The organism is Bartonella taylorii 8TBB (assembly GCF_902825155.1).
GTDB lineage: Bacteria > Pseudomonadota > Alphaproteobacteria > Rhizobiales > Rhizobiaceae > Bartonella > Bartonella taylorii_A.
Map to the genome: position 1 here is coordinate 57672 of NZ_CADEAG010000006.1, position 57671 is coordinate 115342.

Here is a 57671-nt window from a genome sequence, read left to right on the forward strand (position 1 = left end):
TGCTGCTGTTATAATACCTAAAGTGCCTTCCGCACCAATAAAAAGGTTTTTCAAATCATAGCCGCTATTATCCTTCTTTACAAAACGCAAATCATCCAAAATACGTCCATCAGGCAAAACAACTTCTAAACCAAGACAAAGCTCACGCATATTGCCATACGCTAAAACAGCTGTCCCTCCAGCGTTAGATGAAAGGTTTCCCCCTATCTGGCAGGAACCTTCTGAAGCTAGAGAAAGAGGAAAAAAACGACCTGTTTCATCCACTTTTTTCTGTAAATTTTGCAAAATAACACCAGCTTCTACCACAGCAAAATTACCCTCAAGATTAAGACATCTAATCTTATTTAATCGTTCCATGGATAAAAGAACACCACATCCATTTTTATCTGGCTGTTGACCACCTACGAGACCTGTATTTCCTCCCTGAGGTACAATCGGCGTGCATGTTTGACTAGCTAACCGCATAATTGATGAAACCTCCGCTGTGGAAGATGGACGTAAAAGCAACGGTGTTTTTCCATGAAAAAGCCCGCGTTCTTCAATCAAATACGGTGCAATCAATGCTTGATCCGTTATAGCATGTGCCGCACCGACAATTTTTCTAAAGCTCTCAATTAACTCCTGCTCCATCTTCATTCCTCCTTTGGAGCTGCAGCACGTATCAAACGATCATTAATAGCCTCACCTAATCCGTATGACGGAATAGGTTCCACTGCAATAGATCTTACCTTGAGTGCATCCAATTCCTTCATGTATTGAAATAAATGAGAAGCAGCTTCTTCCAACTGCCCTGTTTCGCTAAGATTTAAAACAGAAACGGCGTTTTCAATATGCGCAATACGTTTAGGTCCAAATGCTAAAAGCGCTTCACCACTTTCTACCTTTTGCACATTTAAACGCACCGCAGCACTGGGTGCATAATGCGATCTTAACATACCTGGTGCCTCAATCGCAGCCCGCTGATCTATCCGTTTCAGCGATTTTCCTACAACTTCTTCAATCTCTTCAGACGAAAGTCCTCCAGGACGCAAAAGATAAATATCGTCATTACAAACCTTAATAATCGTTGATTCAAGCCCTATTTTAGAAGGTCCTCCATCAAGTATCAGAGGAACAGCCCCTCCTAAAGATGCAAAAACGGCTTCAGCCGAAGTAGGACTGAGACATCCCGATTGATTCGCACTAGGAGCAGCGAGAGGTCGACCAAAACATTGTACAACTTCTGCAAAATGGCTATCTGGAAAACGAACAGCCAATGTATTCAAACCAGAAGTGGTTAAAGGATGGATATTATGTTGTGCCTTTAAAGACAGAACGAACGTCAAGGGCCCTGGCCAAAACACTTCCATCAATCGACGTGAAAGAAAATCAATTTCAACGTAGCGTTCCGCCATGCTGATACTGCTTACATGCACAATAAGAGGATTAAATTGTGGACGCCTCTTTGTGAAAAAAATAGAAGATACTGCCCTCCCATTGGTTGCATCACCTGCCAATCCATAGACAGTTTCTGTCGGTAAAGCCACTAACTTCCCCTGTTTAAGAAGTGCAACTGCCTCTTTTATCGAAGCACTATTGAAAGGCAGAATCGTCATTAAATATCATCCCTGTAGCGCTCTTTAAGTGGTGCAAAACTATAACGATGTAATCCTACAACTGGCCCATATTTATCAAGAGCTGCACGATGCATTAGCGTTGCATAACCTACATGTTTTTCTAAACCATAACCTTTATAAACTTGTCCTGCACATTCCATCATCCGATCACGCGTCACTTTGGCAATAATAGATGCTGCTGCAATTGAAACCGAACGCTGATCGCCTTTAATCAAAGCCGTTGCCGAACATGCTAGCTCAGAAGGAACATCACGTCCATCAATGAGAGCATAGTGAGCTGGAATTGCTAATCCTGTAATACAGCGACGCATTGCTTCTAAAGTTGCTTTTCTAATATTAGACTGATCAATCGTACGGGCGCAAAGACTAGCAACCGAAATCGCTAATGCACTTTGCAAAATTTTATTATACAGTTTCTCACGTTGTAGAATAGAAAGCCTTTTTGAATCATTGAGCCCATCAGGAATATGGTCTTTATCCAAAATGACTGCTGCTGTCACGACAGGCCCAGCAAGAGGTCCACGTCCTACTTCGTCAACACCCGCTATATGAAAAAAACCCTGTTTCTGCAAATCCAATTCACATGCAAAATTTGGCTGAAGCGGTAAATTAAACATCTTTCATAAATCACAAATACCATAAAACCTACATCAATTTTCATAGCTTGCCTCTTTTCTGCAAGCCCTACAGAGTAAAAATAGCTCACCAAACGTCTTAGTTAATTCTTGCATAAGTATAAAAATAAAAGAACTAAATACAGAATATCCTGCACTACATTCGATTCCTCTTTTAGCGTATTATCCTAGCATGTGCTAACTTGATCTGGAAAACAAAAAACGCCCATTCTCTCGCTTAATCCTTCTATTATACATAACAGAATCGTTATCAAGCAAATCTTTGACCTTTATACTTTATCTCTCAAGTCTTTCCTAAAGTCATGATAGGTTTCACAAACCAATTTGGATGCATCGATTTGATAAAAAGAGCTGCCTTTTGGGCTGCTTGTTGATCTTTAAAAATACCAAAGCAAGTCGCCCCCGTCCCAGACATACGAGAAAACAGAGAGCCACATTCATCTAATGTAGATAACACTTGTGTTAATTGAGGTGCAATCTTTAAAGCAGGAGCGAAAAGATCATTACGCGTTTCTTGTAAAGTTTCAACCAATGAATCAACAGTCTTTAAGGCTACGGGATCAATTTTCAGAGGAGAATGATTGCGATTTTCCAAAGCCTTGAAAACAGCTTTCGTTGCAATTTGTTGACCATGATTAACCAATACCATTGCAAGAGAACAAGCTTCTTTTAGTCGTGTAATATCCTGCCCAATTCCTTTCACAAAAAGCGGCTGCTGATATTCCAATGCAAAGAGACACATTGGCACATCAGCGCCAAGCTCTAAACTCATTTCTGCTAATTTTTCACAAGAACAATCAAGATTCCACTGTTGACGCAATATACTCAAAACAGCGGCCGCATCTCCCGAACCACCACCAACACCTGAAGCAACAGGTAATGTTTTAATAAGCTGAAAGAAGGCAGGCTTAGCACTTTTAGGAAATTTTTTGCGCATAAAATCACGTGCGCAAATAACCAAATTATCTGAATCAGAAACAAGCCCATCCGCAAAGGGACCCGTTAATATGAAGCGATCACTTACACAAGATGCATAACCTAAACAATCACCGCTAAGACTAAAATAAACCAAACTTTCTATTAAATGATAACCATTAGAACACTGACCCACAATATGCAAAGCTAAATTCAATTTAATAGGTGTAAATATATAAGAATGCTCTTTGAAAGGAGCCTGTACATCCGATATCATCTGACGTCATATTCACCTGTGTAAGGATCTTTCACCAATGTGCCCCTTTTATCCATATTTGGTTTAATTTCTGTACAATCAATACCCTGTAATATCTTCTGCAATCGTTTCCTCAAGAAACAAGAAGAGCTATAATACACAACAAACCGAATGCAACCATTCGCACCATTGCAAGTTTTTCTCTTTCTCACAACTATTTTTAGGCAAAATTATTAACACTATTGAGTATCTATCAAATTATTATTTCCTATCACAAACCATAACGCTGCCAAAGCGCTCGCTCTTGTGCTGCCATCAACGCACTGTCAACTGCTGTATAAACTGCATGAGCAGCAACTCCTGAAGGAATTTTAGGCCCTAAAAGGCTTTTTGGAGGAGTAATTAATCGAAGTTTGGTATCATCCCCAAATCGCTCCTTAATAACAGATCGCACATCATTCAATCCATCGATAAGGCCAAGTTCAAGGCTTTTCTTTCCACTCCAAAACATCCCTGTAAAAATATCTGGATCATTTGATAGCTTCGCTGCACGCCGTTTCTTAACCAAATCAATAAAAGTTTGGTGAACCTCAAGTTGCAGAGACTTCAAATGCTCAACATCTGCCTTCTTTTCAGGCTGAAATGGATCTAGTGTGACTTTATTTTTTCCTGCCGTATAAACACGCCGCTCGACACCAATTTTCTTCAAAAACTCAGGAAAACCAAAGGATGCTGAAACAACCCCGATAGAACCAACAATCGAAGAAGGATCAGCAAAAATCTCATCCCCCGCACAAGCAATCATATAACCACCCGATGCAGCTACATCCTCGATAAACATAAGAACTTGCTTATTTTTTTCCTCTGCCAAATCACGGATACGCTTAAAAATAAGACGTGATTGCACAGCCGAACCGCCAGGGGAATTGATAATGAATGCAACAACCGGTGCTTTTTTGTACGCAAAAGCCTTGTCTAAAAGATTTGCACATCTACCTAATGAGAGTGTACGCGCTATTGATGTAGTTGAATCCATAATTGCCCCATGAAGGCGCACAACAGGAATTTCGAGTTTATTAGAACAAAAACGATGTGGAATAAGATTTTTGATAAAGTCCATCAAAATAACATCTCCTTATGAATTAAATAAGCAAGGACAGCAAAAAGGGAAAACACGATAACATCCAAAAGCGCCAATCAATCCCCACATTGCAATTAGAAATAAAATTTCACACAAATCTAAAATCCCCCTATAAATAAAGACTCATTTTAAATTTAAGCAATAAACTAGAAAACACAAGATATTATTTAAAAAGTTCCCACAAGCTTATATGCCCATTATTGATTGCATCAATCGGTGATGAAAAAGCGTGACCTTCGCCTTCATGTATAACTAATGCCGGTAATACAGATAAAGCCGCTCTGCTTCCTCGTTTTGCATAAAATAAAAGGCGAATTGCTGCTGTTGTCGCACGCGCGTGAACAGGAATTATACATATACTGCCAAAACGACCTTCTAAAGCATGCAAGATATCAATCAGCGATTGTGGACGTGCAATTAGCCCTAAATATCCACCTGGCTTAACAATTGCTGCTGCACTCCGCAACCAATTATCAAACATCGCTTCAGGCATAACATGTGCCTCAGACTTTTGCTTATCAGGTGTTTTGCGATCTGCAGGACTATTAAACGGTGGATTCATAATCGCAAAATCAAAAGAATTATCCACCAATCCTGCTTTTAAGCGATTTTTGCCTTTTAAAGTAACATCTGCTTCTAACAAAAAAACGCGCTCAGCAAGTTTTTCATTTTGTTTTAGCATAAGCGTTTTTTGTGCGTAAGATGCCATAAAGGCTGAACGTTCAACCAACGTAACATGAACTTTCAAACAACGCGAAGCAACCGCCAAACCCGCTGCTCCAGCACCAGCGCCTAAATCAACAACCTTTCCTTTTAAATTTTTGGGAACTAAACTGGCTAATAACATAGCATCCATGCCAGAGCGATGACCATATTTACGTGGCTGAACCAAATAAAACTTTCCACGATGAAAACTGTCAATTGTTTCATCACTTTGATTCGTTATTTCGTCCATTTGAAAACCTAATGTTCATCTTTATAAACTGCACTTTTTCCTATCAATTGTTGTTTAAAAAACTGTTTTAAATTTTTCTCACAACTCCATAACAACAATATTACACAAGCTTTTACAATATTCCTTACCAACATCATCCAAGACTTCTGCTTCAAAACAACCATCAAAAGCTTGAGTCAAAACGAAAGCCCCTTTATGCTAGTGGGCAAAATAGAATTCATATATGTCCATTGCAATACTCTAGGAGCAAACACATTGAGTGTAGCCACAAAACCAAATCAAACAAGAAATAATCAAATGTCTCTCCAATCCCTTATCAATCTTACCCAGTATGATATGGAGCGCGTAAATCAATTTATCCTCTCTATGGCAAAATCAGAGGTTGAAATGATCCCTGAAATTTCCAACCATCTTATTTCATCAGGCGGAAAGCGATTACGCCCAATGATCACATTAGCTTCCGCTCATATGTTTGGTTATCAAAACGACGGACATATAAAACTTGCAACCGCTGTTGAATTTATGCATACAGCAACCTTGTTACACGATGACGTGATTGATGAAAGTAATTTACGACGCGGAAAATCTACTGCACGAATGATTTGGGGAAATCAAGCAAGCGTACTTGTTGGTGATTTCCTGTTGGGACAAGCTTTTAAAATGATGGTCGATGTTGGTTCTATAGAAGCGCTCTCTGTCCTAGCAAACGCTGCTGCAATTATTGCTGAGGGGGAAGTTATGCAACTTTCTGCAGCCAAAAATATACAAACCAGTGCTTCGGACTATCTCAAGATCATCAACGCAAAAACAGCAGCACTTTTTTCAGCTGCTGCTGAAGTTGGACCAATTATTGCGGGTTATAAAGATAAAGAGCGTTCTGCATTGCGTGAATATGGAACATTGTTAGGACTAGCTTTCCAATTGATTGATGATGCACTCGACTATGGTGGAGCTGCTAAACAGTTAGGAAAAAATATAGGGGACGATTTTAGAGAAGGCAAAATCACAATGCCTGTTATCCTCGCATATGCACGCAGTAATACGGTAGAAAAAGCATTTTGGGAACAAGCTCTTGAAAACGGCAATAACAATGATGAAGCTTTCGCACATGCGCAATATTTAATAGGAAAATATGATAGCCTCTCAGATACAATAGAGCAAGCACGCATCTATGGAACACGTGCAACCAATGCTCTTGCTTCAATGAACAAAAACCCCGCTCACCATGCTCTCGTTGAGACTGTTGATTTTTGTATTGCGCGCGTAAACTGATTATTTGCAAGAATCAGATATTTTTCAACAAAGTAATTAGATATGATCTATAAACCACAAAATCTATTGATTATCTTGAAAAGGACTAGCTCTATGCACAGTGCAACAGTATCCCGCTTTTTTACTCTCTTTATTGCGGGTATCATGTTAATGCCTTCAGCTACCTACAGCAAAATAAACGCCACTATAAATACAACTTCATTTACAGGCGCCTATTTAGCTGGGAGAGTCGCAAATCATGAAAATAAAACAGATCTTGCTATAAATTATTTTAAACAAGCACTCGCTCATAAACCTGATAACATTGAAACACAAAAAGAGCTCCTTGAAGCCATGCTTTCTGTAGGCACATTCAAAGAAGCTGTTCAGCAAGCAAAAAAACTAAAAGAACAAGATATTATAACTCCCTTTGTTTCCTTGACATTATCGGTAGAAAGTCTCATAAGGAGAGATTACGAAAATGCCAAACTTCTTTTACAATTAAAAGTACCTCCAGAATCCAATAATCCAATAATTGAACTCATTGGTGCATGGGTTACATTCGGATCTGGACAAAAATCTCAAGCAATCGCTGATCTTGAAAAAATCAAAGGGCCTGCTTGGTACGACCTTTTTATACGTTATCATCTCGCACTCATGAGCGATCTAGCAGGACGTACACAAGACGCAAAAAAATATTTCATTCAAGCACTCAATAACAAACAGGGGACTCTTATCGCCCCTAATACCTATGAACGTATTATCATAGCTTACGCTTCATTCCAATTGCGCCATAAGATGCGCAATCAAGCTCTTCAGACTCTCAAGCATGGAGAACAAATGTTGTCAGGCCGAGAAGCACTCAAAAACATACGAGAAAAAGTTGAAAAAAACGCTTCCTTAGAAAAGTTAGTAAAAACACCTCAACAGGGAGCGGGCGAGGTATTGTACAACTTTGGAACAGCCCTCAACTACAAAAACTCAGGACAAATTGCACGTATTTTCAAACAGTTGTCTTTCGCCCTGTACCCTCAAAATGATGCAACATTGTTTCAATTGGCAAATATTTCTACTAAATTGGGGAATCCTAATCAAGCCATTAAACTTTACCGTGCTTTACCATACCAATCCCCTTATTATAGAGATGGACAACTTCAACTTGCATTTCTTCTTGCAAATAATAATAATTATAGTGAAGCCATCAAATTACTCTCGTCATTAAAGAAAAAATTCCCCAACGATCGCGCCGTTCTGATAACGTTAGCCGCTTTTTATATACAAGATAATAAATTTGTCGAAGCTACCCAAATGCTGGATCAGACGATTGCACAGATAAAAAATTTTCAACGAGAGGATTGGAAACTTTTTTACCAACGCGGTATCGCTTTCGAACATTTGCAACAATGGACAAAAGCCGAAATTGACCTGCGAAAAGCACTTGAATTTTTTCCTGATCAACCGCAAATCCTTAACTATTTAGGCTATTCACTTGTTGAACGTGGTGAAAAACTTGAAGAATCACTCCATATGTTGAAAAAGGCCTCTACATTACAACCGCAAAATAGTTACATCCTCGATTCTCTAGGATGGGCCTATTACAAACTTAAACAATATAACCAAGCTGTTCAAATACTAGAAAATGCTGTCAAATTACATCCTGAAGATCCAACATTAAATGATCATTTAGGTGATGCCTATTGGCAAGTTGGACGCAAACGTGAAGCAATATTTCAGTGGAATCATGCAATTGATGGGGAAGCAAAAAACTCGAAGGAAATCCAAAAGAAATTGAAAATTGGTTTGCAATAAATAACGAGGCTTGACCATAATCCTATGAAACAATAGACAGGTATAAAAGCTGAAGTCCCTTTAGTTGCTGTCTATTGGTTAAATGTTAAAGAGTATAAAGCGTGAAACTACCTGAACATCTCAATCCAAAACGTTCTTTTCAGGGACTTATCTTAACTTTGCAAAATTATTGGGCTCATTATGGATGCGCAATTTTGCAACCTTATGATATGGAAGTCGGTGCCGGCACTTTTCATCCGGCCACAACACTGCGCTCATTGGGACCACGCCCTTGGAAAGTGGCATACGTCCAACCTTCTCGACGCCCAACAGATGGTCGATATGGTAAAAATCCAAATCGTTTACAGCACTATTATCAATTCCAAGTTCTCCTCAAGCCTTCCCCCCCCAATTTACAAGAACTTTATATAAAGTCACTACAAGCCATTGGTCTTGATACAAAACTTCATGATATTCGCTTTGTTGAAGATGATTGGGAAAGTCCAACGCTCGGGGCTTGGGGACTTGGATGGGAATGCTGGTGTGATGGAATGGAAATTTCCCAATTTACTTATTTTCAACAGGTTTGCGGCATTGAGTGCGCTCCCGTTTCAGGAGAACTTACCTACGGGCTTGAACGTCTAGCAATGTATATACAGGGTGTTGATAATGTCTATGATCTTAACTTTAATGGTTTAGATGGCGAAAACAAAATAAGTTATGGAGATATTTTTTTACAAGCAGAGCAGGAATATTCATACTACAATTTTGAGTTTGCGGATACCAAATTGCTGCACCAGCATTTTATCGATGCAGAACGCGAATGCATCGCACTTCTTGAGGCTGGACAACCAAATCAAGAAAATGGCTTACATCTGTGCGTTTTTCCAGCTTATGACCAATGTATTAAAGCTAGCCATATCTTTAACCTTTTGCAGGCACGTGGCGTTATTTCTGTGACTGAACGACAAAGTTATATTCTTCGCGTTCGTGATCTCGCGCGCCGTTGTGGAGAAGCTTTCTTGCTAACAAAAGCTGGTCAAATATCCCCTAAAGGAGAAGCCTAATGTCTGATCTTCTTCTGGAACTTTTTAGCGAAGAAATCCCTGCTCGCATGCAACGCAAAGCTGCTGCTGACCTCAAAAAATCTGTTACAGATCAACTTGTGAAGGCAGGATTAACCTATAAAGTTGCCTGTGAATATTGGACACCTCGTCGACTAACATTAGACGTACGTGGAATTTCTATGCGCTCAAAAGATATCTATGAAGAACGCAAAGGACCCAATACAAAATCACCGCAGCACGTAATTGACGGCTTCCTGCGCGCGACAGGACTGAGTAATATTTCTGAAGCACAGATTGCACATGATAATAAAAAAGGTGATTTTTATATCGCTAAAATCATCAAGAAAGGTCGGAAAGCAGAAGAAATTATTGCCGATATTTTACCAAATATTATTCGCAATTTTCCATGGCCAAAGTCTATGCGTTGGGGTGAAGATTCAGCAAAAAGTGGAGTACTAAAGTGGGTTCGATCTTTACAAAACATTCTTTGCGTCTTCGGACCAGAAATTGGTGAAACCTATGTTATTCCATTTACAATTGATTCTCTCAAAAGCAATAATCTAACCTATGGTCATCGCTTCTTAAGTGACGGAAAACCACTCCAAATTCGCCGCTTTGATGATTATATTGCTCAACTTGAAGCCCATAAAGTTATTCTCGATGCTGAAAGGCGAAAGAATATTATTTTGGCGGATGCTCAAAATCTTTGCTTCGCAAACGGTTTAGAACTGGTTCAAGATAATGCCCTTTTAGAAGAGATTGCTGGCCTTGTTGAATGGCCTGTTGTCCTTATAGGTAATTTTGACAAATCTTTCCTTGATATTCCTCCAGAAATCATTCGCTTGACCATTCGAGCTCACCAAAAATGTTTTGTAACCCGTAATCAGGGCGAAAAGATCAAGCTCTCTCATCATTTTATTCTCGTTTCTAATATCCTTGCAAATGATGAAGGAAAAGAAATTTCTAAAGGAAATAGTAAAGTTGTCTGTGCTCGTCTTTCCGATGCACTCTATTTTTGGCAAACAGACCAGCATAATTTACCCGATATCAAGAAGTTGGAATCTTCTGCAAAAAAATTTGATCTTGATTTAAAGAAACCTCTCGATCAAAGGATGGCACGACTTGATCATTTAAATGTAACTTTCCATGCAAAATTAGGTACACAAGGTGCAAGAGTAGAACGAATTGCTACCTTAGCACAAAAAATTGCTCCTTTAGTGCAAACGGACCCTCTCTTAGCTAAACGTGCGGCAGTGCTTGCAAAAGCTGATTTACAGACAGAAGTTGTCGGAGAATTTTCTGAACTGCAAGGTCTAATGGGACGAAAATACGCTCTTCTTCAAGGAGAAAGTCCTCGCGTAGCTGAAGCAATCGAAGACCACTATAAACCCCTAGGACCAACAGATCGTATTCCACATGAACCTCTTGCTATAACAATTGCGCTAGCTGATAAAATTGATACGCTCATTGGTTTTTGGCTCATTAATGAAAAACCAACCGGTTCAAAAGATCCCTATGCGTTAAGACGAGCAGCATTAGGAATTATTAAGCTTGTGCTTTCGCGTGACTGGAAAATCAATCTTATGCCACTGTTTAATCTGGCAATAAATCTTTTTTTACAACAAAAAATAAAACACGAGATATTTCCGATAGAAACTGAACAGTCGCAGAATATACTTCCAGAAAAAGTACAATATATTTTAACAGACCTGCTGTCCTTTTTTCATGAACGTTTGAAAATTTATCTAAAAGAAGAAGGTGCTCGTTATGATGCTATTGAGGCAGTCTTAAACAAAGATGCTGATGACTTTTTGTTAGTCACGCGTCGTGTTGAAGCACTCATTGCTTTTATAAATACAAGTGAGGGAAGCAGCTTTTTAGCCGCTGTAAAACGCACTGTAAATATTCTTGAGAATGCATTCCAAAAAGGCACCATAATAGCAAACGAAATTACTCCTGAACTCTTTATTGAAACAGAAGAAAAACAGCTTTATCAAGAAATCATTGAGGTAGAAAAAAAAGTTCATAATCATATCAGTGCAATAAATTTATCAGGTGCACTCAATACGCTAGCGCCACTCAGAAAATTTATCGATATATTTTTCGAAAAAGTATTGGTGAACGATAAAAATCCTGATATTCGCACTAACCGTCTCGCTCTTCTCAAACGTATCCATACCATTACAGAAGCAGTAGCAGACTTCTCGAAACTTGTAATTTAAAAATTAAACACTCTCTAAACTAAAAGAATAATGAAGATAAAATTCTCCTACTTTTTGTCATTGAACATTAAAAAAACATTGGAAAAATTTCAGTACGAAGCTTGAGACAGTTTTAAGAGCAATTGTAGAACTTATGATGTAAATATTACTTTATAATAATTGGTAAAAAAGTTGCGTAATCATCAAATACAGTAAGAACTTTCAACTCTCTCATTAGAATAACAAATCATTCTCTTGCACTTCACAAGTGGGGTCAATACATGAATAAAAACTATTTGAAAAAAAAGTAAATACACCTCTTATGTAGCATCTAAATGCCACAGCCATAACCTTTTGAGCTTATAAATAAAACAATGGTACTGGCTTGTATTTTCACAAGCAAAAAGATAATAGCATCCTATAGATTTTGCGTTATATCTTTCATAGGTAGGCAAAAAAATGAGCTTGAGGACAAGGCGAGGCGTTTTTTTTAAAACTAAGTGTAGAAATTAGTAGTACAAGAGAAAGTGTAAAAAGATAAAACACTCAATCTTGAAAAGGAACTATGCTGCTAAAATTCAATACTGCAAGCTGCCATTAATTAAGATATGTTTTCATTTTGGTAAGAGATTCTTCACCAAGAGATTCCTTAATAAGTTCATTCGCTTTATTAGAATCTAATTCTTTTGCGATAAGCGTACGTGCAGCGGAAACTGCCAAATCGATAGCAGATGAAGAAACCATACGTATTGCATCAGCTTCTGCTTGAGCAATTTTTTGCTCTGCTAACTTATTGCGATTCTTCACATATTCTTCTGCTTTTGCACGAGCCTGAGCAATAATAGCTGTAACTTCATGCTTAGCTGCTGCAATAATCTCTTGGGCATCCTTCTCTGCTTCCGCATGTTTCCGCTGATATTCAGCCAGAACCTCCTGTGCCTCTTCACGAAGACGCAGAGCTTCATCAAGCTCATCTTTGATACGCTTTGCTCGCGCATCAAGATGGCGCACAACCATTTGTGGAATTTTGAAATAAACCAAAAGAGCCAGAAAAAGAATTAACCCAACAAAAGCCCAAAAAGTATCAGTCATCCTCGTATCCTTCAGTAATCGACAACTTTAATAACTGAATGAACAGCCTCTTTGCTAATATTAACATCAGTCAATTTTTTTACGATTTCAAGAGCCACTTCTTCGGCAATAGAACCAACATTTTGCATAGCCTTATCCCGAATCTTTGTTATCTGTTTTTCAGCATCTGCTAACTTTTTCCCCAAACTTTCTTCAATTTCCTTTCGTTCAAGCTCAACCTTTTCTTTTAACTCTTCACTCGCTACTTGCGCTATATCATGGGCCCGCGAACGAGCCTCTGCCAATTTCCGCTCGTAAGTTTCAACTACGGTATCCGCTTCCTGCTTCATACGCATTGCTTGATCCAAATCAGATGCGATTCGATCTCGACGTGTTTCAATAACACCGCCAATACGCGGTACAATTACACGAGAGATAAAGAGATAAAAAAGACCAAAAGAAATTGCCAACCAAAAAAAGTGCGAACCAAAATACACAAAATCAAAAGGTGGAAACACACGATCCGCATGTTCTGCCACACTCTTGATATGTCCTATAGGCCTTTCAGTGATCTGTGCATAAGCGCTGGAAACAAACATTTTCTTTCATCTTTCAAAAAACTTATTAAAGCCCCCCAACAACTGATGACAACTAACTAACGTTCTTTCCGTTAAGAGAAAAAAGGGATACCTGCCTCTCATACAGAAAACAAGCACCCCTTTGACGATGATCAAACCCCAAAAAGAAGCAATAAAGCAATGAGCAATGAAAAAATACCCAAAGCTTCCGTCACAGCAAAACCAAAGACGAGACGACCAAACTGACTATCTGCTGCTGATGGATTGCGTAATGCACCAGAAAGATAGCTACCAAAAATATTTCCAAGGCCCAAAGCTGTCCCCGCCATACCAAAGCAAGCAAGACCAGCTCCAATATATTTTGCTGCAAGCACTAATTCCATATTATTCTCCTTTTAAGTGAAATTATACCATTCGACGAAAAACCGCCAGTTTTATTAATGTCCTGGATGAACTGCATCATTAAGATACATACAAGTTAGAACCGTAAAGACATAAGCCTGAAGAAATGCAACCAAAAATTCAAGAGCAGTAATCGCTACAGTCATGATAAGCGGTAAAACCGAACCACCAACACCTACAATCCCTACCCCAATCATTGAGACAATAAAACCAGAAAATACTTTGAGAGTAATATGACCAGCGAGCATATTAGCAAAAAGACGAAGTGAAAGACTGATAGGACGAGAAAGAAAAGAAATAACCTCAATCATCGTAACCAAAGGCAAAACTACAACAGGCACGCCACTAGGAACAAACAATCTCAAAAAACTGACTCCATGCTTATAAAAACCATAACCAATGACCGTCAAAATCACTACCATAGCCAAAGAAAACGTGATCATAATCTGAGAGGTAATTGTATAAAAATAAGGGAAAAGACCAATGAAATTAGCAACCAAAATAAAAGTAAATAGGGAAAAAACTAAAGGGAAAAATTGCATTCCCTGCACACCAGATGATTCCCGCAAAGTCGACGCTACAAATTCATACGCCATTTCTGAAAGAGACTGCATTCGTGTTGGGACTAACCCACGACTTGATGATGAAATGAAGAGAAAAACTGAAGTTACAACAACTGTAGCTACTATAAAAAATGATACATTTGTAAACGATAAATCCATATCTCCTATGGAAATCTTAATCAGTCGTGAAACTTCAAACTGATGGATAGGATCTGGAGCGTGCGATGTCACTTCAACCTCATTTATCAGACCGCTTATCGGTCCCTTTATCTTGGCGTAATACGCCCTTTTGCCTTAATTGACTGGAGGTAATATACCCCACAGACCGAAGAACACTTAATACACCAGCAGCAAATCCAAGAAAAAGAAAAAACACCAACCCCCATGGTGATGAACCTGCTAACTTATCAAATCCCAACCCCAAAACAACGCTGACAATAATACTCGCCAGAAACTCACTGGAAAGCTTAATTGCATGCGCCATCCTCCCTTGTTGCTTTTCCACCTCATTCCCATACTCCCGCTTCTTTAATGCTTTCTTACGCATTAAAGCTCTACCTAAATTCTTACTCCGACATTCTAAATCCTCTGAATTAAAGAAGTCTCCTTGCTCTTTTTCTTCAGCTCCCTCCCGTGGCACAACGGGTCTACCGCCCTCCGCCATAATTGGCTCCTTAGTCAAAAAGCAAAGTAAAAATGTATCTCATAAAACCGTAAGCATCATATTGTTCCTGAACTTATTCGTCAAGACGCTAAAAGAAATCTATCACAATTTATCGCATAAATAACATGTTTTTCAATCTTATGCACCCAATTACTAATACACCTTAAAATAATCCAGCTTCACCCGCAAATAATGTGTTTCCACCTCACTTTTAGCCACAATTCTAGAAACATTCCGAAAAAATATCTCCTTATAACAAACCAAATGTTGTACATTGGCATCCATCATTAAATAAAACTATCATCGATGATGACTTCTACATCTTTTAATGCACAACATAGATCTATGATTTAATATACGTTATGCAACAAGGCTACATAAATAGCGCTTTAAACACAAATGTTACACAGCCTTGTACAACTGTAATTAACTTTTTAAGTCCTTATCCCTGCAGTTGAAATATTAATAAATGCAAAAAATACTTTCACTTTTTATTTAAATAGATCGCCACAAATTAGCATTTCTGCCCTACAATTTATAGATACTAAATTTTCCTTTACACAAGCCAGCATCATAGTCTTTGCTTGGCGCTAATTGTTATAATTGCTCTTGCATTAAGAAGATTCATTTCTTTCTGGAGCGTGCTGCAAAAGGATTATCAGATGCTCGTAATGATATGCGAATTGGTACACCAAGCATATCAAATGTATCACGTAATCCATTGGAAAGATACCGTATATATGATTGAGGCATTACCTTTGGTCGTGAGCAAGAAATCACAAATCCAGGAGGACGTGTTTTAACCTGTGTTATATATTTAACCTTAAGGCGACGTCCCGAAACTGCAGGTGGTGGGTGATGCGTAACAACCGTTTCAAGCCATCTGTTTAATTTAGCCGTGGAAATACGGCGATTCCATACACGGTGCATTATCATGACATTTTCCATCAGTTTATCAATGCCTTGACCATATTGCCCCGATAAAGGTACAGCTCTCAAACCACGAACCTGAGGAAGAAGACGAGTACATTTTTCATGCAAATCAATTAATGTTACTTGACTATTTTCAATAAGATCCCATTTATTAAAAGCAATAAGTGGAACCCGTCCTTCACGAATCACAAGATCAACAATTTGTAAATCCTGCTTTTCAAAAGGCGCAGTTGCATCAAAAACGATCACGACCACCTCTGCGAAACGAATTGCACGTAAAGTATCGGCAACGGAAAGTTTTTCTAATTTTTCTTGAATCTTTGATTTGCGACGCAGTCCTGCAGTATCAAAAAGTTTAACGTGACGACCATTCCATTCCCAATCTACAGAAATGGAATCACGCGTAAGCCCCGCTTCAGGTCCTGTCAATAAACGATCTTGTCCCAACATCCTATTGATGAGGGTTGATTTTCCTGTGTTTGGACGACCAGCAACCGCAATTCGAATGGGTTTACTTTCATCGTAAACAGAGCCCTCCTCCTCAAAATCATCCACATCATCACCAACAGATTCTGGCTGTATAGCAGTATGTTCTTCTTTGATCCTACTCTTTAAAGCTTTCTCTCTACCAATAGCATCGATAATTGCATCACGAAGATCTGAGAGACCCAAACCATGTTCAGCAGATATTGGGCAAGGTTCCCCCAAACCTAATAACCACGCTTCATATTCTCCCCCCATAGCTGCTTTTGACTCAGATTTATTAGCAACAAGCACAATCGGTTTCCCTGACTTGCGAACCAATGAAGCAAAATTTAAATCACTCGGGGTTATTCCGCTCTTCGCATCAAACATAAATAAAATGAGATCCGCTTCATCAATGGCAGCCTTTGTATGAGAGCGCATACGACCTTCAAGTGTATGATCACCCGTTTCTTCCAACCCAGCTGTATCAATTACATCAAAACGTAGATCTTGAAGTTTTGCCTTATGAATACGCCGATCACGAGTTACACCTGGCTTATCATCAACCAAAGCCAATTTTTGCCCAACCAAACGATTAAAGAGTGTTGACTTCCCAACATTGGGGCGACCAACTATAGCAATGGTAAGGCTCATAAATTTATTCCTTATTTGCCTTGCCTTCAGCTTGCATAAGCTCAAGCATAATCCGAGCCCGATCAGTTATTTTTAATCCGAGCGCACCTTCTTTAGAAATCTTGCGAAAATAATCAACTGCCTCATCCATCTTATCAGCTTTATATGCTGCTAAACCCAAAACCTCTCTAGCAGACATCCGCATAGGATCAATATCATTTTCCATATCTTTGACACGCTTTTTGACATCATCTAAGGTTCCTGTATCAACCAAAATATAAGCTGCTCGAATTTTTGCAACTTTCCGCAAAATTTGTGGTGCTTTTTCATCAGTTGCAACAGAATCAAAGACCTCCACTGATTTGACAAAATCGCCTTGTTCCATGAGTAAAGAAGCCTCACGCAAACGAGCCAGAAAAGGATATCCCCCAAAGTTAGAGACTTTAACATTTTCTAATTGCTTCATCGCTTCATCAAAATGACGTGTATCTGCAAAATCAAGGCTTTTTACAAATGTATCACCAATATGACCAGCTTTCTTTATTTGCTCATGATGGTAAATTTGATAAATAACGATCATCAGGACAAAAATAATGGCTGCAACAACAACCGAAACACCATAACGTCTCCAAAACGCAAGAGCCTTTTCCTGACGAAATTCAGCATTAACTTCAGCAATAAAACTATCATACGACATGATTCATACCTTGGTAAAAATTTACTTTCTGTGCTTTTACGCATAAATGGACAAAGATGGTAGCCATAATCGACTAAAAACCTTAAAATTACTAGCTTATTCATTTCAAATAGATGTGTATCTGAATTGCTTGAACTTTTGCAACTGTATCAATCAAAAACGATATAACTGCCTTTTTGTTCATATTATAGTGTTTACTTTTACATCTCTTTAAATTTTGTAAAAAAGCTATTATAGCCTGCATGTGCACCATACATGCTGGACTATAATCTCAAGAGCTATTCGTGCCTCACTCCTCGTTACATGACAGACCTCTCTTTAAAAATCTTTTACAGGAAGTGTATCTCTTCAATTTAGCTTCATCTGATTGGCGGCCTTTCGTAATTGATATTTACAGTTTTTGAAAATGTTCTATTGCAATGGCCAAATCCACATGAGCATTGGCACAGCAACAATAACTATCAAGACTGCCAATGGAGCCCCAAAGCGTGGGTAATCACTAAAACGATATCCCCCTGGCGCCATCACGAGCATATTACTTTGATGCCCAATAGGTGTAAGAAACTCACATCCTGCGCCAATTGCAACAGCCATCAGAAAAGCTTCAGGCTTATAATGAAGAGAATGAGCAAAACTTGACGCAATGGGAGCTACCATCATAACTGTTGCTGCATTATTCAAAAATGGTGTTACCAACATGGCTGTAATCAACATAAGAGCTAATGCACCAGACGGTGGGAAAAATACCGCCAATTGGCTAAGCCATTGACCAATGAGATCTGTGCATCCTGTCTTCTCTAGCGCTTCACTCACGGGAATAAGAGTTGCTAATAATACTAATATTTGGCCATCTAATGCTTGATACAAGTCACGCGCTGGCAAAACTCGAAAGATAACCATAGCAGCAGCAGCAGAAAAAAAAGAAAAGGCAACTGGTACGATATGAAAAGCTGTAAAAATAATCGCTATAAAGAGAATAGCTAAAGATACAAAACCATGTCGTAAATTACCAAACACAATATTACGTTTTGCTAAGGGTAAACATTTCAACTCCCGTAATAAATTTGGAATAACCATATCCTGTCCCTGCAAAACAATCACATCTCCAAGATGGAAAACAATATCACCAAGCCTTCCCCGCACCCTTTCATGCTGGCGACTTAACGCAAGCAAATTCACATCATAGTGATCAAATAGCAAAAACTCTTTCGCACTGATACCAATAAGAGGCGAATTATGTGTGATGACTGCCTCAATAATATCTATATCACTATCCTTATCACCCGTAGAAATAGTTCGACCCGTAGAAAATTCTAAACGTGCAAAATTCATCACACTTTCTAATCCTGTATGCGAACCTTCTAGCAAAACAATATCGTTTTCAGATAAAACAAAATCTGGTAATGGTGAAATAGATACTGCGTTTCTTATGATTTGAATCACCATGACATCACCACCTGATGGCTTGACGAGATCAACAATAGTTTTTCCCACAATCGGTGAATTCGTTGGGATATGCACTTCCGAAACATAGTTACGAATATCAATAGCATCATCAAACGATACACCTGAACGTACACGCACAGGTAAACGCCAAGAAAAAAAGATCAAATATAATACACCAGCAGTAGCAACAGCTACACCAACCGGTGTAAAATCAAACATAGTAAAAGGAATCCCCGTTAAACGTTCCTGCATAGCTGAAATGACAACGTTGGGAGACGTCCCTATCTGTGTCATAAGACCGCCCAACAAAGAACCAAATGCCATAGGCATCAAAAAGACAGAGGGTGAAACCTGAGAACGACGAGCAAATTGAAAGGCAATCGGAAGCATGATAGCTAAAGCACCAATGTTTTTAACAAACATCGACAAAACCACTACAGAAATAACTAAAAAAGCCAATTGAAGACGTACTGATTTCACATCTGGCCATATCCGTTGGATAATAAATTCCATTATACCAGAACGCGATACAGCCGTACTGACAACAAACACACTCCCTACAATGATAACAATATCATTACTAAAACCGCTAAAAGCCTCCTTTGGGCTAACAAGACCAACGATGCAAGAAATCAACAATGTACAAATGGCGACAAGATCATAACGGAATCGATCCCAAATAAAAACAACCATCATGAGACCAATTATAGAAAAAGCCATTATTTGATTTTCCGTCATGACTCCCGTCTCTCCCCGTTAGATTACAATAAAAAACACATTTTTTATATTTTAGCTGTTCCTATAAATAGCAGCAAGATAAAAGCAGACATGGGTACACTTTAAAAATACTTTAAAGCGATAAAAATTATGATCAGCATATACTTCCCTTTATTCTGTGCGTAATTTTTATAAAATACTGAAACCAAAGAAAATTGGTGACAGTTTATAAAAGCGTATTGTAAACAATATTAGAATGACTCTACATGTAAAGGGGTTAGAAGTAGATAACTGTTGAAACTGGACACACATACACGCATATTTTGATCTTCACGTTGCTGAAAGAAATTTACCTCTACTTCTCATAAAGAGTGATAAAAGCGAAAGAAAAAATGATGGGCAATCTTAATAGTGGGTATCGAGGAAATCTAAAATACTGGCTAACTTATCTTATTGGATTTATTGCTATTCTGGCAATTATAGTTGTCGGTGGTTTTTATATGGCAAAACCTTATCTCGACAGTTTTGTGAAACAAGAAATAGCCCGCCGTTCAATAAAAGCAGAGACATCCGAAGTCAGCATTATAGGAAAAGTCAATTTAACAAATGTTATACTACCAGTCCCTGCCGGCACATCAGTTAAAATTGGTGCCGTTTCTGCTCGTCCTCCGATCTCCTTTATTCCTGGTACTTTTACCCTTTATAATGTTGACTTACAGCATAATAATATTCATGTACAAATTCCCAAAATCTCTCTTAATGGCGTATCCTTAAAAGAAAAGGACACTACGATCACATCACACCTTTTACAATCAATTATGCGTATTGAACTTGCATCAATTGCTGCTCCAGATATACGCCTTTCTATAAAAAATAAAAATAAACTAACCGAAAAAGTTGAAGTAAAGAATTTTCAGCTCTTTGGTTTTAAAAATGGTCATATCCGTTCTGTTAGCATAAAGAATATGGACCTTACAACGACCGCCGTAAATGGTGCCAAACAAATACACCTTACCGCCAAAAGTGATACAATGAAAGCCCATGATGTTGATATCAATTACGCTTATTCTATCATTTTCGGAAAGAAAACTGCTCTCAATCAAGGAGAATCCATTACTGGTCCCATTTCTCTAAATAATATAATAGTCGATATTTTTGAAGAAACAGAAAAAAACGCCTCTTTCTCTCTCGGACAATTTAAAACATCTGGTCTAAAGATGAAGCCACTCGAACAAACACCTGAAAAATTGTTCAAGGCTTATCTTAACGCAAAGAAAGAAAATAATCAGGTCTCTGAAAAAACAGTACGAAATAATATTCTTCTAAACACACTTCTCGCCATTACCTCGGCTGATGCCAAAGTTGATAATGTCACCATTGATATACCGCAGTTTAAAGCAATGCTCGGATCATTCCAATTCAAACCAAGCTTGTGGAAACAACCTATACCAAAAAAACTTTTCCTTTCCCTTGATAACCTTTCAATTTTACCTAAAAAAATGGAAGAAAAAGACTTAGAATTCCTCAAAAAAATGAACTTTGAACGCTTTGATATTTCAGGAAAACTTGATGTTTCTTATGATGAGGGAAAGCGTACAATCTTTCTGAATGCAATGACTTTCAACATAAAAAATGTTGGTTCTGGAGAAATATCAGCTAAAGTTATTGATGTTGATGAAAAACTCTTTTCTGGTCAGAAAAATGTAATGATCACTGCCTCTCAAAACCTCGGCATTAATAAGATTAACATACGTTATACCGATGCAGGTTTCATTGATAAGCTTTTTTCTTATCTTGCACAAAGTCTTAATGACAGAAAACATGATCTCAAACAGGAGCTTTATGACAATTTTTATCTGATGATGACACAAAGTCCAAAAATATTTCTAAAAGATCATGATGAAGCTGAAAATATTTCAAAATCTCTTGGTAACTTTGCTAAAAATCCCCAAACGTTGATCATTAAAATTAAAGCGAAAGATAACAAAGGCCTCACAACAGCTGATCTCGAATCCGCCCTACAAAATGATTTTTCCACAGCTTTGAGTAAAATACATCTCTCTATCAACAACGAGACCTCACCTTAAAAGACATGTTCAACTTTAAAGATGATAATCTTGTCTGTAAATTTAAGTGCTTTATTCCTCTTTGTTTCTTTTGTATGATACAAGAGAGCACTATAGAGTAGTTTACGTAGGAAGTATATGTTCGTAAAATTGTCGATGGTTGGAGTTGTTCATGTCTGATTTATCTTCAAATCGCTTGCCTAATCGCGCTTCTCGTGTCACAAATCAAGCGCTTTCCGCTATCGAGCGTTTTCTCCATATTGAGGCTCTCAGCGGCATTGTGCTTTTATTAGCTGCTGCTGCTGCACTCGTTTTTGCCAATTCTGAATATGCTTCTCTCTATGAATCCTTTTGGCATACACCTTTCGGCTTTAACTTTGGTCATTTCACCCTCTCATGGGATTTACATTTTTGGGTTAATGATGCTCTCATGACTGTTTTCTTTCTCGTCGCGGGAATGGAAATCCGGCGCGAAATTCATGAAGGAGCTCTCGCGGATTTTAAACAAGCAGTTTTGCCAATTGTTGCAGCAATAGGTGGAGTTTGTCTCCCTGCAATTATTTATCTCAGCTTCAACTTTAAAGGGGGGCATACACATGGTTGGGCTGTACCAACAGCCACAGATATTGCCTTTGCGCTAGGTATTCTAGCTCTTCTTGGAAAAAAGATTCCTTCTAATCTTCATATCATTCTCTTATCCCTAGCGATTATTGATGACATTATTGCTGTTCTTATTATTGCTTTCTTCTACTCAACGAACATTGATCCTAGTGGCTTAGTTATTGCAACTACAGGTATTGCCTTAGTTTTGTTTTTTCAATGGATTGGCCTCGCATCAGCATGGCTTTACGTTCTACCCGGTGCAATCATCTGGTGGGGCTTAATGGTAACAGGCGTTCATCCATCACTTGCTGGCGTCATTTTAGGCATGATGACTCCAGTTTTTCCTACTCGTACCCTTGTAGCGCCGCTCACCATGTTAAGTAACGCAATGCAAGTTCTGCAAGAAAAGAATACGAAAACAGACCTGCATCATATCTCGACTGCGTTGAAAAAAATGCGCAAAGGACAACGCGATATGATTGCTCCAGTAACGCGTGTTCAGAAAGCATTGCATCCATGGGTAGCGTACGGCGTTATGCCAATTTTTGCCTTTGCAAATGCTGGTGTTAGTTTTACGAATTTTGACCTTTCTTCTCATGAATCATTCTTGATTGTAATCGGTGTGGTTATTGGTCTCTTTATCGGTAAGCCTTTGGGTATTATCACTGCCAGTTATTTGGCAGTAAAATCAGGACTATGTCGCCTACCTCCTCACATGACATGGTCAGGAATTTTGCTCATTGGACTTTTAGCAGGAATTGGCTTTACAATGTCTATCTTTGTCTCAATGCTTGCTTTTAAAGATATTATTCTGCTTGATTCCGCGAAAATTGGAGTGCTTTGTGGATCTGGTTTATCTGCTCTCGTCGGCCTTGGATATGGAGTTATCTACATTAAGCGCAATAAAAAAATGCCTCATAGCTCCCAATAAACCAAATGACAATGCGCTTTTATACTCATTTTTAAAAGCGCTCGGATTCATTTGTTGCGCTACTTTATTTTTTACATAGTTACAAGAACAAATAAAGAAACTGTTCTGACGTACGGTATCTTTTCGTCCGAACCTATTTCAATCTCATTGATAAACTTTATAAGAGAGATTTAATCAAGAATAATGCGTAATTTGTGTGCAATAATATGCTTTTATTTAATTAAAATATCGAAATCTTGACGGATCAATGCAAATGGATGATGTGTATTAAGATAGTCAACAAATAAACAATACAGAACAAATTGTCCATTGCAAATGTTTATACTAAAATTGTAGATGGCAATTTCAAACATCTCAACTTATTACCATTTTGCAAACTGTGGTTTCGATAACAAAGTACATATCATTTGGTTCATTGAAAACTATAAGAAACTTTTTACTGCATTCGATGTCAATGAATCCATATCCAAATCTAACAATAGGAGACAAATCAAAAGCCATAAAACCAGTATGCCAAGGGAAAAGAAGATTTTAGCGTATTCTTTAAATTGAAAGTGTTTCTTTTATGAGCAATTATTGCGTAAAAACTTCCTACAGATTTTCATTCACTCTTATGAAAAGAATAAAATTAAATCTACAGAATACATATAAAGTTCTCAACAATCATTTGAGAAAAACAAATCACTGATGGAATACATCTCATCAGCTCTGTTTTGCACAGTTGTGCTAATAATCCAATGAAATCTAGCTCGTATTCATAGAAATTCCTACGTAACGTGTATTTGAAAGAGTGGTGTATTTCCCCTCTCCCACTAAACGCTTAGTAAAAAGTTCTCTACTCTCCTACATATAGAATGCTCTATATTATTTGGAAATCTTTTTAGAGCTAAAAAATGTTTAACCCTTCTCAAGCCCATAAACAGCATGTAATGTTCTAACCGCAAGTTCAGTATAAGCGCTATCAATTAAAATAGAAATTTTAATCTCTGAAGTCGTGATTGCTTGAATATTAATACCCTTTTCAGCCAAAGCCTTAAATGCTGTAGCTGCAACACCTGCATGGCTGCGCATTCCAATACCAATAACAGATACCTTGGCAAGATCGCTTTCAAATTGGATAACATCAAACCCAATCTCTTTGCGATTTTTCTCAAGAAGCGCAACAGCTTTATCTACATCTGCTGATGGTACAGTAAAAGTCATATCTGTCTTTGAGCCATCTTCAGAAATATTTTGCACAATCATATCGACATTAATTCGCTCTTCGGCCAGGGGTCCAAAAATTGCTGCGGAGATCCCTGGACGATCTGCAAGTCGACGGAGTGAAATTTGTGCTTCATCCTTAGCAAAAGCAATACCAGTAACATTCTGTTGTTCCACGATTTCATCCTCATCGCAAATAAGTGTTCCAGAAGAATTCATTGGATCACCCATGCTTAATACATCGGGATCTTCAAAACTCGAGCGCACGAAGGTACGAACTTTATGAACCATTGCCAATTCAACAGAACGAACCTGTAAAACCTTTGCTCCAAGAGAAGCCATTTCCAGCATTTCTTCAAAAGCAACTTTTGGTAAACGGCGTGCCTTAGGTTCTATACGCGGATCTGTTGTATAAACGCCATCCACATCTGTATAAATATCGCAACGATCAGCTTGTACAGCTGCCGCTATAGCAACAGCACTCGTATCTGATCCTCCACGCCCTAAGGTGGAAATCCGATTATCAGGAGCTAACCCCTGAAAACCAGCAATAACCGCTACCTGACCTTCCTGAAAACGCTGTATTAAAAAAGAACCATCGATATCTGTAATACGTGCACGACTATGCGCGCTATCTGTATGAATAGGAATTTGCCAACCAAGCCATGAACGCGCATCCACTCCCATTGCTTGGAGTGTAAGAGCCAATAAACCAGCTGTTACCTGCTCACCAGAAGCAACAACTACATCATATTCGTAAGCATCTTTATGTATTGGTGAAGTATCACACGTCCACTGAACAAGCTCATTGGTTTTTCCAGCCATCGCGGATACGACAACCGCAACCTCATTGCCTGCATCCACCTCTCTTTTTACATGCCGTGCAACATTATGAATACACTCAATGTTTGCTACAGATGTTCCGCCAAATTTCATGACTATCCGTGCCATCAATAACACTCTTACCTTTACATTTCTTATCTCAAACGACAGTGCGAATAAGGCCTTACTACCGTATCAACAAAGTACTTTTTCACATACAGAATATCTATCATTTGTGCAAGTTGAGTTATGTTTGTGTTAATTTTTCTTGACTTTAGATAAAATCTACCTGTCTTTATCATAAAAAAGCAAAAGGAGAGCGACATGATAAATGAATCGCGTACCACTATTGATCAGAGTGAAATTGATCACTTTTCGCGTATTGCTGCTGAATGGTGGAATCCACAAGGAAAATTTCGACCACTTCATCAATTCAATCCAACACGTCTTTCTTACATTAGAGAAAAAATCTGTTTAGAATTTCATCGTGATCCTCTTTCACTTATGCCCTTCAAAAATTTGAAAATTCTCGATATTGGTTGTGGAGGTGGTTTGTTATGCGAACCTATAGCACGCCTTGGCGCTACAGTTGTAGGAGCTGATGCGGCACAAACGAATATCGAAGTCGCAAAAATCCACGCAACCCAAAATAACCTTTCAATTGATTACCGCACTACTACTGCAGAATCCTTAGCCAATGAAGGAGAGCAATTCGATATCATCCTCAATATGGAAGTTGTTGAACATGTGGCTGATGTTAACCTCTTTATAGCAGCCACAGCAAAAATGCTCAAACCACAAGGATTGATGTTTGTCTCAACACTCAACCGCACATGGAAAGCATGGGGACTGGCTATTGTAGGTGCTGAATATGTTTTACGTTGGCTTCCAAAAGGAACCCACGATTATAAAAAGTTCCTAAAACCTCAGGAACTTAAAAACCTCTTATCAGAAAATGCTGTGACTGTCATTGATGAGATCGGTATTACTTATAATCCATTAAACGACAGCTGGAATCGCTCAAAAGATATGGATGTTAACTATCTGCTTCTTGCAAAAAAGTCTTAGGTGTAATCTACAATTGCTGTACATCTTGCAACAAAGAATCAAGCTTTCCTTCATTTTCTAAAGCGTAAAGATCATCACAACCGCCGACATGATAATCACCTATAAAAATTTGCGGAAATGTATTGCGTCCATTCGCTCGTTGCACCATTTCTTGACGAAGAGAAGTTGATGCGTCAATATCTATGTATTTTACCCCTTTTTTATCAAGCAAATCACGTGCTTTCATACAGTAAGGGCAGTCAGGACGTGTATAAAGTTTTATCTCTTTCATAGTATTATTCTCCAATGTTTTCAAAATAGTATCAACTTTAAAATCCCCTCAGGAATCAGGAAATATAGAAGCTTCTTTTAGTACACGCGAAAAAGTTAGCACATCAACCTGCCGCGCACCTGCACGTTTTAATGTTGCAGCTGCGGCTGTAACTGTCGCACCTGTTGTGAAAACATCATCAATCAACAAAATAGAACGTCCTTTTAGATATTTTTTAACTTTACGTGGCACCTCAAAAGCATTCAACACATTCAATTTTCGTTCCCTAGCAGATAAACTCACCTGCGGACGCGTATGCCGACAACGCACAAGCCAGCTGGGTTTAAAAATCTTTTTCTGCGCTACTGCAATATAACGAGCAAGCTCAGCAGATTGATTATAACGTCTTTTAAAAAAACGACGAAAATGCAAAGGAACGGAAATAATAACATCACAATCATCAATAATTTCACGGCCAGCAAAAAGCATCCAATTAGCCATAAAAGATGCCAGTTCTATATGATCACCATATTTCAATCGCGTTACCAGAACTTGCGCCACCCCTTTATGAACAATAGCCGAGCGAACACGTGAAAAAGGAAAAGAGTTTTGAAGAGCTTCACCACTGAGAAAACCATCCCCCATATCACAAACAAAAGGCGTTCCCATAACAGGACAATAAGGCTTTGTGATAAATTGCAGACCTTTCCAACATTCAGAGCAAATCGTACCATAAGCAGAAACTCTTTGCTTACATCCAGGGCAAACAGGCGGATATAAAATTGTTAGCAAGCTCTCAATGAACTTACTCAATATATTCCCGCTATTTAAAGCCATTCCTTGAAAGCATAACATCATTAAATTCGGCTTTTATAGCTTCCCTGCACAAAAAAATTCTTTTGTATTTTTTAATTGTAATTCCTTTAAAAATTCTTACTCTCTGTGAATTTGCTTTTCTTTCACACCATAAACGCGCAAAAATGAACCTTCTCAAAATATAACTATATTACAGATCGAAAGACCTTAATTGATATGTCACATCCTCTAATTTTTGATCATGACCGCATTGAACAATACCGCAAACGTGCTTTTCAAAAAGCAAAAGAGGGATATGATTTCTTACTGTCTCATATGGCCGAAGATCTTTATAAACGTCTCAGTACTGTTGATCGTCTCTTTACATTAGCTCTAGATTTACACAGTCATACAGATCTTGCCGCGCAAGTTTTAATGAAATCTGGAAAAGTCCATTCCATAGAACGCGTCGAAACCAATATACTTTATCGAAGCCATGATAAAAAATTTCATTTACGACATCGAGAACTTCTTGATTTTCCTCAAAATTATTGTGACCTTATCGTTTCACTTCTTTCATTACAATTGACCAATGATACCCCTGGTGTTTTGAGTCAGATAAAAAATATCCTTAAACCAGATGGCTTATTTTTGGCTGTTATGGCTGGGGCTGGTACGCTAGTAGAATTACGCGAATGCCTCCTACAAGCTGAAATTGAAATCTATGGCGGAGCAAGCCCTAGAATCTATCCTTTTGCTAACATTCGTGATGTAGGTGCTCTTTTACAGCGTGTTGGTTTTGCTTTGCCTGTAGCAGATATTGAAGATATCACAATACGCTACAATACAATGTTTGATCTTATGCATGACCTTAAAGCTATGGGTATGCAAAATGCACTCATCAATCGTTCACGACGCCCTGTATCCAAGCGCTTTTTTCTTCGCGCGGCTGAAATCTATGCACAACGATTTAGCGATCCTGATGGCCGCATTCGCGCATGTTTTTCTTTCATCTGGCTCTCAGGTTGGGCTCCTCACCCAAATCAGCAAAAGCCTCTACAACCGGGCTCTGCGCAAATATCTCTTGCAGATGTTTTAGCAAAACAGCCGAAAGAACCATAGACACAACATGCAAATTATTTTTCAAAGATGCTTTTATCTGTTGTCCGTAACATCTGACTGGTTATAGTTCCAGCCAGCATTGAATCGCTTACATTTAGAGCTGTACGCCCCATATCAATCAAAGGCTCGATAGACATGAGTACAGCAACTAAAGAAACAGGAAGCCCCATAATTGGCAACACAATCAGTGCAGCGAAAATAGCACCACCCCCAACACCAGCAACACCAATAGAACTTAACGTTACAACACCAACAAGGGTAGCAATCCAAGTAGGATCTAGGGGATTAATCCCCACCGATGGTGCTATCATGGTCGCAAGCATTGCTGGATAAAGGCCAGCACAACCATTTTGTCCAATCGTTGCTCCAAAAGAGGCTGCAAAACTCGCAATTGATTGCGGTACACCAATCCATTGTGTTTGAGCCTCAATGTTCAAGGGAATACTTGCAGCACTTGAACGACTGCTAAAAGCAAATGTTAAAACCGGCAAAACCTTTTTGAAAAAACGGAAGGGATTAATTCCTGATATACCGAGCAACACACCATGAATTATAAACATAAGGATAATACCAACATAGGAAGCGATGATAAAAACCAATAAATTTAAAATATCTGTAACATGCGAGGTTGCTCCTACTTTCGTCATAAGTGCATAAATACCGTAAGGAGTCAAAGCAATCACAATACGGACTAACCGCATAATCCAAGATTGTGCCACTTGAATAAATAAAAGTGCTTTTTCCCCTTTTTCTGGATCATCTTTCTTTAAAAGAAGAACTGCAGCTCCTAAAAAGGATGCAAAAATAACAACACTGATAATTGATGTACGCTTGGCTCCAGTTAACTCAGCAAATGGATTTTTAGGAATCAAGGATAAAATCATTTTTGGGATACTCATATCTCCAAGTTGAGAAATACGATCCCCGAGAATAGTAGAAACATTTTGCCCTTCATGTACCAAACCATTCGCCGTTAATTCAAAAACATTAACGACCAAAACACCAACCAACGCTGAAAGAGCAGTTGTAAAGAGCAATATTGAAATTGTCATTATACTCATTTTACCAACAGCATAAATAGAATGCAAATGAGCAACCGCTGAGACTATAGAGACAAAAACCAATGGCATAACAATCATTTGTAGTAGTAAAATATAGCCATTACCAACAATGTTAAACCATTCAACGGATTTCAACAAAGTGGCCTCACCTTCTCCATAAATAACTTGTAAAATACTTCCAAAGATCAAGCCAAGGATAAGTCCTAGCATAACACGCAATGAGAGGCTCCATTTCATCCTCTTACTTTGAGCAAGCCATAACAAAAAAATAACAAATAGAAATAAATTGATGAAAAAATTAAATGTCATTGTTTATGCCTACTCTTGTTATATTTGATATTAAATAAGATGATGCGTAATAACTGGCAATAAAATATAAAACTTACGAATTTTTTACAAAATCATTATTTTTAATTTATCGGTTAGAAAAGGATTTTTTATCTACTAATAACTGTTTAAAGAAGATAAAAAATTAAATGAAATTATTTTCCTATTATTGATAAATTTTTTTAACAGAGTAAACAGTGCTTATTGCGTCTTAAGGCTAAGAGAACAATTTCTATATATCTTATCACATGAATAGTGTTATTCCTGCTATGTAAAACGATACGCTCTTCAGTAACAATAAATGAATGCCCAAACAATTCTATGGATTATGTTTCTTAACACTCAGATATCAAACCATCCTTGCCAATTTTATTGGCGAAAGTTTCAGCAGCTTTCATCGATATCTGTTTTAAATATGTATCGGTTTGCTGAAAATAGCCTTTATACTTTCTTTCCTAGCTTCTAGTGGAAGCCTCTTTTCTGTTCTTTGAAACATCTGTTGTGAATTCTCTGCAGTCATAAAATATTCCTTCTAAACATAAACGTGAAGATTTTTAGATTCATAATCTCATGTTGACATACAATAGGATACATACTCTACAATCTCTGCAGATTAATTAAGCGTCATCAATACATAAAAATAGTTGTATCCAAAAAATTTTTTATTAAAACAAGAAGCTAAATTTCCTATAATGCACAGTGTAATATTTATATTTTTATTTTCTATCTTATTATTATTTGGAAATACTAAGCCGAACAATCTAAACCAGTAAAATGAATTTTATAAAACCTATCTAAATAAAAACTATAAAGAAACAGAGTACCGCGAAAAGATAGAAATCGCAAAAGAAAATACAATTCTAGATTGATACAGTATCACTATAGTTCTGATCTGTTACTTGTATAAGTAAAGATGACAATGCCCAATAGAATTCATTACACCCTTTATGAATAACACTGGGGGATGCAATGTCTCTTTTAAAAAAAGTCCGTGAATGAGCAACACAAATATACACTTCTCCAAAAGTACAAAGCGTTTTTCTTTTTTCCCAAAATTTAATAGGCGCATTCTAAAAATAGAGGTTCCACAGTTCCATCCCAAATAGAATGATAAAGGGACAAAAATTTATCAGCGTCTGTTTGACCCATTGTGATCACCTCTTCTAGGGAATCCAGAAAATTTGTCTCATCAAAACCATCAGCATCATATTTCCAGCGATTTTTTAAGCCTTTGCGTGAAATAGTAACAGCTTGACGAGCTATTTCTAAAATTATGGTTTGACGAAAAGGTGTCCTTAATCCTTCTTTAGGAACACGTTTGCGCATATCTAAAACTTCTTCAAAACACCAATCTTTTGTCAAAGCTTCTGCTTCATTAAGGGCTTCACTATCATAAAGAAGCCCAACCCAAAAAGCCGACAACGCGCATATACGCTTCCAAGAACCGCAATCAGCACCTCTCATTTCCAAAAATCGTTTTAAGCGCACTTCGGGAAACAAAGTGGATAGATGATTAATCCAATCTCCCATATTAGGCATTGAATTTGCAATCTTATCTCTTAATGCTCCATTCATAAACTGACGAAAAGTTATATTTGTACAATCATAATAACGACCGTCGCGCACAACGAAATACATTGGTACATCAAGTGCCCATTCAACGTAATCAGCAAAACCAAAATGCTCAGAAAATACAAAGGGAAGAACTCCAGACCTCTGATTATCAGTGTCACACCAAATTTCAGAGCGCCAAGATAAAAAGCCATTCGGACTGCCTTCCGTAAAAGGTGAACTGGCAAATAATGCTGTCGCAATGGACTGTAACTTCATTGATACTTGCATTTTTCGCCGCATATCAGTTTCAGATGAAAAATCAAGATTAACCTGAACAGTCGATGTGCGATACATCATATCAAGACCACTGTGACCAACTTTGGGCATATAATCGGCCATAATCTGATAACGTGACTTAGGCATGCGGGGAGTTTCCGCCAAAGTCCACTTTGGACTAGCACCCATACCGAGAAAACCAATCCCCAATGGCCCTGAAATCTTCTTGAGAAGTGCTAAATGTTCCATAACCTCAGAATAAGTATGACAAATCGTTTTCAGCGGTGCACCAGACAATTCAAATTGTCCTCCAGGTTCCAAAGAAATAGCACCTTGATCAACTGATCCAACAAGGCCAATAATATTCCCTTCATCTAGAATAGGCTTCCATCCTAAAGCTTCTTGCATTCCCTCTAGAAGTGCACGAATTCCCCTTGACCCTTCATAGGGGACAGGACGAAAACCATCTCTATAGAAGGGAAACTTTTCATGTTCTGTACCAATACGCCAATCATTTTTTGCCTTACACCCCCCTTGGAAATAACTAACCAAGGAATCTAAGTTATAAATTTCACTTTCATCAGTTATATCAAGCGCCATAACTTATTGTATCCTATTATCAGTTCTATCATTTTTAATGAATTGTTTAGAATAATTTTACAAACTTCTCAATTAATTGACCAATCCCCCACGGTAACATTAAGAAGAGCAAAAGCAGCAACAGCTGCAGTATCGGCGCGTAAAATACGCGGTCCCAAAGATATCGGAATTACAAAAGGGTGCTTTTTTAAAAAGTTCCGCTCTTCTTCACTAAACCCACCTTCTGGTCCAATAAGGACACCAGATGTTGTAATTTCATAACTTTTTAAAAGATGTAGTGGATTATGCGATTTATGCGCTTCATCACAAAAGAACAAAGGTCGTGTCTTATCCCAACGTGCTAAAAGTTCTGCTATCGAGACAGAAGGGACACATTTAGGCAAAGATAAAATGCCACACTGTTCAGAAGCCTCAATAACATTAGCCTCTATACGTGCCATATTGATACGCGTAACCTGTGTGTGATGCGTTATAACAGGCTGCAAAATCGATACCCCCATTTCAACAGCTTTCTGCACCATATAATCCAAACGCGCATTTTTGAGCGGAGCAAAGCAGTAAATGAGATTCGAATGCGTCGTTTGCAATCTTTCTTGCTGGATAAGCTGAACTACAACAAATTTTTTCTTAATGGTGATGAGTTTAGCAAGCCACTCACCATCCTGTCCATTAAAAAGTAAAATTTCGGCTCCTACTTGCATCCGCAAAACACGTATAAGATAAGAAGCTTGTGCTCCTTCTATCTTGATTTCTTTATTCAAAAAAAGAGGCTGCCGGATAAATAATCTTTTAAGTTTATAATTTATGCGCATAAAAAGTCGTATCAAAACTAACTGTAATTATCGAAAAAATGGAGAGAGATATATAACAAAAAGAAAAAAATATATCTATAGAACTATAATAAGAGAAAGAATTATAGAGTTTTTTTAGCTTTATGAGATAATAGTGGAACAAATGGATCGCTAAGTGATTCTTCTTTCACACAATTTTATAAACACACACTATTCACCATTGCAGTCAATCATTGATCGCATGATTTGAGGAAAAATATGTCTGCTAAAAAAGCCACAATTATTACTATTTCTGCCCTCTTAGCTTTTATTCTGATTACTGTAGGAATTGGCTCTGTTGGAGCGGATGGGAAGCATACAATTGCCACAGATGGCTATGGTATTTCTTCTGAGATTCAATAAGCACCGGTTGGCTTATCTCTAAAATTTTATAACAACACAATATTTTCTAGTAACTTTCTACAATTCCTACCAATGCTAAATGAAAAACAGTCATCAATCTGCATTAATATCTTTTTTAACCAAAAAATTGCCGCGACCTTGTTCTGTAGAGCTAAGAGAAAAGGTAAGAGGCCTTACAAGGCTATTAGCGAGACATTGTACATCTCTACATAAAGTTTCTGAGCTATGGCTTTTTCGTAATTGTGCCTGTAATGTAAACTCATTTTTCTGGTCTTTCATGATAGCAGACGCAATTATTCCCCAAACGGATAGCCTCCAATCCTCCGTACGCATTAATGATTCTGTTATCCTTATCGTACCATCTGAAAAGCTTGTTTGAATATCCCAGAGATCAAAAGCTGTTGAAAGGGCATCGTGATCCGTTAAAAAAAATTGTTCACTTTTTGAAAGTTTTGTCTGTAAATCATTCAAATCATATCCTAATAGACGACCAGAAGACATACTCAGCGCCAATTCTCCCTGCATTTTCGTAAAGATTTCTGACCAAGACCTAGCAAGCGTTTGTACCGTCATGGTAAAATTCGCTTTGCTTTGTGCAAATGGGATAATTCCCAGAATCTCTGAAACAGCCTGCATATCAACGGAGGTACCTGAAACACGTCCCTCAAGTCGTACTTTCTGACCAGCTGTTGCAACTTCGATATTGCTTTGGAGTGATCCACCAAAAATATTTGCATGTCCAAGATCAAAAATGCCATGCCCATTTTTTATTTGTATCGCAGCAGCTAAATTTGTGAGCGCGACATTACCTACTTTTGCTTGTGGCGCTGAAAGCCGTACATCCACCCCAATACGATCAAAAATTTCCATAGCTAAGAATGGCTTCTTTTCCTTAACTGAAGAAAACACTGATCCTAAGAGGTTAAAATCTAGGTTATCGAATGCTAAAGAACCCATTATAATTGGTACAGCATCCTGAAAATCAAGTTCTAACCCTCCACGCGCATTTGCTGTACCTATCGTAAATGTAACGTTATTCATTTGAATATGCATTGGCTGCGCTAAAAAACGAGACTCCCATACAATAGGAGTTTTTAATCTATATCCCCAAAACTGGTTACCTCCAATCCAAGCCAATGTCTGATTCCAACCCGGAGAACGCATCGATACCCTTCCGTCAAAAACATAATATTCAGATAATCGTGCCTGCCCTATAAAGGTTATACCACCACGCACAGAATTGAGACTGACCTTCATTTGGCTTTTCCCTCCTGCTAAAAGCAGCAACGCTTGATCGGCATCAATTGATAATTTTGTCAACTCTCCACGCCAACGAGCATCTGCACGAAACTGCACTTCTTGGGTCGATTCGGGCCAATCTAAAGTCGCATTTAATCCCGTTATTTTTTCTGGCAGACCGGAAATACTATCATGATACACAAGTATACCATTTTCGATCACAATCCGCCCGAAGGGTTGCTTTAAAAGGTGCTCTATATCTGACTGATCAGGATTATGTTTAATTATTTCACGAGCATTGCGTATTGCTAATCCTAATGCTCCTTGTGACCGTGAAAATCTATCAAAAAAATCTGCTACTGTTTTAACGGGCTTTTCCATAACAAATTGCGGTTGCACAATTCGTGTCTCTAAAAAAGAAATATGACCCCAAAGAAGATCCATCAAAGAAAGATCAACTTCTATTGATTCAGCTTCCATTAACGGTACAGCATTATTCATTTTTGATGTTAAAGTAACACCGGAAAGATATGCTTTGGGGTAAGGAAAAAGATTCAACCGCGGTGGATCACGCAATTGCACATTATAGCCCGTCCACGCACTCAAATCCTGTGCTAAACGAATACGTATTGTATCTGTAGACACAAGATAAGGTAAAATGAGAATACCAAATCCAAACAGAACAATAATTGTAATGAAAATTTGTCTCAAAAATTTTATTATTCTGGCGTGCACAACATTCCTCTAAAATTTTACCTCTATAACAGATTAAAAGAAAACCTAAATAACTGTTAAAAAGTTTCTTATAACCCTCAAATCCGCCAAATCTCATTTGAGAACTTCATTTCTTGTTCTTATCCAAAGTTTATTGAAACAGCAATGTTGCTGCTTCTTTACAAAGCAATTATTTTAAAGGTTTGCAAAAATTATAAAATACACAAAACTATCGAACCATTCTTATTGTTCTCATATGAATATTGCTAATAAAACTCTATTGTATTGTCAAAAAATGCTTTACAAAAAAAATAAACAGCCTTACCGAAAGGATCTCCCTTATGAATAATATTATCGACGGAAAAAAACTTGCTGAAGAGATTATTACGAAAGTTAAGGCTGAAACGACAAAACTCCGTAATAACTATAATATACAGCCTGGTATCGCCGTTATCATTGTTGGAGAAGACCCCGCAAGTCAAATATATGTCACATCAAAGAGCAGAAAAGCTGAAGAATGTGGTTTTTTTTCAGTAAAACATATGGTTTCCAAAGAAACACAAGAACAAGAACTTCTTCAACTCATTGCAACCTTAAACTCTGACCCTAAAATCCATGGTATTTTGGTGCAACTTCCCTTGCCCCCCCATATTAATACAAACCGCATAACACAAGCCATTGCTTTCCAAAAAGATGTTGATGGCTTTCATTATATCAATGTAGGAAAACTCGCAGCCAATGCATTTGAAGATGCTATCATTCCCTGCACACCAGCTGGTGCCATGATGATGATTGAACAACAATGCGGACGGGATTTATCTGGTCTCGATGCCGTTGTTGTTGGACGCTCTAATATTGTCGGAAAACCTATGGCTACCCTCTTAACAGCGGCAAATGCTACTGTTACGATTGCCCACAGTCGTACACGTGACCTTGATGACGTATGTCGTAGCGCTGACATTTTAGTAGCAGCTGTCGGTCACCCACAAATGATTAAAAAAGACTGGGTTAAAAATGGTGCCATTGTTATTGATGTTGGCATCAACCGCATTGCAGCACCAGAAAATGGTGTGGAAAAAACACGTCTTGTCGGTGATGTTGATTTTGAAGAAATAAAAGGAAAAGCCGCTGCAATCACTCCTGTTCCAGGAGGAGTTGGCCCTATGACAATTGCCATGCTCATGGTTAATACGCTCAAAGCAACCATTCAAGCCCATAATCTACCCGTGCCAAAATTCTAAGCAGTTTTTAGCATGTTCATTGTATGCATATCACTTTAGTTTTTTCGCATTTACTTATATCATCAGAACAGATGCTCCTTGATCTGCACGATTAACCGATTGACGAAAAACACGAAAAAGCTCACGTCCTACACCATGTTCATTCTTTGAAAGGTCAGGAGGCATGATTGTTCGCGCGTTAAATTTTACTCCATCTTCTAAAATGGCTAATTTACCCACATGAGCATCAAGACAAACGATGTCACCATCTTGCAAACGTGCAATGGGCCCCTTCTCCAAAGCTTCTGGTGTTACGTGGATTGCGGCAGGAATTTTTCCTGATGCACCTGACATACGGCCATCCGTTACCAACGCCACTTTTTGTCCCCTATCTTGTAAAACGCCTAAAATTGTTGTTAATTTATGAAGTTCTGGCATACCATTCGCTTTCGGCCCTTGATAACGAATGACAGCAATAAAATCTTTATCATTCAACGCCCCAGATTTAAAAGCCTTTTGCAATTCCTCTTGATCATTAAAAACAAGGACTGGAGCTTCAATCCGCCAATGCTCAGATTTAACAGATGAAACCTTCATAATAGCTGTACCCAAGTCTCCCGATAAAACACGAATACCACCATCAGGCTGAAACGGCTTTCTCCATCCTGCCAATACCCTATGATTAGCGCTTTCATTGAGAGCAGGTTCACGCACCACACTACCATCAGCGTAAAGCTTTACTTCAATTGCATAAGCATTGAGACCTTTACCAAAAACTGTACAGACATCCTCATGTACTAAACCCGCCTCAATGAGCTCGCGAATAACAAATCCCATACCACCAGCTGCATGAAAATGATTTATATCAGCCAAACCGTTAGGATAAATCCGTGCCAAAAGAGGAACAACTGACGAAATTTCTGCAATATCATGCCATGTCAATCGAATACCGCAAGCAGCAGCCATAGCAATCAAATGAATCGCATGATTGGTAGATCCTCCCGTTGCATTTAATCCTACAATAGCATTCACGAAAGAACGCTCATCAACTATTGTACCAAGTGGTTTATAATCATCGCAAAGAGCGGTCATTTCAAGTACACGCTTAGTCGCTTCCTTTGTTAAAGCATCACGTAACGGTGTGTTCGCATTGACGAAAGAGCTTCCCGGCATGTGTAGTCCCATCATCTCCAGTATCACCTGATTTGAGTTAGCAGTCCCATAAAATGTACATGTTCCTGGCTCATGATAAGAACCTGCTTCTGATTCCAGCAATGTTTTGCGATCTATCTTATTTTCTGCGTAAAGTTGGCGTATCTTCACTTTTTCATCATTACCTTGACCACTTGTCATAGGACCAGCAGGAACAAAAATTCCTGGTAAGTGACCAAATGTTAACGCCCCAATGACTAAACCAGGTATGATTTTATCACAAACTCCAAGATACAATGCAGCATCAAACATATCGTGTGATAAGCCTATAGCCGTCGCCATTGCAATCACTTCACGCGAAAAAAGTGAGAGCTCCATCCCTGCATTCCCTTGTGTTACGCCATCGCACATCGCAGGAACACCACCTGCCACTTGTGCTACACCACCAGCCATACGGGCTGCCTCTTTAATTAAGCGAGGAAAAGTCTCAAAAGGTTGATGTGCTGAAAGCATATCATTATATGCAGTAATAATACCAATATTTCCAGCGGTATTAAACTTTAAACGTTCTTTATCTATTGGGCAACAAGCCGCAAAACCATGGGCCTGATTGGCACATCCCAAAAAACTTCGCTTGGGATGCTTTGCCTGTGCTGTAACAATGCGATCTAAATAAATTTCTCGCGTTGGTAGAGAACGTTCATAAATTCTTCGTGTAATCTTAGCAACTGTCTTGGAAAGTGCCATGTTCGTTCCCCATTCCATCATCAAAGATGAGATCGCGTGTCACCTGCATCTGTATCATATTTTCACTTCACTTATTTCATTTTCTTCCGGCGACCAATAAACCTGAACAAGATGATGGGCATTACGTAAAACCGCGCGAACAGGCATTTCCATTTCAGACCCATCTTGACAAACTACTTCAAAAAAATCTCGTTTCTTAAAACCTTCAAAATGAAGAATAATGCAACGAGATTGTATTATAACTGGCAGCGTCAGCGTAAGCCTTGGCTCAAGAGCACTTTTTGCATGAAGTGGTAAAACAAGTGCCCGCGTCCGAAGATCAAGAGCTTCTTTCAAACGATCAGCATCAGGAAAAAAAGAAGCTGTATGTCCATCAACACCCATGCCTAAAACAATAACATCAAAGGGTTTAGGCAAAGTATTAATACGGCTAGCTGCTGAAAAAGCCGCAAGCTCAGCAGTAATTGCCTTCTGATAAAGTCCTACAAAATGTGCTTTAGTCGCAAAATTTTGTAACAAATGCTGCCGTACCATATGTTCATTTGAACGCTCAAGATGAGCAGACACAAAGCGTTCATCGACTAAAGTAATAATAATATTTTGCCAATCAATATCTGCTTTTGATAAATAATGAAAAAACAATTCTGGTGTTTTACCACCAGAAACTGCTAAAATTGCGCGCTTACGCTCAAGAACTGCCACACTAAGCTCTGCTGCAACACGATCAGCCAATGCCAAAGCGAGAGTGGTAGGTGTTTCAAAATTTAAACGGTCAATATTCATTCCATGCATACTTATTGCTCTAAACTAAATTGTTCCATATACGCCCATCACGTTCCATCAAAAGTGTTGAAGCAGACGGTCCCCATGAACCAGCGCTATATCCATAAACAGGCTGATTTATTGCTTTCCATCCCTCAAGAATAGGATCAATCCAACGCCAAGCGGCCTCAACTTCATCACGACGCATAAACAGTGTTTGATCTCCGCGAATAACATCCATCAATAAGCGTTCATAAGCATCAGGATTACGTTCAGAAAACGCAGACGCAAAACTCATGTCCAATGGAATATGACGAAATCGCATACCACCAGGACCCGGATCCTTAATCATCAACCATTGCTTTACCCCCTCATCAGGTTGGAGACGGACAACGAGCCTATTAGAAAAAACTTCATCTGAAGCCGTATTAAAAATATTATGAGGGATGGGTTTGAAAACGACAACAATTTCAGACATACGCGTAGCCATACGCTTACCAGTTCGTAAATAAAAAGGTGTATCCGCCCAACGCCAATTATTAATTTTAACCTTAAGCGCCACAAATGTTTCATTCTTACTGACTTTTTTCCCCAGATCATCAAGATAAGATTCTACAGAAACACCATTCAATATACCAGCAAGATACTGCCCTCGCACAGTATGTTGCTCTACATTATGAATACCAAGAGGTGTTAAAGAATGCAAAACTTTCAGTTTTTCATTACGCACGGCATTTGCTCTATTAGTAAATGGAATTTCCATAGCAACCAGACAGAGCAATTGTAGCATATGATTCTGTACCATATCGCGTAACGCACCCGTACTCTCATAATATTCTGCACGCCCCTCCACTCCTAAAGACTCAGCAACTGTTATCTGAACGTGATCAATGTAGTTAGAATTCCACAACGGCTCATAAAGCGTATTAACAAAGCGCAATGCCATCAAATTTTGAACCGTTTCCTTGCCAAGATAATGATCAATGCGAAAGATTTGATCTTCATCAAATACCTTTGAAAATGTATCATTGAGTTCAACGGCTGTTTTTACATCGCGGCCAATCGGTTTTTCAATAATAATCCGTGTTTGTTGAGTCACCAAACCATTTTGCCCTAATCTCATCGCAATATCGTCAAAAAGTGATGAACCAACTGCTAAATAAAAAGCTCGAATATCAGCTGGATTTTTTGACAGCAGTAGAGCTAAATCCTCCCAACCTCGGTTTGAGGTAATATCAGCAGAAACATAGGCTAAACGTGCAAGAAAACGATTAAGTTGAATCTGATTGAGATCTTTTGGAGAAATATGTTTCTCCAAAGAAGCACGAACAAAACTTTGATACTCTTCACTCCTCAACGAAGAGCGCGCAACCCCGATGATACGCATTGGCTCGTTAAATTGCCCAACACACTGACAATGATAAAGAGCAGGTAAAAGTTTGCGTGATGCCAAATCACCATTGCCACCAAAAATAATACAATCAAAGGGAGAGACTGGAATAATTTTACTCACCATGAACCTGTCTCTCTTCCTCTTCAACTACAAAAGCTTAAACAATTTATAGAAGCTTCAATTATTAAAGCAGATAGATACTAAATAAGCCATTAATTTTCTTTACTGCAAATGATTTCTAGTTAAAAATGATCCATTAAGGAAAACCAATGCATTGCCAAAAATACAAGCGGATAACGTAGGACTCTACTACCTGGGAAAGATGAAATCTTTAAGTCTTGAAAACACGCAAAACGCTCACGCTTCCCAGTCAGCCGTTCAGCATATAATTTTCCCATAAAAGGAGCAAGCATAACTCCATGACCCGAATAACCACCACAATAAGTTACTCCTGCGAAAAGTTGACGAACATAAGGCATACGTTCAACCGTAATAGCAACTGTCGCCCCCCAGTTATGAGTCAAATTTATAGAGTGTAGATGAGGATAAATTTCAGCAATCTGCCGTCGTATACGTTCATCTAAATTTGCAGGATGCTGATTATCATAACTTTCTACTCCGCCAAATAATAAGCGATTATCAATGCTTTTGCGAAAATAGCGAACCATAAAACGAGAATCATCTACCGATTCGCTACCTCGAAGAATCGGACTATCTTTTGATAACGGTTCCGTTGCTCCAATATAAGAGCGGATAGAAACAATATTTTTCTCAACAAAATGCTGAAGTCCAAGCTTATAGGCATTGGTTGCCAATAAAACTTTCTCAGCTGTTACATTTCCCCGTTCTGTTATCACTCTCCAATGGGTATTATTACGCTCTATCCCCGTTACTTGTGTCTTCTCATAAAGCTTAGCACCAACACTTCTTGCTTTCTTTGCCAACCAAATAACCAGCTTTAAAGGATTTATATGGCCGGTGTCCGCATCATGAATACCACCATAATAAAAAGACGAGCCTAACCGTCTGGCCGTTTCATTCCTATCCATAAAAGTAATACCATGATAGCCATAACGCTGCATTGTCTCAACATGCTGTTGATAAGATATAACCTCACGTTTTTTATGAAACACAGAAAGCTGTCCTGCCATAAAATCACACTGACAATCAGGCATAGCGCACCAAGATAAAATATCTCTTTTGGCTTCTTCAGCTAAATCAAACAGCGCTTTACTTCGCTCAAAACCATACTTTTTCTCTAATGTTTCCACCCATTGTCGTTGCCCCGTTCCCAATTGCCCACCATTGCGCCCTGAAGCACCATCACCAAACCGCGAAGCCTCAAACAAAACAACACTCACTCCAGCTTTTGCTAAATGATAAGCAGCCGAAAGCCCTGTAAATCCACCTCCAATAATAACGACATCACACTGTATCTGTCCGCAAAAAAATGGATAAGAGGGGCGTTCTTCTAAAGTATCCTCATACCAAGAAACTCCTGGAGAAATTGGATTACATTCAATCATAGTGATAAACCTCAAACATTAAGCAAGAGATATTCGCGCTCCCACGGGCTAATCACTTCCATAAAAGTTTCAAACTCTTGTCGTTTGATTGCAGCATAAGTACTTACAAATACATCCCCTAGAATAGCACGTATCGCTGTATCTTGTTCAAATAGGTTAACAGCCTCAATAAGTCCACGTGGTAATTCAACATTATCAGCATTCACATTACTTGTTGTTGGCTCATCGGGTTCAAGCTTTTGCTGTAAGCCAATGAGACCACAAGCCAGAGAAGCTGCAAGTGCTAAATAAGGGTTAGCATCTGACGAAGGAATTCTATTCTCAACGCGCCGTCCTTGTGGAGCAGAACGTGGTACACGAAAAGCTGTAGTACGGTTATCATACCCCCACCGCAAATTAACAGGCGCAGAAATATCAGGCATGAGACGTCGATAAGAATTCACATAAGGTGCAAGCATTACAAGCACCCCAGCCATATGTCTTTGTAATCCACCAATAAAATGGCGAAAACAAATACTTTCCCCGCCATCCTCTTCTGTAAAAATATTAGCACCCGTTTTCTTATCAATAACCGATTGGTGAATATGCATAGCAGACCCAGGCTGCCCTTGGATCGGTTTAGCCATAAAAGTTGCGTACATATTATGTTTAAGTGCCGCTTCACGAATTGTTCGCTTAAACATGAAAACTTGATCAGCTAATTCAATCGGGTCACCATGACGTAAATTGATTTCAAACTGACCGGCTCCTTCCTCATGAATGAGCGTATCAATTTCCAATCCCTGCGCTTCTGAAAATTGATAAATATCATCAATGAACTCATCAAATTCATTCACACCAGCAATCGAGTACCCCTGCCCTCCACCAATTGAACGTCCAGACCGACCAACCGGCGGAACTAAAGGATAATCAGGATCGGGATTCTTTTCTACCAAATAAAACTCTATTTCTGGCGAAACAACGGGCTTTATCCCTCTTTGCGTGTAAAAATCAACTACTTTTCGCAAAACATTTCGTGGTGTATAATCCACAACCTGCCCATTTTGATATATAAGATCACAAATCACTTGTGCAGTAGGAGCATCTTCCCATGGAACAATGCTTAACGTAGAAAGATCAGGCTCAAGGCGTAAGTCACCATCTGTTTTAGGATATTCAAAACCATTGCCATCTTCAGGATAATCTCCTGAAATTGTTGCCATAAAAACGGCTGAAGGCAATGCCAATGATGTCTCCGATGTGAATTTTTTAGAAAGCATCATTTTGCCCCGCGGTACACCCGCTTGATCAGGTGTAATACATTCAATATCTTCCACATTACGGAAAGCAAGCCACTGCGAAACTTGCTCCCAATTATTTACACCACGTAAATTTTTGAGGAAACTAGAAACAGGCTTAGAACCCTTGTTTCGCATTTGTTTACCATTTTTCACAGTCATAATACACCAACTTTAAAACAACAAAGGTCCGCTTTTATGGTATCATTCCACGCATGAATGTCACGGAAAACTTTATTAACTTAATTTCTAAAGAATGCCAAAACTTTCATCAAGGTAAAAGAGACCTTGTAATCATTATAGGCTGCTTATCATATCAAACATAGTGAAAAAATTGGTACGGTTGGTGGGATTTGAACCTACGACCTCTGGTGCCACAAACCAGCGCTCTAACCAACTGAGCTACAACCGCATAAAAAACAAATGTACCATAACTATTTACTACTTCGTAAACATTTAATTCTCTGTTCGTGTGACATAAGGAAGTTCAGAAGAGTTTGCAAGCCCCTTTAAAAAAATCCTGTACTTTTTATCAAGAAAAAATAGTTTTATCATAAAGGGAGCGCACGTTTTGCCCAATACTCAACACGGTGATCACGATAGGTTTTTATGGCATCAATACCATCTTGCTGCATAAATTGCAAAATGCCTTCCAGAATAGTTACGGCAAGGTCTGGCCCCTCATAAACCATTCCACTATATAATTGAATCAAATCTGCACCAGCTTTCACTTTTTCCAAAGCCGTTTGTGCGTCCTTTACACCACCAACGCCGATGATTGCAATTTCCTTACCTAATTTTTGACGCATTTTTGCAAGTACAATAGTGGAAAGTTCGAAGAGTGGACGCCCAGAAAGCCCCCCCTCCTCACCATTTAGTAGGTTATCCGTAAGTCCTTGACGTGAAAGAGTAGTATTAGAAACAACGAGACCATCAAAATCAGAAAGTTTCATTTCTTCAGCAATATCGTCTAATTCCTTCTCTGATAAATCGGGCGCAATTTTCAAAAAAATGGGAACAGAGAATCCATGTTTTTTCTTTTGCTCATTACGTACTTGCGAAATTTCATTCATCAAAAGATGCAAAGTGTCACGCGCTTGTAAAGCCCGTAGACTAGGCGTATTAGGCGAAGAAATATTAACAGTAAAATAATCAGCAATATCATAAAAATGAGCAATACCAGCAGTATAATCGTCAATCTTATCAACAGTATCCTTATTGGCACCAATATTGATTCCGACAATGCCAAGTTGTTTACGCGCACGAAGCCTGTCGTAAACCATTTGATGCCCGTCATTATTAAAACCCATTCTATTAATAATTGCTTCATCCTCTCTTAAGCGAAAAAGTCGCGGTTTAGGATTTCCAGCCTGAGGCTTTGGCGTAACTGTACCAACTTCAGTAAAACCAAATCCTAAACGAAAAACAGCATCGACAACCTCTGCATTCTTATCAAAACCAGCAGCAAGACCGACAAAGTTTTCAAACTTAAGACCTGCAACAGTCATACACAAACGTTTATCAACGACCTTTTGACAACTGTTCAATCCACTCTTCAGCCCAATAATTGCTAAACGGTGTGCATGTTCTGGATCCAACATAAATAAAGCAGGACGACCAATACAACGAAAGAAACCCATCAACCCTTCTCCAAATATAAAATTGATCCAATGCACCTCATACCAATTATTTTAACACAAAAGATCGTAAATAAAAATGAACCATAATCTAAATTAGAACCTCCCTCCTACTACAAGAAAGTTCATAATATAATCGCTATGTATGTTTACGCACACTATGAAAAACAAGAGCCTTTTAATCTTGAAAAAACTTTCTTTACCTTTTCGCAATGGTTTAAACATTAAAAATTGAAATTATCTGTAAAAAAGAAAAAAAGAATCCTGTGAAATAGCTTTCTTTTTTCAATATGTTGTCATAAAAAATTTTGTAACGCTTTTATAAATTAAGCATGATTGCCTGCTTTTAGTTAAAAAAGGAGATAAAGTTTTTTGCTAAAAGCTTTCCGTCGCGTTGAAATCTACGGTATACTCCTTATTCAAATCAAATAGAGCCCTTTGTTAAGCTTTTTAACATGTCATAATATTCGTGGAAAAGAATATTAGTATTTGTATATAATACTTTATAAGAAAAATAAGAAAATAAAAACCGCCCTTTCCTTTTTCATCAAAAGCGGTAATTAAAATTATCGTGTGTCTTTTATATAAAGGGGAAAATGCAATGCTTAAAGAATTCAAAGAATTTGCCCTAAAGGGAAATATGATTGATCTCGCTATCGGTGTGATCATAGGGGGAGCTTTTGGTAGCTTGGTTAACTCAATTGTTAACGACATTTTTATGCCAATCATTGGGCTTATTACTGGTGGGATTGACTTTTCTAACATGTTTATTCAGCTTGCCGGTGAGAAACAAGCTACACTAAATGCCGCTAAGGCAGCTGGAGCAACCATTAGCTATGGTAACTTTATAACTTTACTTATCAATTTTCTCATTATTGCTTGGGTCTTATTCCTCTTTGTTAAAGCTATGAATAGAGTACGCCGAAAACAAGAAGAAGATGAAAGCTCTAAAAAGATGTCTCTAGAAGAACAACTTTTGTCAGAAATCAGAGATCTTTTAGCTAAGAAAAAATGAATTTATGGATGGTTTGCCTCATGGAACACAGGAAAAAACATTTCCACAGTTGTTCCATGATTGGGTTTTGAAAATAATAAAAATTGACCACCACTTTCTTCTACCATTGCTTTACACAGCGGTAACCCCAAACCAGTTCCCATAAAAGCACTATCACCAGATCTGCCATCTTTACGCTCTACCTGACCATAAGGTTGCAATGCCTGTACAATCTCTTCATCACTCATCCCTATACCGTTATCACTTACTGCAATCTTTACGCGCTCTTTTTTTCCATAAGAAACATGAACAATAATTTGCCCACCCGATGGCGTAAAACGAATGGCATTGGAAAGAAGATTCCATACAATTTGCCGCAATATCTGCTGTGACACCCCAATAAATGGCACATGAGCTGGAGCAACAATACGCATAATAATGCCATTATGATTAGCCTGTGTTTCAAGAAAAGCCATACTAGCACGCAAACAAGATATCACATCAAATGCTTCAGCTATAAGAGGCGTATTGATCTGGTCATTTGAGCCAGAATAATTTGCTTTCGAGCATTCTAGTAATTGATTAACCAACGATAATATATGTTTTCCAGATGAGATAATATCGCGTAAATATCCACGATAACGTTCATTGTCTATCATACCAAAACGGCCATCTTTCATAATTTCTGCAAAACCAATGAGAGCATTCAAAGGCGTCCGCATTTCATGAACAACTCCAACTATTTTATTCTCTTCTGCTTTTTTATCTATTGGTGGAGTTGTTCCTGTCATATCATACAATATAACAGCATAATTGTCTTGCCGTGCCAAAGGTATAATCGTCATAGAAACTGTTATATTTTTATGATTTTTCGTCACCAACTCAGCTGTTTCACGATTAAAAATCCGACTTTTTCCTTTCAGACGGATCAATTTAAAATATTTTTCAACTAAAAATTGGCTCTGCAAAGTAAATAATGATGATAATGGCTGTGCCAGTAATTCATTTATTTCATAGCCAGTTAATGCCAAAGCAGCACTGCTGACCGATTGAATAAAGCCCTGTCCATCTAACCAAAAAACGCTTTTAATCGCTGTATCCAACAATGATAAAACCACTGCTGGCTCTTTTATGAGAGCTTGTTCTATAGTATTTGCCGTCAATGTCTGTGCACTTGGCAACAAAACCGCCGTTTCCTTAACCAAGTGCTCGCATCTTACAGATGAATGCAACTCTCCACGCAATCGTTCTGCGATCTCACGAAAAGCTGAACGCTCACTCTCCGAAAGACTCTGCATTTTGGTATCCGATTCTTTATCTATTTTCTCTTGAACTTTTTCTTGCATTTTCAAACCACGAAAATCCTTAAGCCACTGTTTGGCATAAAAAATTAGAAAAGCAGATAATTCAACACCAAGGTATTGTGGACAATCATCAACAAGCCATTGAACCATCTGTTGCTCTAAAGCGCAGCTGCTTCAATAAAACCACTAAGTAATTGATACCGCTCATCATAAAATTGATTGGCGAATTCATGAAAGTAAGCCCCTAAAATATGAAGACGATATAAGTCCAACAATTTCAGCTAACTCTTTTGAAACATAAAAAAACTGACCGTTTTTATCCATTTTCCAAGTAAAATATCGTAGCAAAAGTTCTGGCATAAAATGAAAAGGTTTCTGCATAATCTTCAACTCATCTGCATTTAATGGCACGCATAAGACCAAAAAACTTGCCGGCTTTACCTCCAAGCGAATTACGAACACTTAAACTATAGGTAAAACAGTTCTTATTGGCATCCCATTATCAATCGTCTGTAGCAAAAATCTGATTGCTTCATCCACAAAACAAAAATGAGATGAAATTTCCAACAACATTGCACGTCCATCAACAACTGCAATAGACATTGTTGCACTATCCAAGTCAGCAATAAAAAAATATTTTCTTCCTGCAAAGCTTCCAAAAAAAACACCTTATCTAAGAGAAACTACAGAAAGTTCAGTGTAGCGCTTTAAATCATCTAACGCAACAAAACTTGCACAATTGAACATCTTTCACTATCTCGTGATGCTCTACTTAATCAAAAAAGGTCTTTCTTTCATCATGTCCGCTACAGAAGAAATCCCCCCAATATGCCACCGTAGCATGTAACCAAAGCATATTTTATAATCAGCGAAAAAAGCTATCTTTCTTCACCTGAAGGCTAGTTTAATTTCTTTACATTCCAGATAATCTAAAAATGGTAAAGACTTCTCCAATCCTTCTTTGTACCATCTTATAATACACACTAGCAGGCTTAATAAATATCGCTTCTATTTTCTTCCTCCCTATTAAATATTTTTAATATTTCACAGTAAAAAAACAAGCATGAGGTAACATCCGCTCTCATAAAATAAAGCAAGCATTAACCATTAAAATAACAATCGTTAGGTATTTTAAAAGTCACGCATCTTTAAAATTGCCTTGCTGATTATTGTACCTCATTGATGAGAATTTCGCGTTTTCCAACATGATTAGCGGCTCCAACAATACCTTTTTCTTCCATGCGCTCAACAAGAGAAGCTGCCTTATTATAACCGATTGCAAGCCGGCGCTGAATATAAGATGTCGAACATTTTCTATCACGCATAACAATTTTTACAGCTTGCATATAAAGTTCTTCACCATCCTCACCAAGATTTTCTGCCGTAGAAACTTCAGCAACTGAATCAGCAAGCTCAACATCTTTGTTATCATCTTCGCTATCCGTTACCGTTGCTAAATAATCAGGCTTTCCTTGCATTTTAAGATGTGCCACAATGGATTCAACTTCTTCATCAGAAACGAAAGGCCCGTGAACGCGTACAATGCGCCCCCCCCCAGCCATATGGAGCATATCGCCTTGGCCCAAAAGCGTCTCAGCTCCTTGTTCTCCCAAAATCGTACGACTGTCAATTTTCGATGTTACTTGAAAAGAAATACGGGTAGGAAAATTCGCTTTAATCGTACCTGTAATGACATCCACAGAAGGACGCTGCGTTGCCATAATAAGATGAATACCTGCCGCACGCGCCATCTGCGCTAAACGCTGAATGGCATTTTCAATTTCTTTACCTGCCACCATCATGAGATCGGCCATCTCATCAACAATCACAACAATATAAGGAAGCTGCGTTAGATCCATTGCTTCTTCATGATAAAGCATTTCCCCACTTTCCTTATCAAAACCCGATTGCACAGTACACATGATTGTTTCACCTTTTTGTGCCGCAAGTGCAACGCGTGCGTTAAAACCATCAATATTACGTACACCTAATTTAGCCATTTTGCGGTAACGCTCTTCCATTTCACGGACCGCCCACTTTAAAGCTGTTACAGCTTTTTTGGGATCCGTCACAACAGGCGTTAAAAGATGTGGAATGCCATCATAAACAGAGAGTTCTAACATCTTAGGGTCAACCATAATCAAACGACACTGCTTTGGTGTCATTCGATAAAGAATCGACAAAATCATTGTATTAATTGCAACGGATTTCCCCGACCCTGTTGTTCCAGCAACCAACAAATGAGGCATTTTCGCTAATTCTGCAATGACAGGCTCACCATTAATTCCCTTCCCTAAAGCAAGAGCTAGTTTAAATTGGCTTTCACGAAAAGAACTTGTTTGAATTAATTCCCGTAAATAAACTGTTTCACGAACCGCATTTGGCAACTCAATCCCAATAACATTGCGTCCAGGAATCACAGCAACACGTGTAGAAATGGCAGACATAGAACGAGCAATATCATCGGAAAGATTAATGACCCGCGATGATTTTACTCCAGCTGCAGGCTCAAATTCATACATTGTCACCACTGGTCCTGGATGAACATGGATAATTTCACCCTTAATGCCAAAATCTTCCAAAACACTTTCCAAAAGCCCAGCACCACGCTCTAATGTTTCCTGTGAAATTATCGTACCTTCATGAAAAACAGGTTCCTGCAATAAATTGATCGGAGGACATTCATAAGTGCCATCATCAAGAGATTGAACGTTGGACATAAAAACAGAATTATAATTGCCTAATGACGTGTTAGCAGACCGCAACGCTTTGCCTTTTTGTTTTATTGCAAGAAAATCTTCTGAACTCTTTGCGACATCTTCTGTTTTACCACCGGTAATATTCTTGGCATTTTTAGTTGTTTTAGGAGTTTCTACATCACTAGCCCCTACATCGCTTAACGTATCAGTAGAATCTTCAACAACGATCTCAGAGTGACGCATTTGATGCTTTCTAACAGAATCACTCTTTACATTCATTAAAGCAGAAATTTTCTCAATTCCTCGGGAACTTTTTTCTGGAGATTCGGATAATATTGAATCGTAAAACTGTGGAAAGCGGCATTCAAGAACACGATAAAGAGCTGTAATTGACTCATCGAATCCAGAAGTAGTATCGGATGTAATTTCATTCCCCATGAACTCAATCGGTGTTACCTCCTCTCCTGAAGGTGTAGTGTCCATCTGTTCTAATATAAAGGATTCACACTCAAAAAATGCGTCATCGGAAAGATGCAAAATAGGCTTTGTTTTTTGCACCACATTTTCTACTTGTAATTTATGCTCCTGTGTATCCTCCTTAAGCAGCGTACTAACAGCTTGCCGTGACAAATGCTCCAAAACCGTTGAATGACAAATTGATGCTTTATTCTCTAGCGATTGAGGATTAATCACCCTTTTGGTTGATGGAGAATTTGTTGTTTTTTTGTTACAGTGTATAATATTCGTAAGGTTGTTTTGCTCTTTCTTGATCAAAACTTTAAACTGTTTGGCAAAAACTGGATCTGTTTCTATACGACGACGCAAAATCTCAACTTCTGGTGTTCGTGTAAAACGCACGTTTTGTCCGAGCGTGAATGCCTTTTTCCATACTTCCGGATAAGGAAATATCTCTGCAATCTTAGTATATGAATTTCTTTCTGATGCATCTTGTACACTCTCATCAGGAAAAGAAGGCGTAGAAATAGATTTTTTTTTCGAATTATGCATGACACCCAACAAACTGATAACAATAAGAACAATTACCTCTTCAAAAAGAATGCATAGAGACTATAGAGTACGAAGGTTAATAACCTTTTGCTGGCTGTCACTTTTAATAAAAAATAATGCTATAATTTCTCTTAATGAGACTTTCTCCACAAATATTGAGCAAATTGCTAAATTCATAGTTTCTATAAGCTGTAAGTCATTTGTTTCGAAGAAAAATCTGTAATAAAAAATTACAGAAAAATCGCCAATTGTTCTCTTTCCTTTCCATTACATAAAAACAGTTAATATAAGAAGCGTTCTTTGAACTCTCCAACCTCATTGTCATGAAACAAATCAATTTTTTACCTTTTATAAGATTATCCTTGTTATTCTTATTTAAAAAGGTTCAAATGGAAAAAATTTAATAAAACAAAAATAGAGAAAAATAGGGAGTGAATCATGTTTAATAAGCGTAAATTTTATATCAATGGTCTATGGGACGATCCAAGCACTCCTCACGATCTACATGTCATTAATCCATCAACAGAAGAGGCTTGTGCTATCATTAGCCTTGGCAGCATAAGAGACGCAGATAAAGCAATTAACGCGGCTAAAATAGCTTTTCAAACTTGGAAAACAACCCAACCTAGTGAACGCCTTAGCTTCGTTGAAAAAATTTTAGAAATCTATGAAAAACGCTCAGGTGATATGGCAAAAACCATTTCAATGGAAATGGGAGCACCTATTGATATGGCGCTCAATGCGCAAACCGCAACCGGCAGTTCTCATATTCGCAACTTTATCAAAGCTTACAAAGAATTTTCATTCCAAGATGTTTTAATAGAAGGAAATGAGCAAGCGATTCTTCATTATGACCCTATCGGCGTCGTAGGGTTGATCACACCATGGAATTGGCCCATGAATCAAGTGACTCTTAAAGTTATTCCTGCTCTCTTGGCTGGCTGTACTATGGTGTTAAAACCCTCTGAAATTGCTCCTCTTTCTGCTATGCTTTTTGCTGAAATTTTAGATGAAGCTGCCCTCCCAGCCGGTGTTTTTAATTTAATCAACGGTGACGGTGCTAACATTGGTTCTTACCTCTCTGCTCATCCAGGCCTAGAAATGATCAGCTTTACCGGATCAACCAGAGCAGGGAAAGATATTTCTAAAAATGCTAGCAACACTTTAAAACGAGTCTGTCTGGAACTTGGAGGTAAAGGAGCTAACATCATCTTTGCTGATGCCGATACAGACGCTATTCAACGCGGTGTACGACACTGCTTTTATAATAGTGGACAAAGCTGTAATGCACCAACACGTATGCTTGTGGAACAAGCCATCTATGACAAAGCCATCGAAACAGCCAAAGATATTGCTGAAAAAACACAAGTGGGGCCAGGGGACCAAGCAGGAAATCACATTGGTCCCGTAGTTTCAAAACAACAATACGACAAAATCCAAGATCTTATCCAATCTGGAATTAATGAAGGTGCAACTCTTGTCGCAGGCGGAACTGGTTTACCAATAGGAATGGAACGCGGTTATTATGTACGCCCAACAGTCTTTGCTGATGTGAAATCTCATATGCGTATTTTTCGAGAAGAAATCTTTGGTCCAGTCCTCTCGATTCTTCCCTTTAATACAGAAGATGAAGCCGTAACTTTGGCCAATGACACCGAATACGGTCTTACAAACTATATACAATCGCAAGATCGCAGCAAATGTCGTCGTATCGCTGCACAAATACGATCTGGAATGGTAGAAGTTAACGGGCATGGATTACCCAGTGGTAGTTACTTTGGAGGCGTAAAATTTTCTGGGCGTGCTCGTGAAGGTGGCCCCTGGGGTATTAAGGAATTTCTCGATACCAAAGCAATTTCATACTGGTAAAAGGATTTTATTCAAAGCTTTATAGGAATTTTATGATAACACAGAGAATAACGGATGGAGATGCTCTTGGACAACGACTCGATCAGTGGCTAGCTAAACAATATCATAATGTGCTGTCACGTTCACGTCTGCAAACCCTCATCCGTGAAGGCTATCTTAAAATTGATGGTCAATTAATAAAGGAGCCTAAAACAAAATTAAAACCTAACCAAATTATAGAGTTGACGATACCTGTCCTTCGTGACGCAGAACCTAGCGGTGAAGCCATTGCATTGGATATTCTCTTTGAAGATGATCATGTCATTGTCATCAATAAACCAGCCGGTCTCGTTGTCCATCCCGGCAATGGCAATTGGAGTGGAACATTAGTTAACGCTCTTGTCTATCATTGTGGTGAAAGTTTGTCTGGTATCGGAGGTGTTAAACGCCCCGGCATTGTGCATCGTCTCGATAAAAATACAAGTGGAGTCATGGTAGTCGCTAAAAATGACCTAGCTCATAAAAGCCTCAGTGCCCAATTTTCTGACCATGGGCGTACCAGCGCATTAGATCGACGATATCATGCTTTGATTTGGGGATTTCCTAACCGTAATGTTTGGACAATTGATGCAGCTCTTGGACGCTCTCCCCATAACCGAACGAAGCAGGCCGTCGTCCATAACAAAAGCCCCCATGCTCGCCACGCTATTACACATTTTTCTCTCTTAGAAAAATATGGAATCGGTACAGATACAGCATCTTTTGCTAGCCTTCTGGAATGTCGTCTAGAAACCGGACGCACACACCAAATTCGTGTTCATATGGCCCATATAGGACATCCACTCGTAGGTGATACTGTTTATGGAAATGCTTTTAAAACAAAATCAAATATATTCGATCCGATTATTAAAAATGCAATTGATCAATTTAACCGACAAGCACTCCATGCAACCAGTCTTACTTTTGAGCATCCCGCTACAGGTAAAGTTATGTCTTTTTCTTCACCACTCCCCCAAGATATGATTGAACTTATCAATCATTTTAAAAAAATTAATTGAAACTTTTAGCCTTCTCAGGATTTCACAATAAAGTATCTCTTTTTGAACAAAATTGAAAATTATGCTAGAATAAAACTAAAGAGATATTTATAATGTCTAGAAATGGAATTTGCCTTATCAGGGAATTCGTGTAAAAGGAGGGTGCTATATGGCCCATATGAATCTGCTATCAGTGACCACAGGTGACGGAGGATTGAATCGTTATCTAGAGGAAGTGCGTCATTTTCCCATGCTTGAGCCCAAAGAAGAATATATGCTGGCTCAACGTTATCGTAAACATAATGATCTAAAAGCTGCGCATAGACTGGTAACAAGTCATTTGCGTCTTGTCGCCAAAATCGCAATGGGGTATCGAGGCTATGGCTTGCCCATTGGGGAGGTCATTTCGGAAGGCAATGTTGGGCTTATGCAAGCTGTTAAGCGTTTCGAACCGGAACGTGGTTTTCGTCTTGCAACCTATGCTATATGGTGGATTAAAGCTTCAATCCAAGAATATGTATTGCGATCTTGGAGCTTGGTAAAAATTGGAACAACTGCCAATCAAAAGCGCTTATTTTTCAACCTTCGTAAATTGAAAAGTAGGCTTCAAGCCCTTGATAATGGTGATCTCAATTCAGAGCAAATTAAAGAGATCTCAACAAAATTGAATGTCACAGAAGATGAAGTTGTATCGATGAATCGTCGACTTTGTGGTGATACTTCACTCAATGCGCCTCTTCGCACAAAAGAAGGTGAAAATGGTGAGTGGCAGGATTGGTTAGTGGATCACTCTGACAACCAAGAACAAGTTTTGATCGAACAAAATGAATTGGAAAATCGTCGTTCCATGCTAACAGATGCTATGGATAATTTGAATGAGCGTGAAAAGCGTATATTTAAAGCACGTCGTTTAAGTGATGAGCCGCTGACGCTAGAAGAACTCTCAAGTGAATTTAACATCAGTCGGGAACGTGTAAGACAAATTGAAATGCGTGCATTTGAAAAAATACAGCATTCTATCAAAGCTTCTGTTTTATCCAAAAATCAGGTGTAAGCCTCCCAAAGGTGGATGTAAATTCAGTGTGTTGATGTATTTTTGAAAAGAACAAGAGCCAATGTATATTGGCTCTCTGTTCTTGAAGCTCAGCTGCTAGATCCTTTTATTAAGGGCTTGTTACGACTTTTTCTTCATATCCATCAATGCTCTATTCTTTTTTATCAAGATGTGTCGGCTTATTTGATTGTGCAAGCCATTGTCCTATAACTTCATTAAAAACAGCTTCACCTTTTGGCCCTTTTGCAAAGGTCAATTCATTTATACGTCCGTTTTTATCAGTCAACACCAAACGCACCCAATCTAATTCTCGCATCAATTGTAGATTTCGGTCAAGAAATGGATGATTACCGCTCAATGCAACAAGAAAAAAATTATCTCCAATCTTCGCTGTAACAGTCCTTGCTAAAGCTTGTCCAATGGAGTGTTCACTTGCCTTAAAAACCAATGTTTGGACATTACTTATAACTTTCCCTGAAAATTTATCAGAAAGATTAAAAATAAGGTCCATAATATAGGCTGCAGGGAGAGACAGATCGGTATTACGACGTAAAATCAACCGTAATGATAACCCTTCATCTGGAATTTTTATATCACCTTGTATAACCAACTCTTCTGGAGCTCCCTTCACATGAGATTCCTTTATAAGCGTCCAACGAGCACTCCCCGTTGCTACTTTTTCTGCATCATAATCTGTACGCGCCTGATAAAAGATAGCCTCACCTACTTGTTCAGTTGACTGCAAATTTGTGGTAACAACTGTTGAGGTTTCTTTCTCATTTGAAGAATTTTCTGTTTGGTCTAAGCCTGTATCAACTTCACTCCCATCCTCTAACAAGCGTTGCGTTAACTTTCTATTAACTGAAAATGCTTTTGGTAACACATGAGAAACTTGAACATTCCCCTCCGACAACTGATCATTATTTGATACAAACATACGCCCACCAACGAAACAAACACCAATGGTTAAAATGACCAGACCAGAAACAATAGCAGCACCTCTCGCTATACGCTTTCGCGCCGAAGACTGATTAGCACGTCGCACAGCTTGAGAAAAAATATGCGAAACAATATGCAGATTATCTATTTGCGAAGTAGAATCTAAAGGTAAAGATTTTAACGTATTCTTATCAAAGTGCTGAGAAGAAAAATGAGCATTCATATTGACAGGTTCAGCATCTGGCAATCCTGATACAGGCTCCTTAAAAACTTCTTTATCTTTTGAATTTGCAACTCTACCCCGTGTTCCTTCTATCACCACCACTGAAAACTCATGATCGTGTGGAAGCACAGAGTTTTTTGTATGTTGATGACTTTCAGCTATGCCCGTAGATTTCCATCCAATAATTGAAGAAAGCAACTCCTTTTCAATCGTTAAATATTCTTCTTCAACAGTTGCAATAGCACTTTGCAAAGTTTGTCTTTGCTCATCTGCCATCGCTTGTGATATTGTTGCTGCGACAAACTGATGTTCTAGTGTTTCGATAGCTCGTTTATAAATTCTCTGACGCACTTGTGGTGTAACATTATTTTGCGCATCTATTGCCTTTTTTAAGATTCCAACGAAATCTACCATATCCTTTATAATCTTTCTCAAACTGAGAAGAAAAATCCCAGCCGCAAGGACGAAAACGCCTTTATTTTAGTCTTCTAAATTGATTGTCATTTACATTGATGCAACTATCGTTGTAGTTTAAAGTGAATATGGAAAATAAACAATGCTCTTTTGTACCTTTCCCTCACTTGCTCTTAAGTCTCTATTTATACAAAAATATCAAGACAACATGAAAAACTCTACAAGAACCTAAAAATAATGATTAATTTACAAAAGGATCAGTAATAAGGATAGTATCTTCACGTTCAGGGCTAGTGGATAATAAAGCCACCCGTGTATTGATCATTTCTTCAATATAGCGTATATATTTAACAGCCTGCACTGGTAAATCTTCCCAGCTCAACGCATGTGCTGTTGCTTCCTTCCAACCTTCTAATGTCTCATAAATAGGCTTCACACGGGCCTGAGCTCCCATGGAAGAAGGTAAATAATCAATTCTTTTACCATCGAGCTCATAACCAATACAGATTTTAATTTCATCTAAACCATCCAAAACATCAAGCTTTGTTAGTGCTATACCCTGAACACCACAAACCGTTACCATCTGACGTACTAAGACAGCATCAAACCAACCACATCG

General features: G+C 38.4%; 46 protein-coding genes and 1 tRNA gene (2 of these 47 cut by a window edge). 14 read left to right on the forward strand and 33 right to left on the reverse strand.

The genetic code is table 11. From position 1 onward, the window contains the following. From J7R13_RS05825 to J7R13_RS05850, 6 genes are all read right to left on the reverse strand, one after another. Positions 1 to 630: the 5' end (the start) of an FAD-binding oxidoreductase gene (locus tag J7R13_RS05825; RefSeq protein WP_208437875.1), read on the reverse strand. The gene continues 780 nt to the left of window position 1, outside the view; 630 of the gene's 1410 nt are visible here — the first part of the coding sequence; it begins with the start codon at positions 628 to 630; its stop codon lies off the left edge, out of view. Positions 631 to 632: 2 nt separating this feature from the next. Then, on the reverse strand, positions 633 to 1595 hold the full coding sequence (locus J7R13_RS05830; protein ID WP_208437876.1) for an L-threonylcarbamoyladenylate synthase: 963 nt from the start codon (positions 1593 to 1595) through the stop codon (positions 633 to 635). Beyond that, on the reverse strand, positions 1595 to 2233 hold the full coding sequence (locus tag J7R13_RS05835) for a ribonuclease HII (protein ID WP_208437877.1): 639 nt from the start codon (positions 2231 to 2233) through the stop codon (positions 1595 to 1597). Before J7R13_RS05835 ends, J7R13_RS05830 begins: the two co-directional genes overlap by 1 nt. Before the next feature lie 301 nt (positions 2234 to 2534). Then, a complete protein-coding gene (locus J7R13_RS05840) occupies positions 2535 to 3443 on the reverse strand; it encodes a 4-(cytidine 5'-diphospho)-2-C-methyl-D-erythritol kinase (RefSeq protein ID WP_208437878.1) in 909 nt (302 codons plus the stop codon). A 250-nt stretch (positions 3444 to 3693) separates the two neighbouring features. Continuing rightward, entirely contained in the window at positions 3694 to 4542 is an 849-nt protein-coding gene (locus tag J7R13_RS05845; RefSeq protein ID WP_208437879.1) for a S49 family peptidase, read from the reverse strand. Between the two features lie 184 nt (positions 4543 to 4726). Then, entirely contained in the window at positions 4727 to 5518 is a 792-nt protein-coding gene (locus J7R13_RS05850; protein ID WP_208437880.1) for a tRNA1(Val) (adenine(37)-N6)-methyltransferase, read from the reverse strand. Positions 5519 to 5713: 195 nt separating this feature from the next. Between J7R13_RS05850 and J7R13_RS05855 the strand changes: the two genes are divergently transcribed. From J7R13_RS05855 to glyS, 4 genes are all read left to right on the forward strand, one after another. Beyond that, positions 5714 to 6790, forward strand: coding sequence for a polyprenyl synthetase family protein (locus J7R13_RS05855; protein ID WP_208437881.1), 1077 nt, complete (start codon positions 5714 to 5716; stop codon positions 6788 to 6790). Positions 6791 to 6883: 93 nt separating this feature from the next. Further along, the gene (locus tag J7R13_RS05860; RefSeq protein ID WP_208432600.1) at positions 6884 to 8578 is read left to right on the forward strand and encodes a tetratricopeptide repeat protein; all 1695 of its coding nucleotides are present in this window, start codon (positions 6884 to 6886) and stop codon (positions 8576 to 8578) included. 101 nt (positions 8579 to 8679) lie between these two features. Beyond that, a complete protein-coding gene (locus J7R13_RS05865; protein ID WP_208437882.1) occupies positions 8680 to 9624 on the forward strand; it encodes a glycine--tRNA ligase subunit alpha in 945 nt (314 codons plus the stop codon). Continuing rightward, on the forward strand, positions 9624 to 11846 hold the full coding sequence (gene glyS / locus J7R13_RS05870) for a glycine--tRNA ligase subunit beta (protein ID WP_208437883.1): 2223 nt from the start codon (positions 9624 to 9626) through the stop codon (positions 11844 to 11846). Before J7R13_RS05865 ends, glyS begins: the two co-directional genes overlap by 1 nt. Positions 11847 to 12422: 576 nt before the next feature. Here glyS and J7R13_RS05875 read toward each other — a convergent pair. The 8 genes from J7R13_RS05875 to J7R13_RS05910 all read right to left on the reverse strand — a co-directional run bounded on the left by J7R13_RS05875 (position 12423) and on the right by J7R13_RS05910 (position 20015). Then, the gene (locus J7R13_RS05875; protein WP_004860752.1) at positions 12423 to 12917 is read right to left on the reverse strand and encodes a F0F1 ATP synthase subunit B; all 495 of its coding nucleotides are present in this window, start codon (positions 12915 to 12917) and stop codon (positions 12423 to 12425) included. 11 nt (positions 12918 to 12928) lie between these two features. After that, complete coding sequence (locus J7R13_RS05880; protein ID WP_208437884.1) at positions 12929 to 13495, reverse strand: F0F1 ATP synthase subunit B; 567 nt, start codon at positions 13493 to 13495, stop codon at positions 12929 to 12931. 131 nt (positions 13496 to 13626) lie between these two features. Next, positions 13627 to 13857, reverse strand: a complete 231-nt coding sequence (locus tag J7R13_RS05885) for a F0F1 ATP synthase subunit C (RefSeq protein WP_004860748.1) — start codon at positions 13855 to 13857, stop codon at positions 13627 to 13629. Positions 13858 to 13911: 54 nt separating this feature from the next. After that, entirely contained in the window at positions 13912 to 14670 is a 759-nt protein-coding gene (locus tag J7R13_RS05890; protein ID WP_004860741.1) for a F0F1 ATP synthase subunit A, read from the reverse strand. A gap of 7 nt (positions 14671 to 14677) precedes the next feature. Then, positions 14678 to 15103 carry an AtpZ/AtpI family protein gene (locus J7R13_RS05895; RefSeq protein WP_208437885.1) on the reverse strand — a complete coding sequence of 142 codons (426 nt, stop codon included), beginning with the start codon at positions 15101 to 15103 and terminating at the stop codon, positions 14678 to 14680. 624 nt (positions 15104 to 15727) lie between these two features. After that, entirely contained in the window at positions 15728 to 17155 is a 1428-nt protein-coding gene (gene der, locus J7R13_RS05900) for a ribosome biogenesis GTPase Der (protein WP_208437886.1), read from the reverse strand. 4 nt (positions 17156 to 17159) lie between these two features. Then, entirely contained in the window at positions 17160 to 17831 is a 672-nt protein-coding gene (locus J7R13_RS05905; protein WP_208437887.1) for a DUF2659 family protein, read from the reverse strand. 411 nt (positions 17832 to 18242) lie between these two features. After that, positions 18243 to 20015, reverse strand: a complete 1773-nt coding sequence (locus J7R13_RS05910; protein ID WP_208437888.1) for an SLC13 family permease — start codon at positions 20013 to 20015, stop codon at positions 18243 to 18245. A 374-nt stretch (positions 20016 to 20389) separates the two neighbouring features. On the opposite strand from J7R13_RS05910, the gene J7R13_RS05915 reads away from it, so the two are divergent. Next, entirely contained in the window at positions 20390 to 22081 is a 1692-nt protein-coding gene (locus J7R13_RS05915; protein ID WP_208437926.1) for a hypothetical protein, read from the forward strand. 151 nt (positions 22082 to 22232) lie between these two features. Continuing rightward, the gene (nhaA, locus tag J7R13_RS05920; RefSeq protein ID WP_208437889.1) at positions 22233 to 23594 is read left to right on the forward strand and encodes a Na+/H+ antiporter NhaA; all 1362 of its coding nucleotides are present in this window, start codon (positions 22233 to 22235) and stop codon (positions 23592 to 23594) included. An 897-nt stretch (positions 23595 to 24491) separates the two neighbouring features. On the opposite strand, the gene J7R13_RS05925 is transcribed toward nhaA, so the two are convergent. Further along, the gene (locus J7R13_RS05925; protein ID WP_208437890.1) at positions 24492 to 25748 is read right to left on the reverse strand and encodes an aspartate kinase; all 1257 of its coding nucleotides are present in this window, start codon (positions 25746 to 25748) and stop codon (positions 24492 to 24494) included. Between the two features lie 195 nt (positions 25749 to 25943). Between J7R13_RS05925 and ubiG the strand changes: the two genes are divergently transcribed. Beyond that, positions 25944 to 26687, forward strand: a complete 744-nt coding sequence (gene ubiG, locus J7R13_RS05930; RefSeq protein ID WP_208437891.1) for a bifunctional 2-polyprenyl-6-hydroxyphenol methylase/3-demethylubiquinol 3-O-methyltransferase UbiG — start codon at positions 25944 to 25946, stop codon at positions 26685 to 26687. Positions 26688 to 26694: 7 nt separating this feature from the next. Here ubiG and grxC read toward each other — a convergent pair whose 3' ends face one another. Together grxC and J7R13_RS05940 are read right to left on the reverse strand one after the other, a co-directional pair. After that, on the reverse strand, positions 26695 to 26958 hold the full coding sequence (grxC, locus tag J7R13_RS05935) for a glutaredoxin 3 (RefSeq protein WP_208437892.1): 264 nt from the start codon (positions 26956 to 26958) through the stop codon (positions 26695 to 26697). A gap of 48 nt (positions 26959 to 27006) precedes the next feature. Then, positions 27007 to 27792, reverse strand: a complete 786-nt coding sequence (locus tag J7R13_RS05940) for a ComF family protein (protein ID WP_208437927.1) — start codon at positions 27790 to 27792, stop codon at positions 27007 to 27009. 177 nt (positions 27793 to 27969) lie between these two features. Between J7R13_RS05940 and J7R13_RS05945 the strand changes: the two genes are divergently transcribed. Then, entirely contained in the window at positions 27970 to 28854 is an 885-nt protein-coding gene (locus J7R13_RS05945) for a methyltransferase domain-containing protein (protein WP_208437893.1), read from the forward strand. A gap of 14 nt (positions 28855 to 28868) precedes the next feature. Here J7R13_RS05945 and J7R13_RS05950 read toward each other — a convergent pair whose 3' ends face one another. The 3 genes from J7R13_RS05950 to J7R13_RS05960 form a co-directional block, all read right to left on the reverse strand. Next, entirely contained in the window at positions 28869 to 30224 is a 1356-nt protein-coding gene (locus J7R13_RS05950) for an L-cystine transporter (protein WP_208437894.1), read from the reverse strand. A 1074-nt stretch (positions 30225 to 31298) separates the two neighbouring features. Beyond that, on the reverse strand, positions 31299 to 32672 hold the full coding sequence (locus tag J7R13_RS05955) for a glutamate--cysteine ligase (RefSeq protein ID WP_208437895.1): 1374 nt from the start codon (positions 32670 to 32672) through the stop codon (positions 31299 to 31301). 68 nt (positions 32673 to 32740) lie between these two features. Next, on the reverse strand, positions 32741 to 33484 hold the full coding sequence (locus J7R13_RS05960; protein ID WP_208437896.1) for a 16S rRNA (uracil(1498)-N(3))-methyltransferase: 744 nt from the start codon (positions 33482 to 33484) through the stop codon (positions 32741 to 32743). Positions 33485 to 33721: 237 nt separating this feature from the next. Between J7R13_RS05960 and J7R13_RS05965 the strand changes: the two genes are divergently transcribed. Next, entirely contained in the window at positions 33722 to 33865 is a 144-nt protein-coding gene (locus tag J7R13_RS05965; RefSeq protein WP_208437897.1) for a hypothetical protein, read from the forward strand. A 93-nt stretch (positions 33866 to 33958) separates the two neighbouring features. Here J7R13_RS05965 and J7R13_RS05970 read toward each other — a convergent pair whose 3' ends face one another. After that, the gene (locus J7R13_RS05970; protein ID WP_208437898.1) at positions 33959 to 35839 is read right to left on the reverse strand and encodes an AsmA family protein; all 1881 of its coding nucleotides are present in this window, start codon (positions 35837 to 35839) and stop codon (positions 33959 to 33961) included. A 320-nt stretch (positions 35840 to 36159) separates the two neighbouring features. Here J7R13_RS05970 and folD point away from each other — a divergent pair, with 320 nt between their 5' ends. Further along, positions 36160 to 37059, forward strand: coding sequence for a bifunctional methylenetetrahydrofolate dehydrogenase/methenyltetrahydrofolate cyclohydrolase FolD (gene folD / locus J7R13_RS05975; protein ID WP_208437899.1), 900 nt, complete (start codon positions 36160 to 36162; stop codon positions 37057 to 37059). Positions 37060 to 37113: 54 nt separating this feature from the next. Here the strand turns inward: folD and edd are convergent, their stop codons facing one another. From edd to J7R13_RS06010, 7 genes are all read right to left on the reverse strand, one after another. Continuing rightward, positions 37114 to 38937: a phosphogluconate dehydratase gene (gene edd / locus J7R13_RS05980; protein ID WP_208437900.1), complete on the reverse strand. Its 1824-nt coding sequence runs from the start codon at positions 38935 to 38937 to the stop codon at positions 37114 to 37116. A gap of 54 nt (positions 38938 to 38991) precedes the next feature. Then, positions 38992 to 39729 (reverse strand): 6-phosphogluconolactonase, encoded by a 738-nt coding sequence (pgl, locus tag J7R13_RS05985; RefSeq protein ID WP_208437901.1) that lies wholly within the window; start codon positions 39727 to 39729, stop codon positions 38992 to 38994. Between the two features lie 10 nt (positions 39730 to 39739). Continuing rightward, the gene (gene zwf, locus J7R13_RS05990; protein WP_208437902.1) at positions 39740 to 41215 is read right to left on the reverse strand and encodes a glucose-6-phosphate dehydrogenase; all 1476 of its coding nucleotides are present in this window, start codon (positions 41213 to 41215) and stop codon (positions 39740 to 39742) included. A 119-nt stretch (positions 41216 to 41334) separates the two neighbouring features. Continuing rightward, positions 41335 to 42618, reverse strand: coding sequence for an NAD(P)/FAD-dependent oxidoreductase (locus J7R13_RS05995; RefSeq protein WP_208437903.1), 1284 nt, complete (start codon positions 42616 to 42618; stop codon positions 41335 to 41337). 11 nt (positions 42619 to 42629) lie between these two features. Continuing rightward, positions 42630 to 44057, reverse strand: a complete 1428-nt coding sequence (locus J7R13_RS06000; protein WP_208437904.1) for a glutamine synthetase family protein — start codon at positions 44055 to 44057, stop codon at positions 42630 to 42632. A gap of 173 nt (positions 44058 to 44230) precedes the next feature. Further along, positions 44231 to 44307 (reverse strand) — tRNA-His (locus tag J7R13_RS06005). Between the two features lie 139 nt (positions 44308 to 44446). After that, complete coding sequence (locus J7R13_RS06010; RefSeq protein WP_208437905.1) at positions 44447 to 45535, reverse strand: quinone-dependent dihydroorotate dehydrogenase; 1089 nt, start codon at positions 45533 to 45535, stop codon at positions 44447 to 44449. Positions 45536 to 46133: 598 nt separating this feature from the next. On the opposite strand from J7R13_RS06010, the gene mscL reads away from it, so the two are divergent. Further along, the gene (gene mscL / locus J7R13_RS06015) at positions 46134 to 46547 is read left to right on the forward strand and encodes a large conductance mechanosensitive channel protein MscL (RefSeq protein WP_208433984.1); all 414 of its coding nucleotides are present in this window, start codon (positions 46134 to 46136) and stop codon (positions 46545 to 46547) included. 2 nt (positions 46548 to 46549) lie between these two features. Here mscL and J7R13_RS06020 read toward each other — a convergent pair whose 3' ends face one another. The 3 genes from J7R13_RS06020 to J7R13_RS06030 form a co-directional block, all read right to left on the reverse strand. Then, entirely contained in the window at positions 46550 to 47980 is a 1431-nt protein-coding gene (locus J7R13_RS06020) for a PAS domain-containing sensor histidine kinase (RefSeq protein ID WP_246786291.1), read from the reverse strand. Positions 47981 to 48292: 312 nt separating this feature from the next. Continuing rightward, positions 48293 to 48433: a hypothetical protein gene (locus J7R13_RS09620; RefSeq protein WP_246786292.1), complete on the reverse strand. Its 141-nt coding sequence runs from the start codon at positions 48431 to 48433 to the stop codon at positions 48293 to 48295. A 563-nt stretch (positions 48434 to 48996) separates the two neighbouring features. After that, positions 48997 to 51537 carry a DNA translocase FtsK gene (locus tag J7R13_RS06030; RefSeq protein ID WP_208437906.1) on the reverse strand — a complete coding sequence of 847 codons (2541 nt, stop codon included), beginning with the start codon at positions 51535 to 51537 and terminating at the stop codon, positions 48997 to 48999. Between the two features lie 438 nt (positions 51538 to 51975). On the opposite strand from J7R13_RS06030, the gene J7R13_RS06035 reads away from it, so the two are divergent. The 3 genes from J7R13_RS06035 to rpoH all read left to right on the forward strand — a co-directional run bounded on the left by J7R13_RS06035 (position 51976) and on the right by rpoH (position 55476). Then, entirely contained in the window at positions 51976 to 53406 is a 1431-nt protein-coding gene (locus J7R13_RS06035) for an aldehyde dehydrogenase family protein (RefSeq protein ID WP_208437907.1), read from the forward strand. 32 nt (positions 53407 to 53438) lie between these two features. Continuing rightward, positions 53439 to 54443, forward strand: coding sequence for an RluA family pseudouridine synthase (locus J7R13_RS06040; protein WP_208437908.1), 1005 nt, complete (start codon positions 53439 to 53441; stop codon positions 54441 to 54443). A 148-nt stretch (positions 54444 to 54591) separates the two neighbouring features. Then, positions 54592 to 55476: an RNA polymerase sigma factor RpoH gene (gene rpoH, locus J7R13_RS06045; RefSeq protein ID WP_208437909.1), complete on the forward strand. Its 885-nt coding sequence runs from the start codon at positions 54592 to 54594 to the stop codon at positions 55474 to 55476. Positions 55477 to 55627: 151 nt separating this feature from the next. Here the strand turns inward: rpoH and J7R13_RS06050 are convergent, their stop codons facing one another. After that, on the reverse strand, positions 55628 to 57052 hold the full coding sequence (locus J7R13_RS06050; protein ID WP_208437910.1) for a hypothetical protein: 1425 nt from the start codon (positions 57050 to 57052) through the stop codon (positions 55628 to 55630). 241 nt (positions 57053 to 57293) lie between these two features. Then, positions 57294 to 57671, reverse strand: partial view of an adenylosuccinate synthase gene (locus J7R13_RS06055; protein WP_208437911.1) — the final stretch only. Its footprint extends 912 nt past the window's final position; the window shows 378 of its 1290 coding nt (coding positions 913-1290); its start codon lies beyond the right edge, outside the window; the stop codon is at positions 57294 to 57296.

Coding starts and splice junctions, on each gene's coding strand:
- J7R13_RS09620 (WP_246786292.1), bottom strand. CDS start 48,433: ATGTCTATTGCAGTTGTTGATGGACGTGCAATGTTGTTGGAAATTTCA.
- der (WP_208437886.1), bottom strand. CDS start 17,155: ATGAGCCTTACCATTGCTATAGTTGGTCGCCCCAATGTTGGGAAGTCA.
- glyS (WP_208437883.1), top strand. CDS start 9,624: ATGTCTGATCTTCTTCTGGAACTTTTTAGCGAAGAAATCCCTGCTCGC.
- J7R13_RS05875 (WP_004860752.1), bottom strand. CDS start 12,917: ATGACTGATACTTTTTGGGCTTTTGTTGGGTTAATTCTTTTTCTGGCT.
- J7R13_RS05880 (WP_208437884.1), bottom strand. CDS start 13,495: ATGTTTGTTTCCAGCGCTTATGCACAGATCACTGAAAGGCCTATAGGA.
- nhaA (WP_208437889.1), top strand. CDS start 22,233: ATGTCTGATTTATCTTCAAATCGCTTGCCTAATCGCGCTTCTCGTGTC.
- J7R13_RS05895 (WP_208437885.1), bottom strand. CDS start 15,103: ATGGCGGAGGGCGGTAGACCCGTTGTGCCACGGGAGGGAGCTGAAGAA.
- J7R13_RS05910 (WP_208437888.1), bottom strand. CDS start 20,015: ATGACGGAAAATCAAATAATGGCTTTTTCTATAATTGGTCTCATGATG.
- J7R13_RS05860 (WP_208432600.1), top strand. CDS start 6,884: ATGCACAGTGCAACAGTATCCCGCTTTTTTACTCTCTTTATTGCGGGT.
- mscL (WP_208433984.1), top strand. CDS start 46,134: ATGCTTAAAGAATTCAAAGAATTTGCCCTAAAGGGAAATATGATTGAT.
- J7R13_RS05915 (WP_208437926.1), top strand. CDS start 20,390: ATGGGCAATCTTAATAGTGGGTATCGAGGAAATCTAAAATACTGGCTA.
- J7R13_RS05845 (WP_208437879.1), bottom strand. CDS start 4,542: ATGGACTTTATCAAAAATCTTATTCCACATCGTTTTTGTTCTAATAAA.
- J7R13_RS05960 (WP_208437896.1), bottom strand. CDS start 33,484: ATGCGCATAAATTATAAACTTAAAAGATTATTTATCCGGCAGCCTCTT.
- J7R13_RS05945 (WP_208437893.1), top strand. CDS start 27,970: ATGTCACATCCTCTAATTTTTGATCATGACCGCATTGAACAATACCGC.
- J7R13_RS05855 (WP_208437881.1), top strand. CDS start 5,714: ATGCTAGTGGGCAAAATAGAATTCATATATGTCCATTGCAATACTCTA.
- J7R13_RS05955 (WP_208437895.1), bottom strand. CDS start 32,672: ATGGCGCTTGATATAACTGATGAAAGTGAAATTTATAACTTAGATTCC.
- zwf (WP_208437902.1), bottom strand. CDS start 41,215: ATGGTGAGTAAAATTATTCCAGTCTCTCCCTTTGATTGTATTATTTTT.
- J7R13_RS06020 (WP_246786291.1), bottom strand. CDS start 47,980: ATGGTTCAATGGCTTGTTGATGATTGTCCACAATACCTTGGTGTTGAA.
- J7R13_RS05830 (WP_208437876.1), bottom strand. CDS start 1,595: ATGACGATTCTGCCTTTCAATAGTGCTTCGATAAAAGAGGCAGTTGCA.
- J7R13_RS05885 (WP_004860748.1), bottom strand. CDS start 13,857: ATGGAATTAGTGCTTGCAGCAAAATATATTGGAGCTGGTCTTGCTTGC.
- J7R13_RS06050 (WP_208437910.1), bottom strand. CDS start 57,052: ATGGTAGATTTCGTTGGAATCTTAAAAAAGGCAATAGATGCGCAAAAT.
- J7R13_RS05835 (WP_208437877.1), bottom strand. CDS start 2,233: ATGTTTAATTTACCGCTTCAGCCAAATTTTGCATGTGAATTGGATTTG.
- J7R13_RS05925 (WP_208437890.1), bottom strand. CDS start 25,748: ATGGCACGGATAGTCATGAAATTTGGCGGAACATCTGTAGCAAACATT.
- J7R13_RS06010 (WP_208437905.1), bottom strand. CDS start 45,535: ATGGGTTTCTTTCGTTGTATTGGTCGTCCTGCTTTATTTATGTTGGAT.
- J7R13_RS05905 (WP_208437887.1), bottom strand. CDS start 17,831: ATGTCGTATGATAGTTTTATTGCTGAAGTTAATGCTGAATTTCGTCAG.
- J7R13_RS05940 (WP_208437927.1), bottom strand. CDS start 27,792: ATGTTATGCTTTCAAGGAATGGCTTTAAATAGCGGGAATATATTGAGT.
- rpoH (WP_208437909.1), top strand. CDS start 54,592: ATGGCCCATATGAATCTGCTATCAGTGACCACAGGTGACGGAGGATTG.
- J7R13_RS06040 (WP_208437908.1), top strand. CDS start 53,439: ATGATAACACAGAGAATAACGGATGGAGATGCTCTTGGACAACGACTC.
- J7R13_RS05850 (WP_208437880.1), bottom strand. CDS start 5,518: ATGGACGAAATAACGAATCAAAGTGATGAAACAATTGACAGTTTTCAT.
- ubiG (WP_208437891.1), top strand. CDS start 25,944: ATGATAAATGAATCGCGTACCACTATTGATCAGAGTGAAATTGATCAC.
- J7R13_RS05840 (WP_208437878.1), bottom strand. CDS start 3,443: ATGATATCGGATGTACAGGCTCCTTTCAAAGAGCATTCTTATATATTT.
- J7R13_RS06000 (WP_208437904.1), bottom strand. CDS start 44,057: ATGACTGTGAAAAATGGTAAACAAATGCGAAACAAGGGTTCTAAGCCT.
- J7R13_RS06035 (WP_208437907.1), top strand. CDS start 51,976: ATGTTTAATAAGCGTAAATTTTATATCAATGGTCTATGGGACGATCCA.
- J7R13_RS06030 (WP_208437906.1), bottom strand. CDS start 51,537: ATGCATAATTCGAAAAAAAAATCTATTTCTACGCCTTCTTTTCCTGAT.
- grxC (WP_208437892.1), bottom strand. CDS start 26,958: ATGAAAGAGATAAAACTTTATACACGTCCTGACTGCCCTTACTGTATG.
- J7R13_RS05995 (WP_208437903.1), bottom strand. CDS start 42,618: ATGATTGAATGTAATCCAATTTCTCCAGGAGTTTCTTGGTATGAGGAT.
- folD (WP_208437899.1), top strand. CDS start 36,160: ATGAATAATATTATCGACGGAAAAAAACTTGCTGAAGAGATTATTACG.
- J7R13_RS05950 (WP_208437894.1), bottom strand. CDS start 30,224: ATGACATTTAATTTTTTCATCAATTTATTTCTATTTGTTATTTTTTTG.
- J7R13_RS05965 (WP_208437897.1), top strand. CDS start 33,722: ATGTCTGCTAAAAAAGCCACAATTATTACTATTTCTGCCCTCTTAGCT.
- edd (WP_208437900.1), bottom strand. CDS start 38,937: ATGGCACTTTCCAAGACAGTTGCTAAGATTACACGAAGAATTTATGAA.
- pgl (WP_208437901.1), bottom strand. CDS start 39,729: ATGCATGGAATGAATATTGACCGTTTAAATTTTGAAACACCTACCACT.